The sequence below is a fragment of the Pseudoflavitalea rhizosphaerae genome (assembly GCF_003991355.1).
GTDB lineage: Bacteria > Bacteroidota > Bacteroidia > Chitinophagales > Chitinophagaceae > Pseudobacter > Pseudobacter rhizosphaerae.
Genome location: NZ_RCSU01000020.1, coordinates 1 through 57,671, shown reverse-complemented (window position 1 = coordinate 57,671; position 57,671 = coordinate 1). Strand labels below are relative to the sequence as shown.

Here is a 57,671-nt window from a genome sequence, read left to right as displayed (position 1 = left end):
AACCGGTCTTGTCCATATATATACTATGTACAGAATTCTGACTGAGGCTGGCATCGTTCCAGGGGTTGTTGATGAAGGTGGAGATCAGTTCTGTTCCCGCCTGCATCTTTGATAGTCCTTCCTGGGTACCGATCCAGAGATTCCCTTCTTTGTCCAGTAAGAGTTTGCGGATATGATCACTGGCGATCCGGTTGTTTGTATTTTGATAGCGCCGAAATGTACCGCTGGATGGATCATATAAGTGTAATCCTCTGTGCGCCGTACCGATCCAGAGTCGATTGCGACTGTCTCGTACGATGCTCTTCACCTGGTTGTCTACCAGCCTTGTTTCACCGGCTTCCTGGTGAAAGATCTCTTTGATGGAGAATTTGCCATGTTGTTCATGCAACTGCACCAGCCCATGGTCCGACCCCACCCAGATGATACCCGCGTCTTCATAAACACAATTGATATTGGTAAGCCGGAATGCATTACCTGTAAACCGGCTGACAGGGACCAGCACCGGTTCCTGAACATCAGTGATCAGGTAAAGGGTATTCCGGGTGCCCACCCAGATCCTGCCCCGGCTGTCTTCAAACAAGCAAATGATCTCTTTATCACGGCTCCCGGCGTTTTCATTTTTCTCGAATGGAATAAGATCGAACTGGTCCGTTTCGGAATGGTAACGGTTGAGCCCGTTCTGTGTTCCTGCCCAAACCTGTCCATTTTGATCGGTAAGCAGGCAATAAATATAATTGTTGGAGATGCTTGATCTGTTGCCTGGGATATTCTTATAAATAGTGAATTTCCGGGAATCGTATTTATTGAGCCCCTGACGTGTGCCGAACCACATGAATCCTTTGGCGTCCTGTGTAATGGCAATAACAGAGTTTTGGGAGAGCCGGTCAGACACATCCAGGTGCGAAAAATTCACTTGCTGACAAATTCCCTGCATGGAAATCAACAGCAAAGCCTGTACAACAAGCAGTATTCGATTCGGAAAACTCATGGGTATTCATTAAAAAACAGGCATGGAGATATTATTGACTGGCAATCTGAAGAGTTCAATTTAGGTTATTTTTTAAAACGAAGGAGGAAGGAATATACTTTGGAACATCGTTTGAAATCGATCAGCACATCATTTACATTAAGAACAAACCCGATTTAAGCAGTTGTTAACCGCCATTTTTTAAAAATTGACCCTATAAAGCCGAATTTTTCACCCCATGCTCCTTTAATTATTCACCAAATTCGTCTGGGATTGCGTAACCATATTAATGTATTGCTTATGTCATTGAAAGCTCAAAGCCATCGCCGCCATTCAGGCGGACGGAAGCTTCAGTTAATCTTCATTCTACTTTTCTCTTTTTCCATTCCTGCTCTTGCCCAGAAGAAAGTTTCGGGTATAGTCAAAGACGCTGAAGGTAAACCCGTTCCAGCAGTAACAGTTTCCGTCAAAGGAAAGACTGCTGCTACCAATACTGATTCCGGGGGTGTATTCATTATCCAGGCCCGCGTGGGCGATACCCTTCAGTTCACCAGTGTGAACTTCGATCCTGTTTCACAGGTGGTGGGCGACAAGAATGAATATTTCATTGTGCTTAATAATAAGGTCAGCAAGCTGGACGATGTGATCGTGATTGGCTATGGCACAGTTCGAAAACGGGATGTTACCGGTTCCGTTTCCAAAGCGCCGGTGGAAGACATGCAGAAAGCGCCGGTGCGGTCCTTTGATGAAGCGCTGGCCGGCCGTATTGCCGGGGTGAATGTTTCTTCGGTTGACGGGCAGCCCGGCTCAGCCGTGAACATCACCATCCGCGGCGCCAACTCCGTTACACAGGACAACTCGCCACTATATGTGATCGATGGTTTTCCCATGGAAAGTCCCGATAACAATTTTATCAATCCGCAGGACATTGAATCCATTGAAATATTGAAAGATGCTTCCGCTACTGCCATCTACGGCTCCCGCGCCGCCAACGGTGTGATCATCATCTCCACCAAAAAAGGAAAGGCCGGCCCACCGGTAGTTACACTGAACAGTTCTTTCGGTTTACAGAAGGATTATAACCGGATGAAACTTTTGAGTCCCTCTCAGTTTGTAGAATATCAACTGGAAAGGATCCCTTCCGATGCACAGAATATTTATCTATCTGATGGTAAATCGCTCGACTATTACCGGAGCATTCCGGAGATCGACTGGCAGGAGCAATTGTACCGAACAGCTCCCATGAGCAACAATTCCATTTCTATCAGTGGCGGTAACAACACCACTAAATATTATGTGTCTGGCAACCTCCTGCAACAGGAAGGAGTGATGGTGAACTCAGGTTACAGGCGCTACCAGGGCACTATGTCGCTCAACCAGACCTTCAATCCAAAACTGAAAGGTGGGGTATATGTAAATTACGCCTATAACAAACAGAATGGCGCTTCGCCTTCCACACCCAATAGCAGCAGTTCTACCGCATACTCTTTGTTCAGCGTGTACGGGTACAGGAATTTCTCCCTGGATGGCACAACCGGATTAACGGACCAGCTCTTCGATCAGTTCATCGATCCCACCATCGATCTGCGCATGAACCCGGTGATCAACCAGCAACATATGTTGCGCGAAAACCTCAGGCGTAATACCATTATCAATGCCCACCTGGAATATGCGATCCTGAAAAACCTCAAACTTAAAATTACAGGAGGTATCAACAGCACCATTACACAGAACAACCAGTTCAATGATACCAACACGGTCTATGGCAACAAGCGATCATTGCTGGGATCACAGAACGGAGTGAACGGAAGCGTGATGTATTACAACTCTTCCACCTGGATCAATGAAAATACCCTGACCTGGAACAAGACTTTCAATCGCAAACACAATTTCACCGTACTGGCAGGTATGTCGGAGTCTGTAAACAAGTCTTCCAGTCATGGTTCTTCTGCTACCAACCTGCCCAATGCACAACTGGGCATCAGCGGACTGGATGAGGGTACGCCACAGGTAGTGCGATCCACCAGCTCCAGCTGGGGATTGATGTCTTTCCTGGGAAGAGCAGACTATAAATATGGGAACAGGTACCTGCTCACTTTATCCTGGCGCGCAGATGGTTCTTCGAAATTTGCCAAACACAATCGCTGGGGTTATTTCCCTTCCGGTGCAGCAGCCTGGAAATTCAGCGAAGAGAAATTTATGAAAAAATTTGAGGATATCCTCTCGGAAGGTAAGCTACGCGTGAGTTACGGCCTTACCGGCAATAACCGCGTAGGCGATTTCACCTATCTTTCCGCCATCAAACTGGCGCTTAACCCGCAGGGTTATACCTTCAATAATACAACCATCCAGGGCGCAATTCCTTCCAATTTCGGAAACGAAAACCTTACCTGGGAAACAACGGAGCAACTCAATATCGGTCTGGACCTCGGCTTTCTTAACGACAGGATCAATTTCACAGCGGACATTTATCGAAAGAAAACAAAAGACCTGCTGCTCTATGCCAACATCCCGCTTTCGCTCGGATATGCACAGGCATACAGGAATATCGGCAGCGTTCAAAACCAGGGCCTCGAACTTACCCTGGGAACCACCAATATCGATAACCGGGATTTCAAATGGAAATCAAGTTTCAATATCACGTTCAACCAGAACAAGCTGTTAGCACTTACAGAGAACCAGGAATCGATCCTCTCCGGTGCGCCTTTCGATCAATATTTCAGGACCATCCCCGCCTTTATTTCCAAAGTAGGCAACCAGTTGGGAATGATGTACGGATTCATCTGGGATGGTGTTTACCAGTATGAAGATTTTGATGTATCCAACACCGGAAACTATTTATTGAAAGATCATATCACTACCAACGGCAATACCCGCGCAAATATTCAACCAGGCGATATCAAATTCAGGGATATCAATGGCGATAAGGTTGTTGATGCGAACGATTACGCCGTTATTGGAAGAGGCCTGCCTATTCATACCGGAGGTTTCACCAATGAATTCACCTATAAGAATTTCGATCTGAATGTTTTCTTCCAATGGTCTTATGGCAACGATATCATCAATGCCAACCGCTACATCTTTGAAGGGAATATCCTGGGCCGCTCACACCTGAACCAGTTTGAAAGCTTTGCTGACCGCTGGAGCCCCACCAATACAGGTTCTCAAATTCCACGTGGCGGAGCAGGTGGTTATGGCCCTACAACGCCCACTGGTACTAACTCGCGCGTGATCGAAGATGGTTCCTATCTCAGGTTGAAGACCGTTCAGATCGGCTATAACTTTTCGCCAAAGGCTCTGCGCTTCCTGAAAATAAGATCTGCCAGGCTCTATGCAGCAGCGCAGAACCTGCTCACCTGGACTAATTACTCAGGTGTTGATCCGGAAGTGAGCATCTTCAATTCTGTACTTACACCAGGTGTGGATTACTCAGCTTATCCCCGCCCAAGGACCATCACCTTTGGATTGAATGTGACATTCTAATTCGCAACGATAAACTTGTTATATATGAAACCGATCTTGTTGTTCTTGTTAACCGCTCTGTTCTTTGCCACGGGCTGTAATAAGATTCTGGACAGACAACCCACCGACTTTGTACAACCGGATAATTATTACAACAGTGAGCAGGACCTGAACTATGCGCTCACAGGCGTGTATGATCCGCTGGGAAGTGATTACCTCTATGGCAGCTCGCTCTGGTTCCAGTTCGGGAGCTGTTCAGATGAATCCTTCTACCCGAATACCTCCAACTCATTTTCGGCGCCGATGTTCTACCAGTTCGATTATACCAACCCGTTTGTAAGTGGATTGTGGGAGCAATGTTATATTGGGATCGAACGCGCCAACCTGCTGATCAGTAATATCAATAAACCCGTTATGGATGAAACCAGAAGGCAGGCGATCCTCGGAGAAGCCCTTTTCCTGCGCGGGTTCTATCATTTTCTCCTGGTAAGCAATTATGGCGGTGTGCCTTTGAAACTCGAACCAACCGCCAGTATCAATTCCGTGAATATTCCCAGGGACGATGCGGCTACCGTGTATGCACAGGTGCTGGCAGACATGAAGGAGGCCGAAACCAAAGTGAGCAAAGCTTCTGTGATCGGAAATGCAAGTCATATCTCGCAAACATCCGTTCAGGGAATGCTGGCCCGTGTTTGCTTGTACATGGCAGGTAACCCCCTAAATGATCAATCAAAATACGCGGAAGCATTGAGCTGGGCCCAGAAAGTACAGCAAAGCGGCGAACACCAGTTGAATACTGTTTTCGATCCCCTGCTCACCAATTCCGCTTACAGCCAGGTGTTCGTTAATCAATCAAGAGATATTTACGATGTGAAGGAAAGTATGTGGGAAGCGGACTTCAACATGAATGATCTGAATACCTCTTACAACGAAGGTGGCAGACTGGGCACTTACCAGATGGGTTGCCAGAATCTCGATACAGGTTTTGGGTCCGGCAATATCAGAACTACCATCAAACTCTATAATCTCTACCAAACCGGCGATCAGCGCCGCGATTGGTCCATTGCGCCATTTAGCTTCACCAGCAATGCCACCTCAGCCGTCCGCGTGTATTATGCAGCCAATAATATCATTGGACGCGAATGCGGCAAATGGAGGAGGTATACCGAACTTCCTCCCAAACAGCAATACAGGACCGGCACCAATTTCCCTATCCTTCGCTACAGCGATGTGCTGCTGATGCTGGCAGAGGCAGAGAACGAAGTGAATGCCGGGCCTACACAGGCTGCTTACGATGCCATCAACGAAGTGAGAAGACGCGGCTATGGCCTCCCGTTAGATCAGCCAGATGCCAATGCCGATCTGCCTTCGGGACTCTCCTACGCGGATTTCAAACAACAAATCCAGGACGAACGCGCACGCGAGCTTTGTTTTGAAGGATTGCGCAGGCCCGACCTCATTCGCTGGGGAATATTCAAACAAGTGATGGACGCCATGGTGACCGAGATCCAGGCCTCCAATGCCAGCGTTACCAACAAGAACAGGTGGACGCTCGGGTACAATACAGCAGGGTCTTCTCCGCGTTATACCATCTTACCCATTCCTGCACTGGAGCTCAATATCAATAAGGCCATCCGCCAGAACCAGGGCTGGTAATTGTTCAAACCTAATAATGATTGTATGTTGAAATATAGTTGTTCATTATTCTTGTTACTGGCGGGGCTCAGCGCCTGCACCAAAAAGTTCAGCAATGGCTCCTCTGATTTTACGGTAACAGCCGAAAGCACTTCATTCAATGCAGGCGATACTGCAAGATTCAGTTTTGCAGGCAATCCGGACATCATCACCTTCTATTCCGGCGAGCCTGGTAAAAGATTTGAATACAGGGACCGTGTGCAGGCGGAAGGACTCCCCATTTTGAATTTCAGCACAGCAAGAGCCAATGGCGTGCAAACCAATACACTGCTGCTGATGGTCACTTCCGATTTCAAAGGAGTGGTTCGTGGCGATACCACCAGTACCAAAGCAAATATTGTAGCCGCGGGCTGGGAGGACATCACTTCACGCGCCACGCTGGCCACCAGTGGCACTACCCTTTCTTCCGGGGATGTAGACCTGTCCGATTTTGCAGAAACAGGCAAGCCGGTATATATAGCATTCAAATACATTGCGGAAGCGGGAAGTATCCAGCCAAAATGGACCATCAGCAATTTTAAAGTAAGGAATAATTTGTCCGATGGCACCAACTACACCATCGCTAACATGAACACATCCACAAGTCCGTACACAAATTATGGGGTCAATACTTTCAGTCCGGGATTTGCCGCTTACACGCTGCAAAACAATTTCAATTGGTCCGTCAGCACAACCAGTATGGCAATCACCGGGGCAACCTCAGTGGGGGCTGCAGGCGCCCCCGCCGAGGCATGGCTTTTCATCGGCCCCATCAATCTCCGCAAAGTGACGCCCGATGCAGGTTTGGTGATCAAGAACGGAGGCCAGAACATGGCCGACCTGGATTTCTATACATTCTACAACACACCCGGTAACTACAAAGCAACCTTCGTAGGTGGTCGTGTCAGCATTGAGGAAACAAACGTCACCCCGCATAGTATTGATCTGTCTGTACAATAAAGTGAAAGTGATAAAACCGTAACAATGAAATACCAAATTTTTGTGGTGATTGGCCTGTTGATAGGTTCAGCCTTTATCCGGAATGATGAACAACAGTTTTTGCAGGATAATTTTTCTTTTGCACAGTCTCAGCTCAAAGGGATGCTGGAAGAAGCCAATAAATATGATTCGCTGTTCCCTCGCACCATCGATGAAAATGGAAAATTGAAACTGACAAACAAATACGAGTGGACCTCCGGATTCTTTCCCGGCAGCCTCTGGTACCTCTATGAAGGAACGAAAAATGATTCCATCAAACAACAAGCCATCGAATGGACAAACAAACTGGAGTCCCTGAAATCCTTCACGGAGCACCACGATCTTGGTTTCATGATGTATTGCAGTTACGGCAACGCTTACCGGCTCACCGGTAACGAGGTCTACAAACCGCTTCTGGTGCAGGCTGCAGCCAGTTTAAGCACCCGCTTCAGCGAAAAGACCGGCGTTATCCGTTCCTGGAATATGTTTGGCTCCTGGGATGGTAAGAACAGGTACAATTATCCCGTGATCATCGATAATATGATGAACCTGGAACTGCTTTTCTTCGCTTCAAAAGTTACAGGAGACCCGAAATTCAAAAAGATAGCCATCACACATGCAGATAATGTGCTGAGGAACCAGGTTCGCGCAGATGGTAGCTGCTACCATGTTGTCTGCTATGATGCCCAAACCGGAAAAGTACTGAGCCGTGAAACAGTGCAGGGATATGCCAATAATTCCACCTGGGCCCGCGGCCAGGCATGGGGTATCTATGGTTTCACGATGAGCTATCGCGAAACGAAAGATCCGCGCTATCTCAAAACTGCCATGAAGATGGCCGATTTCTATATCAATCACCCCAATCTGCCGAACGACAAAGTCTGTTACTGGGACTTCAATGCTAACCAGAATGGCTATACGCCTTCTGTACGTTCGCGCGCACCGCAGACACCTACCAATTACCGCGATGTGTCAGCAGCCGCTATCACCGCTTCCGCCCTGCTGGAACTAAGTGACCTGGCAGGTAAAAAAGGCGCTGCCTACAGAGACGCCGGTGTAAGGATCCTGCACTCACTGAGTTCAAAAGTTTACCGTTCAGAGGCTGGCGCCAATGGGGGCTTTCTGCTGAAACACAGTGTGGGCAGCATCGCGCATGGATTTGAAATTGATGTGCCCCTGGTATATGCAGATTACTATTATCTGGAAGCGCTGAACCGTTACCAGCAAATTTTAGGAAAAAACAATACCGCTTCGATTCGATAATTTCAGGTTGTAAAAAGAAACGCATGCAGATCCCCGTTCAAATCAAATCTACCTTGTTCTTTATCAGTATCCTGCTGATAGCAGCAGTTTCACAGGGCCAGTCTCCCCTGATCGACTCCACAAAGATCCAGGGCCACCCGCGACTGCTATTGCTGAAAGGAGAAGAAGAAAGGATAAAAACAGAGATCAGGAATAATGCAATTTGGAAAAATGTACATGATGCCATATTGAAGGAATGCGATTCCATCGTAAAAAAACATCCCGTTGAACGGACGATGATCGGCAGGCGGTTATTGCAGGTTTCGCGCGAAGGGCTCCGCAGGATCTTCTTCCTGGGCTATGCCTGGCGCACTACCGGCAAGAAGAAATACTTCAATCGATGCGAAGAGGAAATGCTGGCCGTTTGCAATTTCAACAACTGGAACCCTGACCACTTCCTGGATGTGGCCGAAATGACGATGGCTGTTGCCATCGGGTACGACTGGCTCTATCATGACCTTTCAGAAAAATCGAAAAATATAATCAGTAAAGCCATCATCGGGAAAGGCATCAATCCTTCGCTCGATAAAAAATACAATGGCTGGTTGCGCGGCACCAATAACTGGAACCAGGTCTGCAATGCAGGGATCAGTTTTGGCGCCCTGGCTGTTTATGAGGACCAGCCGCAGGTGACAATGGAATTGCTGCAGCGCGCTGTGGCCAGCATTGTGAAACCAATGAAAGAATATGCGCCTGCAGGCAATTATAAGGAAGGATACAGCTACTGGGGATACGGAACATCTTTCAATGTGTTTTTCAACAGTGCGCTCGAAAAAATATTCGGAACAACATTCGGTCTGAATGAGCAGCCCGGTTTTATGGAGTCTGCATCTTTCTATCAGCACCTGATCAGCCAGGAAGGAACGCCATTCAATTATTCCGATGCCGGCTCCCTGGAAGGCCTGCAGCCGGCCATGTTCTGGTTTGCCGATAAACTGAATGACCCAACCCTGTTGTTTGTTGAAAAGACTTATCTCCTGGAATCGAAGTTCAATGCAAGAACAAACAGGTTGCTGCCTGCAGCCATGATCTGGGGCAAAGGCATCGCAACAGAAAAGATCACTGAACCCGCACAGAAAACCTGGGCAGGAAAAGGCGACAACCAGGTAGTGATGATGCGCACAAACTGGAAAAAAGATCAGGGCATTTTTGTGGGCTTCAAGGGAGGATCGCCTTCCGTTAGTCATGGGCATATGGATGCCGGCTCATTTGTGATGGATGCCGGTGCATCCAGGTGGTCTTGCGATCTCGGTATGCAGCAATATAATTCTCTCGAATCCGCCGGGCTGAGCATCTGGGATATGAGCCAGGGCTCTCAACGCTGGGATGTATTCCGTTATTCCAATTATTCGCATAGCACACTCACTGTAAATGGGCATCATCAACTGGTAAAGGGAAATGCGCCACTGGTAAGCTTTTCAGAAGATTCAATGAATACGCGCGCGGTGCTTGACCTCGGGAGCATTTACAAGCAGGACCTGGCAAATGCGCATCGTGGTATTGCCATCATCAATAAACAATATGTAACAGTGCGTGATGAGTTGGAGAGCGGAGATAGTAACTGCGTGGTCCGCTGGACGATGCTCACACCAGCAAAAGTGGTTGCCATCGATGGTCACCAGGCGCAACTTGAAAGCAAAGGACAAAAACTCTTCATCAGTGTGGCAGGGCTGCCTGGCGTGAAACTACAAACCTGGAGAACCGATCCGCCTCACAACTATGATGCCGTGAATCCCGGTACAACCCTGATCGGATTTGAAATTAACGTTCCCGCTCACACGAAAACTGCCTATAATGTAATACTGGTACCCGGAGAAGGCATCGCAATCAAAAGATCAGACCTCAAGGCGCTGGACCAATGGTGACTGATTTTCATTCATCCATAAAATAAACGATTATGCATGTACTTGCCATCAACGGCCAGGGTTCTGCTCTGCGCCGTATCAGGATACTATTTGCCGGAACCCTGCTGCTTGCAGGCTGTAGCAAACCCGCGAAAGACCAGGCGCCTCCCGGCACTGACAACACGGGATCGGCCAACACAACAACACTCTCCATCAATTCTTACAACATGCTTCGCGGCGCGGATATCGGCTTTCTCACAGAAATGGAAAACAAGGGTCGCGTTTTTTTCAATACTACTGACCAGCAGGACCTGTTTTCCATTTTGAAAGAAAGGAATATCAACGCTATTCGCCTGCGAGTATGGGTAAACCCCGCTGCGCCGAATTATTATAATGGAATTGCAGACGTAATCAACAAAGCCGTGCGTGCAAAGAATGCCGGCATGAACCTGATGATCGATTTTCATTACAGTGATTATTGGGCGGACCCTAAACAGCAATATCCGCCGGCAGCATGGGCAGGCTATACGCTTTTGCAAATGAAGACGGCTTTGGCCAATCATACTACGGATTGCCTTGCTCAACTGGCTGCAAACGGCGTCACGCCTGCGTTTGTGCAGGTGGGTAATGAAGTGGATTCCGGTATGATCTGGCCCCTGGGAAAGCTGCCCGCCAATATGTACAATTTTTCAGAATTGTATAAGGCAGGATACAATGCAGTAAAGACTTTCGATCCCAATATCAAAGTGATTGTCCATTTTTCCAAAAGCACCAATAACGCCAACTGTAAATTCATACTCGATGGTTTGATCAGCAATGGCGCCAGTTTTGATGTGATCGGATTGTCTGTTTATCCTACCTCCAATTATGCATCGGTGATGAGCAGCAGCTTCGCCAATATGCAGGATCTGGTGAACACATACGATAAAGATCTGGTAGTTGCGGAGTGCGGCTATTTTCAATCTGATCCAAAGCAGGCCAGAACAATGATCAGCACTTTGATCAGTAATGTGAACAGTCTTCCGGACAATCATGGATTGGGCGTGTATTACTGGGAGCCTGAATCTTATGATCATTCAGCGCCCAACAGGAGTGTCTTTCATGCTACGCTCAAATCCCCCACAGTAGGGATGGACGGATTTTCTTTCGTGAAAAATCCCGGCTTCGAACTGGACACTACTGCCGTAACCAGTCCAACCGGTTGGACCACCACAGGCAGTAATCCCGACGCCAATTACACGGAATCCAATCCGCATTACGGTTCATTTCGTCTGACACACTGGAAAAGCAGCGCTTACAATGTTGCCACCAGTCAAACCATCACTGGCCTGAGCAATGGGCTGTATACTTTCCAGGCATGGGTAGTGAGTCCTGTGGCGATGGTGAGCAATTATCTGTTCGCGAAAGATTTTGGCGGCGCCCAGATCAATCAGAATATCTCTGTAGGTCCAGGCTGGAAGAAAGTGAAGGTCCAGAACATCAATGTAACGAACGGCCAGTGCACGATCGGATTACAGACTGCCGGTAATGCGGCCTGGTGCAGTATGGACGATGTAGAGTTCTGGAAGCAGTGATGCTAAGGTTGATATCCCTTCAATCTGTACACATAGAAATACCTGGCAGGTTTTCCATTTCTTGTTTGTGGAATTGAAATGGGCTCGGTCACTTCGCTGAATTGTTTTGTTATTGCTTCCGGAACGGGCTCATAAAAATTGGAAATACCGATATAGTAAGCGTCTTCTCCAGGCTTCAGTTCCGGAAGCTTTTTATTCAGCCAGGCGAAATGGTGGATCGCATTGATATCGCCAACGGCTTTCAGGTGAAGGCCCAGGGGGCGGGCCACATAGAAATCGAGATGGGCTGCCGGAAACCAGTAATTGCTGAAAATGAAGCGGGGACTGTCTTTTGCGGGATTCTTTTCATCTTTATACAACCTACTGAAGTCTTTTCCGAAAGCACGCCAGCCACTCATATCGAGGGTAATATCATTTTTTCCAAATTCGGGCATTGATTTGCTGCCAGGGGTCCCGGGCCAGTAATTGATGATGCAGACCGCCATGAGCAGCGCCATTGTTGTGAGGCTGATACTGGCGGTTGTCCATTTTTTTACTTTTCGTGAATTGACCTCACTGAGGTGGGCGGCTGTCAGCAGTATCAATGTACTGTGGGCAGGGCCGCTCCAATGCGGCAATGTATCGTTGAAAAGGGAAAGGAAGAGTACTGTCAGGACTAATGGAAGGCCCAGCCAGAGGACCAGGGAATAATTTTTCCATTTAAGCGCAATCAATGAAGCAACCAGCAGAATTACATTCAACGGGTTATTGTAAGCAAAGGACCCGAGTAATTCCCTGATAAAACTGTCGAACTGAAAATGCCGGATGAGGATGCGGCTGCCATGATAATCCACTGTGCTCATTTTGTTGCTGATGGTCCAAAGGAATGATGGAGCCAGCATGCCCAAAGTGATCAAGACGCTGATGTAGAGAAATGGATTTTTGAGTAAGGTTCTTTTGTGAAAGAGGATATATCCGCCAAACCCAAACCAGCAGAAGATCCCATGTACCTTGCTCAGGGTACAAAGCCCGATGCTGATGCCAAGAAGGATAAGACTGACATTGATAAATGAGCCGGACTTGCTGCCGGTGATCCGGATCATCAGGTATACACTCAGCATCCAGAAAACCATTTGCGGAGAATCAGGCAGGATCAGCAGTCCGGCAATAACACTGCTATAAAAAGAGGCGGTGAAGAGGCAGGCGGCAATCCAGCCTGTCAGTTCATTTTTCAGGGACCTGCCGGAAAGATAGATCAGCCAGGTGCTGATGGCTGCACCCATTACGGAAGCCAGGCGAATGAAGAACTCATGGTTCCAATGTAGTCCGGCAGTAAAAAAGCGGATGCAAACACCAACCATCGGAGGATGATCGAAATAATTCCATTGAAGCGCTTTGGCGTAAGTCCAATAATACACTTCGTCATTATTCAATTCCACTATTCCACTTAGCAATAACCTGATAATGGACGAAATAATGATCAGCAGGACCGTGTTCCTTTTATGATCAGATGGCGGCAGGCCGTTCATATCGGTTGGATGGATTTTTTCTTGCGGCTCTTCCTTTTACAATATAAGATTTATAACCGTGATCGATGAAGATGGAACTGGCAACGCCAATGATAATGCCCGTTGCCACATCTTCAACAAAATGCTGACCCAGGTAAATGCGTGAGTAACCGACCAGGATGGCTGCTACGAAACTAAGGATGCAAACAGGCTTGCTGCCAGTATTCATGCTGAGCATGGCTGCTACTGCAAAGGCAGTTGTGGTGTGCCCGGATGGGAAACTGGCAAAGCCGCTGTGTGTAACCCCTTCGATGAAATATTGGTAGAAATTTTCCGGAAAGAATGTTTTGGGTCTCGGAGCCTGGAACAAAGCCTTGAGCAATTGTACAAGCAGACCCGAAAAAAGAAATGTGACCAGCAGCTTTATTGCGAGCGTGGTTTTCTTCACAATGAAGTAACAGCTAACCAGCAGGATCACTACAATGCCATCTCCAAGATGCGTGAAGTGAGTGAACCACCAATCCAGTAATGGACAATGAAAAAAATTAGCGCCAAGGAATGAAGTGGTTTTGGTGAAGCAGCACAGGATCAGGAGAAGCGGGCAGATCAGGATCAATGTGTACTGCTTGAAAAGATTTCCAGGGTTGTTGGGCATATGGTTGAGTTGCGCCCAAAAGTATCGCTGGTATGCTATCTGAATTTTATGGTACTGTTACGGGATTGATAACAAAAGAAACGATTGAGGTGTTCAAAGTTTGTACTTCGCCAGTATTCAGCCCCATCTGGCCCTTAAAACCTGAATATGGAAAATTACCCATTGCTTGCAGACCGCATCAAGTCTACTTTTATCGACTTGATTCTGCTTATCGGAGCTACTATTCTTGCAGCCAATCTGCTTGACAGGGCAAACAATCCTCCGGACTGGGTCCGGATCAGCATTTTCATTGCCATATGGATCGTATATGAACCGCTGTGTACAGCCATTGGCGCAACAATGGGCAATCTTATCATGGGCATCCGCGTCAGAAGATATGGAAATGCAAGCAGCAGGATCAATATTGTTCAGGCTCTGTTCAGGTACATAATGAAGCTATGCCTGGGCTGGATATCATTTCTTACCATCAATTCAAATCCGGAAAGAAGAGCTATGCATGATATGGCTGTTGGAAGTGTTTTGGTCAGGGCATAAGATTTATTCTTGTCTTACCAAATTGCTGTTTCTTTGCACAAAACCGGTTTATGGCAGACAGCATGATAAAAGTTGGAGAGTTCAATCGTTTAAAAGTGGCCCGTGCATTCGATTTCGGCATGTACCTGGGGGAGGGTAAGGATGTTGTGCTGCTGCCAAAAAGATTCATTCCGGAAGGCGTGAAAGTAGGCGATACACTGAATGTATTTGTTTATCACGATTCTGAAGACCGCCTGATTGCCACCACCCAGCGCCCAAAGGGCGTTGTGGGCGATATCGTTTACCTGCCCGTAGTTTCAGTTACGCCGCATGGCGCATTTATGGACTGGGGTTTGATGAAAGATATTTTCGTTCCCAAATCAAAACAGTTGACCGGTATGCGCGTTGGCGGCAGCTACCTGGTGAAGATCTTCCTGGATGAACAGACAGGCCGCGTAGCGGCAACTGAAAAAATAGAACATGGTTTGTCCAATGATCTGCTGACAGTAAAAGAACTGGAACAAGTAGACTTGTTGATCTACCGGAGAACGGATATCGGCTATGCTGTCATCATCAACAACAAGCACACTGGCGTTCTTCACTTCAATGATATTTTCCAGCAGATCACGGTAGGCGATAAAGTTAAAGGCTATATCAAGAACATCCGGGAAGAAAATAAGATCGACGTAGGTGTTGGAAAACCTGGCTACCAGCGCGTGGAAGACGAAACAGGCAAAGTATTACGATTGCTGGAAGAGAACAACGGCTATCTGCCATACAATGATAAATCAAGCCCGGAATATATTTATGAGTTCTTCGGAATGAGTAAAAAGGTCTTTAAGATGACGACGGGTAATTTGTACAAAGCGAGGAAGATAGAATTTACACAAACAGGGATCAAGCTGATAGAGCAATAGAGCAAAATTATTGTATCATTTTTCATATAAAACCCGGACAGCATTATTCTACTGTCCGGGTTTATTTTTGAAATGCTACTACAGCAATGGTTATTCCGCTATCACCACTTTCACACCTGCCTTCTCGATCTTATTTACCGTTTCCCTGCTCACTTCTCCATCTGTAATGATATAATCGATCTGATCCAGGTTGCAGATCTTTCCCAGTCCCCTGCGATCGAATTTTGAACTGTCTGCACAAACCACTACTGTCTGCGCCAGTTTGATCATTTTCTGATTCAGGCTCGCTTCCACGATATTGGTGATGGTAAGTCCATGTTCCAGGTCGATGCCATCTACGCCAATAAAGAGCACTCCGCAGGTGAGTTCGTCCAAAACCCTTTCGGCAAAAGATCCTGCTGTGGAGGATGAGCTTTGGTGCACGAGGCCGCCCAGCTGCAGTATTTCAACATTCGGACGGTTGATCAGTTCCAGCGCTACTTTCAATGCAGGTGTGATAGCGATCAATCTTTTTTCGGGATGCAGTTGCCGGGCTACTTCAAAAACAGTAGTGCCTGATCCTATTATAATGGAGTCGTTCTGACCGATGAGGCCAAGGGCGGCTTTCGCTATCTTCTTCTTTTCATCGGATTTGATAAACTCTTTTTCATCGATGGGTCGCTCGATAGCGTAAGGATTGTTGATGGAGCCTCCGCCGCGGGTGCGGAAGAGGAGCTTTTTTTCTTCCAACAGCTTCAGGTCTTTCCGGATGGTAACACCGCTCACTTTCATTTCATCCATCAGTTGGGGAATGCTTACCTGCCCCTTTTCCGCTAGTTTCTTCAGGATGAACTGATGCCTGTCTGTGATCGTTTTCATACAATAAAGTTATATTTCACAAAATTGCCAATATTTCCTAATATTTTCAAAGTCTTGCAAAGAGTTTACGATTTGGTAAAAAATATCAACAGCTTTCCGGCACACTACACTTTAAATTCCTTTCTTTTTATTTAATATTGTTTAATTTAGTTAAATTACTTTACATTTGGTTAAGGTTCACGGCTCAAATGAAAGCAAATATCGGGTTTTCTGAGCCAAATTCTACCACGATTGCTCTTTTCCAAGCCTCAATTCATAATAATTTGTTTACAAACAGGTAATGTTTTGTTTAATTCCTGATCATTCTTTTGCAAAACATTAATTCTTTTTAACTGAAATGAAACAAAATTTAAGAGGGTTGATGGCCGAGGAAAAAATTAGTAAGCATCAAAAAACTAAAAGCTGATATGAAAAAAAATCTCTGCTTTGCCATTACTCAGCTGCAAAGCGCCTTCCGGAAAATAACCGGAATTTGGCTCCCAGGCCTGGTTTGGCTCCTTCTCTTTGCTGTGCCAGCTGCTGCACAGACAAAAAAGATCACCGGAAAAATTACCGACGAACAAAACAAACCCCTCGAAGGGGTGAGCATCAGCGTTAGACCCACCGGCTCAGGCACTACCACCAATGCCGAAGGTGAGTTTACACTGAATGTGCCCGCTTCCGCAGCATCACTGGTCTTTTCTGCAGTTGGTTACCTGGAAAAAGAAATGACCATCGCCAACAACACTATTATTAATGTCGCACTTAAGAAAGATGTGGCCGGACTCAACGAAGTAGTGGTGGTGGGCTACGGCACACAGAAAAAAGGAAACCTCACCGGATCCGTTTCTGTGATCGGTAGTCAACAAATTGAAAGACGCCCCAACACATCCACCTCCAACGCATTACAGGGGCTTGCCCCAGGCGTAACCGTTACATCGCAGACCGGTTCCCCCGGCGGAGATGGAGGACAGATCCGCATCAGGGGTATCAACTCCTTCGGAGGCTCCAGCAGTAACCCGCTGGTGATCATAGACGGAGTAGCTGGTTCCATCGATGATATCGATGTTAACCTCATCGAGTCTATTTCTGTATTGAAAGATGCTGCCTCCTCCGCCATCTATGGCTCCCGCGCTGCCAATGGTGTGATCCTCATCACCACAAAGAGAGCAAAAGATAAATTATCAGTGAACTACCGCGGATTTGTAGGCAAACAATCACCCACCGATATTCCCAAAGTAACGGATGGCCTCACCTACATGAAGGTGTTCAACGACGCCAGCATGAACGATAACAATATCAAGATCTATAGCGACGAAGACATCGAAGCCTTCAGAAAGAAATATGAGGCCGATCCCAAAAATTACGATTGGCAGGATGCCATCCTCGATGGAAGCGGATTGATGCAAAACCACTTCATTTCACTGATGGCCAATAGCGGTATCGTTCGCGTGAACCCTTCCTTCAGCTACACTGACCAGGAAGGCATAATCAAAAACACCAATTTCAAACGCTATATCTTCCGCAATAACCTCGATATCACACCCAACAAACAATGGAATATCAAGGCTGACGTTGCGGTGACAAACAAGAACAGGAAACAGATCGCCGATGAAGGCACCATCTGGAATTACCTGGGAAGGATGCCTACGAATATCCCCATCCGTTATGGCGACAAATGGTCCGATGGCTGGGTAAAGATCAACCCCGTAGGGTATATCCAGGACGGCGGCAACCGCAAGACAAACAGACTGGAGTTCTACGGAAATCTCAGCGTGAACTTCAAACCGGTTGACTGGTTATCACTCACCGGTATGTTTGCACCACGTTACCTGACCGCCAATGTGCATACTTTCAGGAAAAGTGTACCCACTTTTTATGAAGATGGCTCAGAAGCAGGTGCAGCCAATACTTTCACGGAACTTACAGAGTCCGCCATCCGATATTTCTATGGCACTTACCAGTTCCAGGCCACGGCACAAAAGAGTTTCGGCGATCACAACTTCAGCCTGATGGCCGGCACCTCAAGAGAAACCTACGACGAAAAACTCCTCTCCGGTTACAGAAGGGATTTCGTGTACGACAACTATGAGCAACTCACCGCAGGTGCAGACGACGCAACAAAAGATAATAACGGCACCCAGAACCAATGGATCCTCATCTCAGGTTTCGGCAGGTTCAACTACAACTTCAATGGCAAGTACCTGTTTGAAGCCAATTTGAGGTACGATGGCACTTCGCGTTTTGCAGGAGATAACCGCTGGGCAGCATTCCCGTCCTTCTCTGCAGGTTGGTTGGTTTCAAAAGAAGACTTCTGGGATAAATTCAGTCCTGTTGTGAACATGCTGAAGATCCGCGGGTCATGGGGTAAGCTCGGTAACCAGAATATCGGCAACTCCTATTATCCTTTTGCAGAAGCCTTATCGCTGAGCAGTGTTTCCATGGGTGGAAATATCTACCAGATGATCACGCAGACCACGCTTTCCAATCCAAATCTCCGCTGGGAAGAAACAGAAATGAAAGGCATCGGATTTGATGCAAACCTGTTCAACAAATTCTCCCTAACCTTCGATTACTACGATAAAAGAACCGATGGCATCCTGCTCAAGTTGAATACCTCTCAGCTTACAGGACTTGCTTCTCCATATCAAAATGCCGCAGTTGTTTCCAACAAAGGCTGGGAAGTGTCTGCCAGGTACGATAACAGGTGGGGCGATTTCCAATTCGGCGTTGGATTCAACCTCTCCGATGTGAAGAATAAGATCATCGATATGAAAGGACAAACTTCAGGTGATCTTCTCCGTCAGCAGGAAGGCTATTCCATCAATTCTATCTATGGTTATATTGCTGATGGTTTGTATCAATCACAGGAAGAGATCAATAACGGTCCCACACAGATCGGAACCCTGAAGCCCGGTGATGTTCGTTACAAAGACATTGCAGGCGCAACGGGTCCTGATGGCAAACCTGCACCAGATGGTAAAATCACAGACGCCGACAAAGTGATCATCGGCAGCACCATCCCCCGCTACACTTATGGCGGTAACCTCGATCTCGGATGGAAAGGGTTTCGCCTGAGCGCCTTTGTACAGGGTGTTGGTAAAGTAGATGGCTACCTGAACTCGCACTATGTGATCCCTGCTGCCAATTCCAGCGCTATCAAACCATGGCAACTGGATTACTGGACGCCGGAAAACACAGATGCCTCTTTACCCCGCGTATCTGTTACTTCTACCAACAACACCCAGAACTCCACTTTGTGGATGCGCAGTGCAGCTTATCTCCGTTTGAAGAATGTACAGATCGGATATGAGATCCCTCAGACGCTGCTGAAAAAGGTAGGCTTGCAGAAAGCATTTATCTATGTGAATGGACAGAACGTTTTCACCAAAACCAATTTCTACGAAGGATACGATCCTGAGATCAACTTCGATGCAGACGCATCTGATGGTGTGGCATTGGGAGGAGGAAACTTCTATCCACAGGTTAAGGTCTTCACATTTGGTATTGACATTAAATTCTAAGAACAATGAAACGCATTAATAATATAACAAAGGTTGCGGCAGTTACAATCGGGGCCATCATCACCCTGAATTCCTGCAAACCCGATCTTATTTCACTCAACGGTCCATCTACCGGAGCATTCCCTGCCAATGCAAAAGAAGCGGAAATGGGATTGTTCGGGGCATATCAGAACATCAGCAGACTGGATGCGTCCAACACGCCTATCTGGCATGTAATGGACAATATCACTGATATCGGGTATGCAAGGCCGGGAAACAATTACACCTCACCCATTACCAGTGCTATCACAACAGACAATGCCCTGGCCAATAAACCCTGGCAATTGCATTATCAAACCATTGCCCGCTGTCATACTGTGCTGGATAATTTGGAGAAGATAAAAAGCAGCATGACGGAAACTGCCTATGATCAACTGGATGCTGAGCTCCGCTTTGTGCGCGCTTATTGCTATTCACAACTGATCGAGCTGTACGGCGGTGTACCCTTGCTTACGCATTCAGTTGACCTGAGCAATGCCAGTGTGCCACAATCACCCAAAGCGGAAGTGGAACAATTCATCCTGGATGAGCTCACAGCAATAGCTGATAAACTCCCCATTTCTCAATCACAGTTCGGCAATGTGAGGGCATCACGCGTTGCGGCCTATATGCTGAAAGCAAGGGTGGCGCTATATGCGAAAAAATATAAAGATGCTGCAACAGCCGCCAATACTGCCATTACACTTTCAGCCGGCGTTCATGAGCTCACTGAATTCAACAGCTCCATTGATTTTGTAGGGAAAGACCATACTGTTGGAGAGCCGGACCCGTCTAACATCTTCGGACATGCGGGTTTTAAATCCAGCAAAGAATGGATCTGGGTAGCCGAGTACAATATGAATATTCCCGGCAATACGCATAACCAGCAATACTATTCTGCATCACGTTTGGGCAAAGGTGTTTGCTATTGGGGGCCGACACAAGACCTCATCAATACGTTCCAGTGTGATGACGGACTGCCAATTACGGAATCTCCCAAATACGATGCCTCCAAACCATTCGAGAACCGCGATCCCAGGCTGGACATGTATTGCGCGCGTCCGCATTCCAGGTTTGTTGGTTACCAGTTTGAACCCGCTACCAGCTTCCCCCAGGTAAAGAATTACTGGCCGGTGATCAATGGTACTTCGCCAACGGCTCCCAATGTGGCCAATAACGATGCCACCAATGCTTACAGGTCTTTCAGCGGATACCTCTGGCGCAAGCCTATCGATCTGGCTGATTTCAGTTCTACTTCTGTGAGCGGTGTGTCCGACCTGAATGTGGGCATCTTCCGTTTTGCTGAATTGCTGTTGCTGTATGCAGAGGCGAAGATTGAAGACAATGATATCGATAACACAGTATATGAAGCTATCAATAAGATCCGTCGCCGTGCTAAAATGCCTGAATTGCCAACGGGCCTTACACAGGCGGAGCTGCGGAAAGCGCTGCGCTATGAGCGTAAAGTGGAACTGGCTAATGATGGCCTGAGATGGTACGATCTCCGTCGCTGGAATATTGCCAAAACAGTAATGAACGGAGTGATCTACCTTAACAGGGATGCAAAAGCCTGGACAAAGGAAGTGATTACCGGTTTCGATGAAAGCTATACGCCGATCTACAATCATGCAGAAGCAGTAAAATATTTCACTACCCAACAGGTAGTGTACCAGGAGAACAAAGATGAATTGTGGCCTGTGCCCAAATCTGAAATGGATGCCAACAAGAAGTTGGAGCAAAATCCAGGATACAAATAAGAAGCGTTTTATACAGATCATTTAATCGCGTGGAATGAAAACATTGCTTAGCCCTGAAAAGAGACGTTGGTTTATTGTTGCCATTATTTTCCTGGCCATAGTGTTCAACTATGTAGACAGGCAGATTGTGTCGATCTTAAAACCAATGCTCAAGTCAGAATTCAGCTTGGACGACAGTGGCTACGCTTGGATCCTGAACATCTTTACCATTTGTTATGCCGTGATGTATCCCATCACGGGCTGGATGGTAGACAGGTTCGGTGCGCGCCTGGTGATGTTCTGGGGGATCATTACCTGGTCGTTGGCCTGCATTGGCGGCGGCCTGTCCAGGACCATCGGGCAGTTCGGTTTCTTCCGCGGATTACTGGGTGCTGCGGAACCCACCAATTTCCCCGCCCAGTTGAAAGTAATTGCAGTATGGTTCCCCGGTAAACTGCGCGCAACTGCAAATAGTCTTTGCGTAGCGGGCAGTTCTATCGGGGCCATTATCGCTCCACCCGCCATTGCATGGCTGGCCATTACCTACAGCTGGAAAGTAGCGTTCATCACCATGGGCGCTATCGGCATTCTGATTGCGATCCTATGGAAGCTGATCTATCGTGATCCTCCGCCGCATATCATGAAGGAAGCAACAACTTCCGGTACCGGCGAACCAACAGTAGCGTTTGAGTGGAAACAGTTGTGGACTACAAAAAGTCTCTGGGGCATTTTGCTGATAAGATTTGTGAGTGATCCGGTTTGGTATTTCTGTTTGTTCTGGTTGCCGGGCTATTTACAGGAAGAATCAGGTCTCACGCTCGCTCAGGTGGGAATGTTCGGATGGATACCCTTCCTGTTCGCAGACCTGGGAGCCATCGGCACTTCCGCCTGGTCCGATAAATTGGTAAAAAAAGGATACGATCCGTTAAGGGCAAGAAAAGTGATGCTGACAAGAGTTGCTGTGCTCAGTCCTTTATGCGCACTCACGCCTTACCTCGGTGGCGCATGGGCAACACTGGCTGTATTTAGCATTGTAGCCATCGCATGCCTGAGCTGGTTATTCACGATCAGCGTTGTGGTGGCAGAAGCTTTTCCTGTTAAGAATGTTGCCAGTGTACTCGGCATTGCCGGCGGCTTTGGCGCATTGGGCGCTGTGTTGTTCAACTATTTCGTTGGACAGTTCATGGGAACACTGGGCGCCGAAAAAATATTCATCGCTATGGCATTCCTGCATCCAATTGCCGTGCTGATCTTATGGACGATGGTGCGTCCGGAAAAACCAAAAGCAAAAACATAAAATATAAGTCAGATGATAAAAACAATCGCAGAGCCAGCCAGGGAACTCAATGTGAGGAAAGAAACAGATATACTGGTGATTGGCGGAGGACCTTCAGGGATCATGGCCGCACTGGCCGCAGCCGAAGATGGATTGAATGTAATGCTGGTGGAGAGCCGCAGCTTTGTGGGTGGTAACATGACCATCGGATTGCCCATCCTCGGCTTCCTCGGACAAAAGGGAAACCAGATCATCAAAGGGCTTCCGCAAAAACTGATCGACAGGCTGAAAGCTGTGCAGGCTTCCAGCGAACATCGTCCCTGCCCTTTACACATGAGCCTCACGTTGGTGGAGCCCGAAGCTGTGAAGACAGTGGCGCTCCAGATGCTGGTGGAAAGCAAAGTGGAAGTTTTGTTCTACGCTTTCTGCGCCGGCGTTGTGATGGAAAAAGATGAACTGAAAGGTGTGATCATCGAAAGCAAAGCTGGCCGTGAAGTGATCCTTGCCAAAACTGTTATCGATTGTAGTGGTGATGCGGATGTGGCTTATCGTGCAGGCGTGCCCTGTGAATATGGGAACGAGAACGGCGGTGTTCAGCCTCCAACCCTGATGTTCTGTCTGGGCGGCGTGGATACAGAAAAACTGCGCACCAGCATTGCCAATGAACCTCGCACCTACCTCACTGATTTTATCCCCGCCGAATATTTTGGACAGAATAACCAGTTTGTACTGGTAGGCATGCGCAACCTGATCAAGCAGGCGCAGGACGATGGACTAACCCTCACCACTGAACGAACCATCCTGATCACCGGCCTGCGCAAAGGCGAAGTATGGGTGAACATGACCCGCGTTAGCGGCGTGAATGGCACCGATCCCGGAAGCCTTACCCATGGCGAGATCGAAGGCCGTCACCAGATCCTGGATATTCAGAAATACCTCATCGGATACGTACCGGGATTTGAGAACGCTTACTTCCTGAAAACCGCTCCATTCCTCGGTATCCGCGAAACAAGACGCATTCAGGGACAATACACCATGACCCGCGAAGATATCATGGCCTGCCAGCATTTTGATGATGCTATCGCAGTGGCGAGCTATCCGCTCGATATCCATCACCCGCAGGGCGGCGGTTGTACATTGGAGTGGTGTGGCGATTGTTACGATATCCCCTATCGTTCCCTCATCCCTCAGAAAGTAAAGAACCTGATCGTTGCAGGTCGTTGTATTTCCACCACACATGAAGCAATGTCTGCCATTCGCGTAATGGCGCCTTGCATGGCGATGGGCGAAGCCGCTGGCCGTGCTGCTAAGATGGCCGTGAGACAAGGTGTTCAGCCTGCTGATATCGATGTAAAAAAATTACAGAAAGAGCTGCTTGAAAAAGGCGCTTACCTGCGTATCGAAAAAGAAGCACTCGCATAAAACTGATAAAGCATGTCAACCGGAAGGAGAAAATTTCTAAAAGGCATGAGCGCAGCAGCTTTGCTGCCTGCGTTGCCCGCTTTCGCCAGGGAAAGCAGCCCTGCATCTGCCAAAACCGGCGCACACCGCGTACTCACCGCTAATATCCGCGTAGCATTGGATGAAGACGAAGCCAAAGGTGTGGGCTGGTCGGCAAGAAGAGATATCTGTCTGAAAGTGATCGGCAGCAAAAAACCGGACATCATTTGTTTGCAGGAAGTGTTGAAAGTGCAGTCCGATGATCTCAAAAAACATTTTACCTCCTTCCAGTTGTTCGGTTTCGATGGCCCTGAGATGGATGCGCATCCAACAGGCTATCATGGCATTGCCAAAAATCCAATTATGTTTTCCAAAGACCGCTATGAATTACTCACTGGCGGCACTTATTGGCTTTCTGAAACACCATTGGTAGCAGGAAGCAAATCCTGGGAAACAGCCAGGGCAAGACATGCGAACTGGATTAGATTAAAAGACAAGAAAACAGGAAAGGAACTGAGGATCGTAAACCTGCACCTGGACCATATTTCAGCTGAAGCGAAGATCCAACAAGCCAAAATGGTGGTGGACGAAAGTGCACAATACCTGCCGGACTTCATTCAGATCCTCACCGGAGACTTCAATACCAGATTCGACAGCAAAGTATTCGAGTCTGTTCGTAACGGTGGCTGGAAAGAAAGCTATGAAACCATTCATGGTCAAAAAGAAGCCGGGCATACCGGACATGAATTCCAGGGAACGAAATATGATAAAGCCTCTTCGAAAGGGAGGATCGATTATATCTGGTACCGCGGAAATATCAAACCTGCCAATGCATCCATCATCAAAGATGATGTGAATGGCAAATTCCCCAGTGATCATTTCTTTTTAGAGGCAGACTTTGTTATCGACTAAAAAATATTAGCAATGAAGAAGAGCATTTTCGGTTGTTTATTACTGTTGTTGCTGGTAACATCCGGCGCTTTTGCTCAGGAAAAATACCAGAAGCCCGCGCTGACGCAGAAAGGCTCCTGGAGCCTGATCATGGTGCCCGATTTACAGAACTATGTGAAATGGCAAAGGAACCAGCCATTGATAGACCTGATGATGGCCTGGATAGTGGACAATATCGATACTCTTAATATTAAATTCGTGGTGCAGGTGGGCGACCTGGTGGAGAACGATGGAAAGATCACCAACGATTATGATGGAGATATCACCTCCAAAGGCCAGTGGGACTACGTGTCAAAAGCCTTCAGCAAACTGGATGGCAAGGTCCCCTATATCGCTGCAACCGGCAATCATGATTACAGTATCGACAGGCTGGGGAACCGCACATCATTATACAGTCAGTTCTTTTTTACTGAAAAGAACTGGCTCAATCAGAAATACCTCGTTCAAAATACAAGGAATGAACAGGGACAGCCAACCCTTGAGAACTCCGCTTACGAGTTGAAAGGATTGAACGGAAAGGATTATCTCTTCATCACCGCTGAATATGCACCCAGGGATACGGTGGTTACCTGGGTAAAGAAAGTAGCGGCGCTTTCGCAATACAAGAACCACAGGGTGATCCTGGCCACACATGAATACCTGAATGCAAAGGACCAGCGCACAACAGGCCAGCCACGATGGATCTGGTGGGAACCATATAATGTTGACAATATGATCCAAAAGGGACCGCGCATCCCGCTTCCCAATGCCAACAATGGACAGCAGATCTGGGAGAAAGCAGTGCAGCCTTCTTCCAATATCGAAATGGTATTGTGCGGTCATATTTCCGGTGAAGGTTATAGAAAAGACAAGAACGCTGCCGGCAAATCTGTTCACCAGATCCTGTTCGACGCACAATCGATGGGCGGCGGACACCGCGAAGGAAATGGAGGTGACGGCTGGTTGCGCATCATCGAATTTTTCCCCGATGGAAAAACTGTAAAAGTGAAAACATTTTCTCCCTTGTTCGGCATCTCGCCAACAAGCAGGCCCAATGCCTGGAAGAAAGATAACAGGAACGAGTACACGTTCACATTCGATTAAGTCAACATAGAAACCAAATACGATTGCTGCATGAGAAATAACGAAACCATTACTAACAAATTCGGCATCCCGCCATCACTCCTATCCGGATACCTGGGCATCCTGTTATTCATGATGGGAGACGGAATGGAAACGGGATGGCTGAGCCCTTATCTTTTGGAACGCGGCCTGAGCATTCAGCAGAATGCCACGTTGTTCACTGCTTACGGAGTAACCATTGCCATTGCTTCCTGGTTCTCAGGTGTGATGGCCGAATCCTTTACGCCGAAGAAAACGATGCTGATCGGACTGCTGATCTACCTGGCAGGTACAGCCGGGTTCATTGGCATCGGACTGGATACACTGGATATGCCGGTAATGCTGATCACTTATGCATTGCGTGGTTTCGGTTATCCATTATTCGCTTATTCCTTTTTAGTATGGGTGTCTTACGTGACGCCTCCAAATATGCTGGGACGGGCCGTCGGTTGGTTCTGGTTCGTGTTCACCGGTGGACTGAATGTACTGGGGGCCTTCTATTCCAGCTGGGCTATCCGCGAGCTCGGACATATCCCCGCTTTATGGAGCGCCGTGTTCTGGGTATTGCTCGGAGCCCTGTTTGCGCTGGTGCTGAACAAAGCGCCGTTCAAAAGAAATGAAGAAGCAAAACAGAACAAATGGAAAGAACTGATGAAGGGGCTGACCATTGTTCGAACTGAGCCAAAAGTAGCGCTGGGTGGCATTGTTCGCGTGATCAATACAACAGCACAGTTCGCTTTTCCTGTTTTTCTTCCCACATATATGGAAGCACATGGGTTCAGCACAACACAGTGGTTGTATATCTGGGGCACCATCTTCACCAGCAATATCGCTTTCAACCTGATCTTCGGATTCGTGGGTGACCGGCTCGGCTGGCGGCAAACCATTGCCTGGTTTGGTGGAGTAGGTTGTGGCATCACCACTTTGCTGCTCTTCTACATTCCACAATACACCGGCGGGAACTATTGGATGGTAATGCTGGCCGGTATCGCCTGGGGAGCTTGCCTGGCGGGCTATGTACCGCTTTCTGCACTGGTTCCTTCACTGGTGAAAAAAGATAAAGGCGCCGCAATGGCCATTCTCAATCTTGGTGCAGGACTGCCTGTATTTGTTGGACCAGCCATCGTTGGGCTCTTCATCGGCAGCCTCGGCGCGGAAGGGATCATCTGGATCCTGGCTGTTCTCTATTTCATCAGCGCAGTATTGACAAAGTTCATCACATTGCCAGCTACAGATACTGATCACAAAAGCAAATTACATGTGGCAGAGTCATCCGTTTTGCCATCATGATCTATGAAAAATTATTAAACATTAATGAGACATATGAGAGTATTGATTACAGCGCCCTATCATGAAAAAGGATTGTTTGATGTAAAGCAGGACCTGGGAGAAGTGATCTATCGTCCATGGAAAGAGAACGGACGGGCCTATAATGAAGACGAACTGATTGCGCTTTTATACGAAACAGAAGCAGAAGCGCTCATTACCGAGCATGATCATGTAACAGAAAAAGTGATCAACGCCAATGCACACCTGCAATTCATTGGTGTTTGCAGGGGTACGCCTTCCAATGTTGCCGTTGCAACCGCCACCAAACACGGTATTCCTGTTTTTTATACGCCCGCCCGTAATGCGCAGGCCGTGGCGGAAATGTTCATTGCCAATGTGATCACCTTCATGCGTAAGACCCTGCCGGCGATCGACTGGCTGCGGGGCCGCAACTGGAGCGCAGGTGCGCATACATCTTATCTACAGTTCAAAGGAAATGAACTGGCCGGCAAGAAGGTTGGTATGGTTGGCTTTGGCGCCATCGGTCAACTGATTGCAAGGATGATCGAGAACTATCCCTGTTCTATTGCCTATTATGATCCATATGTGAATGCATCGTCCTTCCCTTCTTATCAACAACTGAGCCTGGAAGAATTGTTCTCCAATTGTGATATCGTATCCATTCACTTACCGGTAACGGCAGACACAAAGGGAATGATCGATGCGCGGCTTTTTGAGCTGATGAGGCCCGATGCTATTTTCGTGAACACGGCAAGAGCAGTAGTGGTGAACAGGAATGATATGTACAGCGCCCTATCGCAAAACAAGATCAAGGGAGCCATCCTGGATGTATTCGATAATGAACCGCCGGATGAGCTTGACTATAAGATCATCGATCTGCCCAATGTATTGCCCACACCACATATTGCCGGTGCCACCCATGAAGTGGAAGACCATCATGTGCGGATCCTCAATGAAGTGTTGGTGGAATGGTTCGTTCATGGAAAGCATAGCGCAGCAAGGCTGGCCAACAAGGAAATATTATCATCGTATATTCAACGATAAAACAGTCAAGGATGAAACAACAGGATGCATACCTGGTGCTTGATATCGGTACGGGCAATGTACGTTCGGCTATCGTAACGCCGTCCGGTAAAATACTGGGCGTAGCGAGGGCCGATATCCGATATTATCGCGATGAGCTTTACCCTGATTCCATTTATTTCAAGCCTGAAGAACTCTGGGAACAGCTGAAACAACTGACTGCACTTGCATTGCAGCAGGCTGGCGGCGTGAATATCACAGCCGCTACAACTACCAGCCAGCGGGAAGGGATTGTGCTGATCGATAAAGCCGGCAAAGCGGTGATTGGCTTACCTAATATCGATCATCGTGGCCGCGAATGGGAGAATCATTTTCCTGATAAAAGCAGGATCTACCAGTTGACCGGCCGTTATCCTACTTCCTTATTCTCTTCCTACAAACTGGTAGGCATACGCGAAAAGAGAAAAGATGTCTGGAATGATCTGGGCTTCTTTCTCAGCATCAGCGATTGGGCCGCCTGGGAATTGAGTGGCATAGCCGTCTACGAGCATTCACAGGCATCTGAAACTTTGTTGTACGATGTAGCAGCGGGTAAATGGAGCGAAGAACTCTGCAACATGTTTGGCATTGCTCAGGGGCTTTTGCCGCAACTTTCTCAATCAGGATCATTGATTGGAAAAGTGAAAAAAGAGATTGCTGCATCATGGGGCATCAGCGCCCTGGCAGAAGTGGTTACTGGCGGCGGCGATACACAGATGGCGATCAAAAGCACGGAACCCTCTGTTGGTGATGTAGTGATCGTTTCAGGAACCACTACTCCTGTTGTAAAACTCGAAGGTTCTTATATCACAGATAAAAAAGAAAGGACCTGGACCAGCAGGGATATTGTGAAAGACCGTTTTGTGTTTGAAGCAAATGCCGGGGTTACAGGGTTGAATTACCAACGTCTCAAGGAAGTGTTCTACCCGAATGAAGGCTATGATGTGATAGAGCGGGAACTGGCAGAAACAGCCGGTAAGAAATGTGTGGCCAGCCTGGGCTCGCTGATTGCCGGTGAAACAAAACCGGTGATCTGGGGTGGGTTTGTGTTTCCCGTTCCTGTTTCGCATGAGCTGAGCCGTGGTAGTTTCGTGTGGGCTACATTGATGGATATTGCATTTTCAATTGCTGAGAACTATAAAGTGCTGGCTGAAGTATCCGGTCATGATGCCGGGTATATCTGGGCCTGCGGAGGCGGATTGCAGAGCCAGACATTGCGTAACCTGATTGCTGTTATCACCGGGAATGAAGTGCGTGTGAAAGCCGGGTTTGAACAGGCTTCGGTTATTGGTGCGGCTATCCTTTGCAATGAAGCAACCGGGGTTGATGTACAAAGAGAAGAAGCAAAACAGGAAAGTTCGGCGGCAACCGGTCTGGACAAAGGCGCAATTGAAAAATATTATGAACAATGGAAAGCAACAAGAGAACAGTTCAGGGCTGTCAGCTAAATTGAAGTGAACATGAGTGAAGCATATTTTATTGGGATCGATATTGGCACGCAGGGTGCAAGAGTAGTGATGCTGGATGAAACCGGCCGGCAATTAGGAGCAAAGGAAGAAGTGTTTCCATTGACAGAAGGTTCACGGGAAGAACAATCCCCGGAACTGTGGTGGGAGAGCTGTTGCAGGTTGATCCCTGCATTAGTTTCAGCAGTAAAGGAACAAATTCCTCTGGATGAAATTAAAGCAGTTGCAGTTACTTCAACTTCCGGCACCATCATTCCATTGGATCGTAACTTCAATCCTCTACACAATTCGATCATGTACAGTGATCCCCGTTCTGCACAGCAGGCTGCGTTCTGCAAAGCAATAGCAGAGGAAAATGTACAGGAAGGATATACAGCATTCAATGCCAGCAGCGGTTTACCGAAGATGCGCTGGTTCCTGGAAACATATCCTGAAAAAACAGAACAACTGTACAAATTCATACATGCATCGGATTTCATCACTGGCAGGTTATGCGGACTGTATGATGTAACCGATTATACCAATGCCATGAAATCCGGCTATGATCTGCATCAGGATCAGTGGCCTGGCTATATTACAGAACAGATCGGCATTCGCCGTGAATGGTTGCAGGAAGTGAAACCTTCGGGGGAAGCGATCGGAAAAATATTACCGGAAATAGCTAAACAATTCGGATTACCTGGCGGGATACTGGTTACAACCGGCATGACTGACGGCTGTGCCTCGCAGGTAGCATCAGGCGCAGTAAGCCCTGGTCAGTGGAATACCACTATCGGCACTACCCTGGTAATAAAAGGCGTTACCAAACAATCAGTGAACGATCCTTCGGGAGCCATTTACAATCATCGTCATCCTGCCGGTTACTGGATGCCTGGTGGCGCCAGTAATACCGGGGCTGATTGGGTGAGTAAGTTATTTGCCGGCCAGGACCTGCAAGAGTTAGGCAAACAGGCTGCTGACAGGCTACCTGCTGCATCCCTCGCCTGGCCTTTATTACAACAGTGTGAAAGATTTCCTTTTGTATCGCCGAAGGCTGTTGGCTTCTGGCCTGAAGGAGATGAAGTAGAGAAATTCACTGCCTGTATGGAAGGCGTGGCCTTCATTGAGCGATACGCTTATGAAAGGATTGCAGTATTGTCTGGTGAAAAAATAGAAAAAGTTTTCTCTGCCGGTGGCGGCAGCAACAGCGATACCTGGTTGCTGATCCGCAGCAGCGTGCTGAATGTGCCTGTCTGCAAAATGAAGAATGTATCCGGAGCGGCTGGTGCGGCTATCTTGGCAGCATCACATAGTTATTATCCAGACCTGCAAACCGCTGCTGCGGCAATGGTGGCCGCAGAGCTAACTGTGCAGCCATCGGCAGAGTTGATAACTGCCTATGACCTGAAATACAAATTGTTTATTGAAGAATTGCGTGAAAGAAAAATATTGAACTGAACATGCTGAAGGTTTTTTTACTCCGACACGGCGAAACCGCCTACAATGCAGATAATAACCGCTACTGCGGCAGAACAGATATCCCACTCACGGAAAAAGGGATCAAACAGGCGGAAGAAGTGAAACGTCAACTGGAAGGAATCGAATTTGCCGCTGTGTATTCTTCTCCATTGCAACGCGCATACACGACTGCAAAGATCGCTTCCGGCAAAGACCCTGTAAAAGATGAGCGATTGATCGAAGCAGATTTCGGTACCTGGGAAGCGAAAACAAAAGAAGAATTTATTGCGGAAAATGAATCGATTTGGCTGAACTGGATGAATAATCCGGGCATTCACCGTGCCGGTGGCACAGGTGAAACGGGTGCGGAAATTGTAGTCAGGGTGGATGATTTCTTTCAATCCCTCCTGCAGGATTATTCCGAAGGGAATATCATGGTGGTGGCGCATAATGGCATCAACCGCCTATTCATGGCGCACAAATTAGGTATGCCTTTAAAGAATTACCGGCAGCTGGTGCAACAGAATTCGTCCATCACCTGCTTCACACTTGACAGGAACGGAACGCTTACGCTTGAATTACTCAATTCAAAACTTCGGTAAATGAAGACTTCATTATTAGGGAGTGTTGTGTCAATGGCTGTATTGTTAATCGTATCAACTGCATCAGCCCAGTTGAAAACGATAAAAATGAAAACGCCTGCTAAGCTTCATTCTTTTTTCCATTATTCGGGAAATGGAAAAAAGATCATCAGCGGACACCGCGGAAGTTATCTCACCGGGTATCCTGAAAATGCGATCGAGACTTTTGAATATGTATTGAAACATACGCCGGCCTTTTTTGAAATAGACCCGCGTTTAACTAAGGACAGTGTGATCGTGTTGCTGCACGATGCCACTTTAGATAGGACCACTACCGGCAAAGGAAAGCTCGCTGATTACACCTGGGAAGAAGTAAAGCAATTACGATTAAAAGATAAAGATGGAAATGTAACACCCTATCGTATCCCTACTTTGCAGGAGGCAATCGACTGGGCACGCGGAAAAACCATCCTCAACCTGGATAAGAAAGATGTACCAATGCAAATGACAGCGGATATCATTCGGAAAAATAATGCAGGCAGCTTTGTGATGGTGACCGTACACAATGCCAAACAGGCGAAATTTTATTTTGATGATGATAACCAGCGGATGATGTCTGCTTTTGTAAAAACAGAAGGCGCTCTAAAAGAATATGAAGCTGTTGGCCTGCCCTGGAAGAATATGATCGCATACATAGGTTCAGAGAATAAACCAGCCAATAAGACCATGTTTGATCTGCTGCATGCACGCGGTGTGATGTGCATGATCTCAGCAGCGCCGGTATATGATAAGTTGGAAACTAAGGAAGAACGTGCCGCGGCATTTCGGGATATTTTCAAACAAGGTGCAGATATTCTTGAGTCTGATCTGCCGGTGGAAGTAGCGGAAGCTGTAAAAAGTAAACGTTGACAATTTCAATTTTAAAAAATCCGGAAGCGACTGAATGGTCGCTTTTTTTATGCGCTTTATTTGCTCCTCTCGTTGGTTTTCATTTATGTTCAGAACAAGTATATTATTACTAAAATTGGAGTAGTTTTCCGGCGTTTCCCTAATTTCACTTTTTTACTAACTGATTTTTCATACGACTTGCCGGTAAATTATTCAAATATAGAACAGGATCTGCTTAAGCGGATAGCAGAGGGTGATGAAGCGGCCTTCAGGGAGCTTTATGACAGGAGCTGGAACCGTTTGTACTCATTTGCTTTGTCGTGGCTCAAATCCGGAATACAGGCGGAAGATATTGTGCAGGATATTTTCCTGAAGCTATGGATCAGGCGGACCGAATTGCATGCAATTAAGAATGCCGATAACTATCTCTTTATTCTTTGTAGAAATGCTGTCCTCAATTTGATGGAAAAAAATGTCGTTCGACAAAAAAACGGTGAAGCCATCGCGTCCTCCCAGGAATCCCCTTTAATGCCGGATGCTGCATTGCAGTTGAAGGAAATGAAAACAACCATCAATCAACTCATAGAGAAATTGCCCACCCAACAGCGGCTCATATATAAAATGAGCCGGGAAGAAGGACTTACCCATGAAGAAATTGCCCAACGGCTGGGCATCTTAAAAGAAACTGTAAAGAATCATATGGTCCGGGCCTTGAATACCCTCCGGAAAAATACTGATCCGGCTCATACCCTGGTATTTCTGTTTCTTTGGATGCTGGAAATAAGTTTAAAAAAATAATTCACGGCGCTGTACCTGTTTGATTTGTGGCCTGTCTTTATTTATACAGTATGCAATCAGCCGATCTAAACATATTAATTGAGCAGTATCTCACTGCGGAGCTCAGTCCGGAAACAAAGGTACAATTGCTGCAAGCGATTCTTTCCCCGCAGTATCGTGGAGAACTTGAGCTGCTGATGCAGCAACAGTATGATCAGGATGCGTTCACTGATGCAGAGGATACCAACTTAAGAGAAAAACTTTTTGAGGCCATTTGGACAACTCAGCAGTCTGGTGTTTCTCCGTCTCCTGGTAAGCTCTCAGTTGATGTTTCTTCACCTGTTCGCCGTATTCATTTCCTGCGTACCGGATTTTTCCGCTATGCAGCCGCTATCATTCTGGCAATGGGACTGGCCGTACTTGCTTATCTCCTTACTCACAAAGAGCCTGAGCAAACATTTGCAGACAACCACCATCCTATACAAACGGATATAGCTCCCGGCGGAAACCGGGCAATGCTTACATTGGCCGATGGCAGCAAGATAATTCTCGACAGTGCTGCAGATGGCAAGCTTGCCACTCAGGGTGGGGCGCAGGTTATCAAACTCGCCAATGGTGAGATCGTTTATGATCTTAGTGGCATTGAAAGCAGGGAGGCGATGTGGAATACCATCACTACGCCAAGAGGAGGACAATACCGCGTAACGCTTCCCGATGGCACAAAGGTTTGGCTCAATGCAGCCTCCTCCCTTACTTTTCCTGCAGCTTTTAACGGCAGCAAGCGGGAAGTAAAGATCGATGGAGAAGTCTATTTCGAAGTGTCTCCCAACAAAGAGAAGCCTTTTATGGTGAATGTGAATGGAGGATCATCTGTTGAAGTGCTGGGAACAAGTTTCAACGTGAATGCCTACAAAGATGAAACCCACATCAATACAACTTTGCTTGAAGGCGCTGTTGCCGTTTCATTGCCTGCTGCAGTGAAACAAAACAAAAACGCTAACATACAAACCCGCGTTGTATTGAAACCCGGACAGCAGGCGCGGATGGCTTCTACAATTACACAAAAATCTTCTTCCGGAATAATGATCATTGATGCAGATACAGACAAGGTTGTTGCCTGGAAGAACGGAGCCTTCAATTTTAAAGATGCCAGTCTGGAAGAAGTTATGCGTCAACTGGCACGATGGTACGATTTGGAAATTGTATATCCACAAGGTGTTCCTGATATAAAGTTCGGCGGCAAAATGAGCCGGAGCGTAACGCTCGCTAGTGTACTCCGGGCATTGAAAGATGCGAAGATCAATATTCAGCTCTCAGGAGAAAGAAAACTTTTAGTATTGCCCTGAAAGATAAAAGTAGAAACCAGCCATTAGCATTAAACCTGTATCATCCTGCTGACAAAACAAAAGCCGGAAGTGGTGACACACTCCCGGCCGATAGTTAGGTTAGTTCATTCGCTGTGACGCTTATTTTTTAACCAAACCAATGCAAATTATGCAAAAAACTGCTAATTGCTGCAGGCATGATATCCCGTTGTCAAGCGGATCTTCACGCCAGCTAGCTTCCAAAACTTTCCGTATTATGAGACTGGTTTTCGTGTTTCACCTTGTTGCTTCACTCGCTGTTTCCGCGCGACCCCTCGCGCAAACAGTGACTTTCTCAGAGTCGAATGCTTCAGCAATCCGGGTGATTTCTGCTATCGAAAAGCAAACGGATTTTCTAGTTTTCTTTACACTCAACTTACTGGAAAATGCAAAGCCGGTATCGATATCCGCGTATAAGATGCCACTGGTGGAATTCATGACTGCATTCGTAAAGGATCAGCCCTTCGGGTTCAGGATCGATGGCCGTACCATTTTTCTTACAGAAAAAATGGAAGAAGTAGCCACGGGGTCTGTCAGATCCTATATACCCATCTCTGATCTGTTGGCGCCAAAACTGATCAAAGGCCGTGTACGCTCGCAGGAAGGCGCCTCCCTGCCAGGTGTAACATTTTCAAAGAACAAATTACCGGTTGGCAGTTCGGGTACAGATGGTCGCTTCGAACTCAATGTGGAGGAAGGTGATACCATTACTGTTACAGCAGTGGGGTACCATGATCTGCAATTCAAAATTGCTTCCAATGCCCGCAACAGTTTCCGCGCTGTTCAGTTGAACACTGTAGCGAGGTTGAATAATCAAAAGGATGAAGCACAGGCAACCGGTTCATATATTCAAAACGCGAATGATGAAATAATTGTAGTGATGGTCCCCAGTTTTTCTTCGCTGAATGAAGTAGTGGTGAATACAGGCTACCAGGCGCTTCCCAAAGAGCGAGCCACCGGAAGTTTTGTGTTTGTTGGGAAAGAACAACTGAACAAAAGGACCGATGCCCGGCTCATGGACAGGCTGGTGGGATATGTTCCCGGCTTGCAGCTCGACCGTCGCCTAAATTCTGAAACAAGAGACAGGAACCAGTATAACATCAGAGGATTGAATACTTTCATGGGCAGAGGTAATGGCCCTTTGATTGTTGTTAATGGTTTCCCGTATGATGGTGATATCGATCTAATCAATCCTGTGGATGTTGAATCCGTTACCATACTCAAAGATGCCGCAGCAGCATCTATCTGGGGCGCAAGAGCTGCCAACGGTGTAATTGTGATCGAATTGAAAAAGAACAATACCAAATCTCCGTTCCAATTGAGTTTTGGCGCCAATGTGAATATTTCAGAGAAAAAAGATATCTGGTACAGGAAGAAAATGAGTTCTTCAGATTTCATAGACCTGGAAATGGAAATGTTTGATAAGGGATATTACAATTCCGACCTTACGGGTTTGTCCTCACGCCTGCGAGTGACTTCCCCCTTGGTGAATATGCTGGATGATCACAGGAACGGCCTCGTAAGCGATAAGGAATTGAACGATCAGATAGCAAAATGGAGGAATACCGATTACCGTTATGAATACAGCGACCTCTTCCTGCAAAATCCTGTTCGCCAGAATTACAATCTTGGGATCAGTGGTGGTAACCAGGTGATGAACTACCTGGTCTCCGGTTCCTATGACAGGGCGCTGACAGATAATAAAAAGGATTACGAGAACAGGTATACGCTTCGTACGGTTACCGAGATCAGGCCCGTAAAGAATCTTTCGATTGAAATTGGATTAATGTATATCAACAATATTTCCGAGATCGGTAGCTCAGGGTTCTCTACCAACTTTATGCCGGCTGGTGGCAAGTCTGGTTTATATCCGTACGCCGAATTCAAGGGGCCTGATGGGGAAGCGCTCGCCATTCCCTATTCATTCAATAAGAAGTTCATCGATACAGCAGGAGGCGGTAAACTATTGGATTATTCCTATAGACCATTAGATGAAATAGGCTTGAACTCAACCAAAACCAAATCGGAGAATATCAACCTGACAGCCCGCATCAAATATAATTTTAACCCTAAACTGTCGGCTGAAATAAGATATGGAATAGACAAGCAGTCTACTACTATTGAAAACATCAATGATGTAAATAGCTATACCATGAGAGAAATGATCAACAGGTGGACGCAGATCGATGGAGACCGTATTTCCTATATTTTACCGAAAGGATCGAGGATTACAGTACAAGACCAGGACCAGTTCAAACATCAGTTCAGAGGACAGTTGGCCTACAACAACAAATGGAATGGTGTGCATGAAGTAACTGCGTTCGCTGCTTCGGAAATTTCACAGAACAAAGGATCGGGAGCATCCTATTCTGCATATGGTTACGACAGAGAGTATAAAACCTCTACATCGGTAGATCATACTACTGCTTATCCTACGTTCGGGGGAATTTTCGGCAAATTCAGGATACCCGGTTTTCAGGGCTTTAGCGGTAATATCAACAGGATGGTTTCCTTTCTCGGGAATGCGGCTTATACTTTTGATGGTAAATATGTTTTCACCATTTCCGGAAGAAGAGATGGATCAAATGTACTAGGTATTAAAACCAACGAAAAGTGGAAACCTTTATGGTCTTCGGGAATTGCGTGGCAAATACATAAAGAAAAATTCTTCAATGCTGACTGGGTCAATCTCCTGAAAGCGAGAATTACCTACGGCCATAGCGGGAATATTTATCCTGGTAATGGATATTACCCAATCATCTATTTATCAAGTGGCGCATACTTTACCAATTATGCGTATGCCAGTATCTCAACTCCACCCAATCCTGATATGAAATGGGAGGATACCAGGATGATCAATTATGGATTGGATTTCGCCTTGTTCAATAGCCGTCTCTCCGGCTCCATAGAATACTACGATAAGAAATGTACCGATCTGATCGCGTTGAGCCAGTTGGATCCCAGCTCAGGACTGACGTCGATGTTCAAAAATGTGGGTATACTCACAGGCAGCGGATGGGATATCATATTGAATTCAGTCAATATCCAGACAAAGGATTTTTCCTGGACAACCGCTTTCTCTTTGTCCTATACAAAGAATCTCGTGAAGAAATTTTATGGATATAATTCCAACGGTTACAACCTGATCAACGGAGGTGAGAATGCCAATATCATGGAGGGATACCAAATGTACACTGTGTTCAGTTTCAAGTCAGCCGGACTTGACCCACTGACTGGTGATCCCAGGGGCTACGACCGTCAAACAGGAGAGATCAGTAAGAATTATACAGAATTATTTAAAGACTCGGTGAAGGATCTGGTAGTGAATGGCCCTGGCATGCCACCTTTCACCGGTTTTCTGCGCAATGCTTTCAGGTATAAGAATTTTGATTTGTCGTTCAACCTCATGTACAAGTTTGGCGCCTGGTTTAAAGAAGAAATGTATAGTGGAAATGCTTTCGGAGATTGGCGGCATTTTGGAAATTATGAAGGCAGATGGCAGAAACCCGGCGACGAAAAACACACTTATATTCCTTCCCGTGTTTATCCAATCAATTACAACAGGGAAAATTTTGCAGCATATAGCCAGGATTTCGTTCATAAAGCTGATTATATCCGTTTATCGGATATACGGATAGGATACAGTTTTGCCGTAAAGACAACCACAAGGCCGGTGAGCCTGAACCTATTTGCAGGCGCGAGGGACCTGGGATTGATATGGAAAGCGAATAAGATTGGCATCGACCCGGAAAATACCTATTACAGAACGGTAAGCTCAGTGAATTTCGGATGTAACCTTACTTTCTAACCTTAAGAAGATCGATCATGAAATTGAGAATAATAAAATCATTATGCATGGCATCGCTGGCTACAGCCTTGTTTACTTTGCCATCCTGCCAGAAGTTTCTCGACAGCAAGCCCAGTTCTTCACAGGTAATACCTTCAAAGCTCAAAGACCTGAGAGCTATGATGGATAATAACGGCAAGATCAATAATCAGGGGGCAACGAGTGTGCTGGAACATTACAGCGATTATTTCAAAATGGATAAGGATGATCTAGACAAGCTTACTTATACAACAAGGCAGTTCTACACTTTCGGCCAGGACTATTATACCGAACAATTCTTCCTGAACGGATGGACCTATAGTTTCACACCTGTTTATTATGCCAATACCGTATTGGACCTCTTGCCAAAAGTGAAGAACGATGATCCGGTTGAATGGAGAAGAATAAAAGGTGCGGCCCTTTTCGTAAGAGCCAACGCTTTTTTTCATTTATTGAAATGTTTTTCTCCCATATATATCAAGGGTGATGAAGCGGCCAATAAGAAACCTGGCATACCCCTCAGACTTGACCCGGATGTAAATGCGATCTCGAAAAGGTCTACTGTGAAAGAGGCATACGAACAGGTTGTTGCTGACCTCAAAGAAGCGATACAGCTCCTGCCTCCCAAAGAACAATATAACACAAGGCCGGATAAAGCCAGCGCATATGGTTCCCTTGCCCGTGTTTACCTGGTAATGCAGGAATTTGAACTGGCCGGAAAATATGCTGACTCATCGTTAAGGATCGATCACTCCCTGTTTGATTTCAACGAGCTGGATCTGAATGCGCAGCTGCCATTCGAAAACTACAATAAAGAAACTTTGTATTACTCCACAAGCACTTCTACAGACCTCTTCTACCCCACCAGGAATGGTTATATCGATAACAACCTGGTAGCCTCGTATGATGAGAACGATCTCAGGAAAGCTGCATTTTTCTTAATCGATAACAAAGGGCATTCGCAATTCAAAGGAAGTTATACAGGGTCCTCCAGCGGGAGTTTTATGATCGGTGTTTGCGTGGATGAAATGTATTTGACATTGGCTGAATGCTATGCTAGGACTGGCAAGAAGGATGATGCAATGATGGCGTTGAACACGCTGTTGCAAACCAGGTGGCGTACCGGCACCTTTGTACCCTTTACTGCTACCAATGCGCAGCAAGCCCTCGAAATGGTAATTACCGAACGTAAAAAATCGTTGATCTACAGAGGAGTCAGAGTGATGGACCAACGCAGGCTTAACCTGGAACCTCAATTTGCAAAACCTGTGGTTCGTGTGTTGGACCCCGGTGGTGAAAATATCACCTACACGCTTGCTCCCAATGACCTGCGGTATGTTTTCTTATTGCCACATGATGTGGTGCAGGTTACCGGAATGCCACAGCCCGAGCGGTAAATACAACAACATACACAGGGCATAGGACGCCCGTCATACTCCATAGAAAATAATAGGCTACTTATGGATTGGGCATCCTATGCCTGGTCGTGAATACAAAACTTAACAGTTATGCGGTACCTTTTTGTGTCAATGTTTTTAGTGTGCGTGCAAGATGCAATGTCCCAAACCGGCCAGTTGCCGTCTGATAAAAGCGTTATCCAGGGCAGACTGAACAACGGGTTCAATTATTATATCAAGCCCTATAAAGGAGAGCCGGGAAGAGCCGCCATGTACCTCGTTTCTAAAACGGGATCGATGGTGGAAACGAAAAATGAAAGCGGATATTCGAGGCTGTTATCTCATCTTTCCCTGAACAAAACCCAGCACTTCAGTAAAGAGGATATCCAATATCTCTTTCTAAAAACCGGCTCAAAATCCGATGGCTCCGATGTAGTGTTCAATGGTTACGATAAAACCATCTATAAGTTCCAGCTGGCCAGTTATACGCCACTATTGCGAAATACCATGGAGTGGTTGAAAGAAGTGATCACTCCATCCACGCCTGCAGCAAATTTGCTGCAGGCGCAACGAGACAGCGCTATCAAACAAATAAAAGAATCCGGTATACTTTTCCCTCAACGTATCATCGAACAATTGAGGCCGATCCAATTAGGGTATTCAGCATTTGCTGAACATCCCCCGATCGGTAGCATGGCCGCTATGGAAAAATTGTCTGCTTCCGGATTGGAGACTTTTCAAAAAAAATGGCTGCGCCCCGATTTGCAGGCGCTGATCATTGTTGGAGATATTGATGTAACAGAAATGAAAAAACAAATAGAAGCTGCTTTTGCTTCATTACCTGTAACCGAAGGCAATCCCGGCAATACCAGCTTTTTCATAACCCCACATCAAACACCGGGCTTTGTGTTGGTAACGGATACGGCAGTCCGGGAAACTACCCTTACCCTGGCCGTGCAATATCCTGAAGTTGATGTGATCAACGCCGGGGACCTGCGCAACAAGCTTGTCTGGGAAATATTCCAGCAGGCAATGAGCAATGCCCTTACTATCCTTGCCACAAAGAACAAAAATACCAAGGCTACTTTTTTGATCAGGAGAGCAGAGCGGGGACTCGACCTCGTCATGCTGAATATTGCTGCCAACGAAAATGACCTGGAAGAAAATTTTAAAACCGTATACTATCAATTGGTGCAGATATCCCGAAATGGATTTTCAGATACTACCGTTGCTGCTATCAAAGCAAAAATGCTACAGGATGCCAAACAATTATTTGCCGCCAGAAGCCGCTTGTATGCCCGCTATTATGCCGATCAACTCTGCAATAAGTTTTTATACAATATCCCCGACCTACCAGTTGAACTGCTATATGAACAACAGCAGCAATTGATAGGAACCATCAGTGCCAAAGACATCACAACCAGTTTACAGGAGTTCATTCAAGGAGTGAAACACTGCTTTATTGTTGCCCCACAACAGCACAGAATGAATATGCCAGTACAGTCCGATATCGTTCACTGGATCACAACAGCTTCCAACAAAAAATAATCCCCCACAGCATGATAACAAAAAAGTATTTATTGGCAATCGCTTTCATGTTGCTCCTGGTTCAACTTCAGGCCCAAAGTACACCGGGCGAATCCGTACCCTTTGAAGTTCATTATGGCGCAAAAGACAGAGAGCTCCAGGACCTGGTGCAACTGGAAAATATCGACTACCAGACGATAACATTTACCGGAAGTTCCCTGATCGGTAAACATTTCATTTTATCTGCAAATGAGATCTGGAAAGGAGAAGTTACAGCTACATCCATTATCGCCAATTCCTTATCCCGGAAACCCATTGCGGACTCCGTGTTTGAAGTGAGGGTGATCTCTAAACTGGATGAGCAAAAGAACATCAGCATGCATTTTCATTTCCCCGGTCTGATGGCGCGTAAACAGTTCAAGACCACAGGTTCCCCCATGTATAGCCTGCGAAATGTTTTGCAGGACAGTAAAAAATCATTTGTAACAGGAAAGCGGCAATACTTCCTGGCCCATATTCTTCCCATACCCGTACCTGGTTCGCCCAATATGCTTTCCTATTGTAATGTAGACAACAGTGGTGAAGACGTGATGAATTGGGGGAAGAAACTGGGCATACCACATTATATCGTTTTCGAGTTTGAAATTTTTTAACCAGTCATAAAAAATTGTATCGATGCAGCATCCCATTTTAAAGATTGAGAATTTATCGCATGCCTATGCCACAGCCTGGGCCATACGCGATATCAATATAGAAATAAAGAAGAAGGGTATTTATGGTTTGCTCGGCTCTAATGGCGCCGGTAAATCAACCACCATGAATATCGTTTGCGGGGCCTTGAACCAGACCCAGGGTGAAGTATTTATTCAGGGAGTCAATATCAGGAAGCATCCTATGGAAGCCAAAAGCCATATTGGTTTTCTTCCCCAATATGCTCCCCTGTACCTGGACCTTACCGTGTCTGAGTATTTGTTGTATACGGCCAGGTTACGGCAGATCGATGGGAAAGCGGCATATCAAGCCGTGGATGAAGTGATGGCCAAATGCGGGGTGGTGCATGTGAAAGACCGCTTATTGAAAAATCTTTCAGGTGGTTACCGTCAGCGTGTTGGCATTGCCCAGTCGATCATTCATAAGCCTGCCCTTGTAATTCTTGATGAGCCTACCAATGGCCTCGATCCCGTTCAGATTGTGGAAGTACGTAACCTGATCAAAGAAATTGCCGATGAACGGACCGTGATCCTTTCCTCCCATATTTTGTCGGAGATACAATTGTTGTGTCAGGAGATCCTGATGATAGAACAGGGCAAACTGGTGTTTTCTGATACCATGGATGCATTCAATAATTATGTAGCTCCGCAAAGTATGCTGGTGGAGTTCGAGAATGCGCCTTCAGCCGATGTGCTGGCGGCAGTAAAAGGAGTGAACAGGGTGGAGAAATTGACGCCACGCTCGTTCAGGATCTTTTATGATGGCAGTAAGGTAGTGAGCGAAACCATCATTACGGAAAGCGTCCGGAAAGAATGGAGGATGACACAGCTTGCTATCGAAAAGAATTCAATCGATGAAATATTTAAACAATTAACCGGTCACTCAGAAAAGAACTAAAAATGAAACGCATTTTATATATAGCGAAGAATGAGCTGTCCTCACTATTCTATTCGCCCATTGCCTGGATATTGATGATCTTTTTTACGGTATTGACCAGCGCCGATTATATTGGCTCACTCGATGCCTACGCGGGCATTTACGAAAGAGGAGGCCCTCAGTTGATGGCGTTACAGAATCTTACGGCTAAGTTGCTTTGCTCCGGTAGCGGCTTATTTGGCAGTGTTATCCGCAACCTGTATTTGTTTTTTCCTTTGATCACGATGGGGCTGATCAGTCGTGAAGTAAATAATGGCACCATCAAGCTGCTGTATTCTTCCCCTGTCAGGATCAGGGAAATTGTATTGGGTAAATATCTTGCCATCCTTTGTTTTACGCTTTGCCTGCTTTTTCTGGTGTGCCTGACCGTTATCAGTTTTGCATTCAGTGTGGAAAATCCTGATTACGGAAACATACTGGCTTCGCTTTTCGGTTTGTTCCTGGTATTGGCAACCTATGCCGCTATAGGATTGTTCATTTCTTCTATTACTTCGTACCAGATCGTTGCAGCTATCATCACCTTTGGGGTGTTCGCCTTTTTGTCTAAAGTGGGCGAACTCTGGCAGGATATCGATATCCTCAGGAATATCACTTTCTATTTGAATATCGGCGGGAAAGCCGGCCGCTTTTTGGTAGGACTGATGAACCTGCGCGACTTCACCTATTTCGTCATTCTTATCGTAAGCTTTCTCAGTTTTACCATCATCAAAATAAAATCCGACACAGAATCCATTTCCGGGTTCAGGAAAGCGCTGCGTTATATTTCTGTAATAGCAGTCGCGTTTGTGCTAGGATACATCACCAATAAGCCGCAGGTGAATATGTATTACGATGCTACAAGAGGAAAAATATTTACTATTCATCCCAGCACCCAGGAATTATTGAAGAAGATGGATGGTAAACTGGAGGTAACGCTGTATGGGAATTTAATGGGCCCTTATTATGCAGTGCGACCGGCTGCACAGTTGTCGATCATCGCTATGTGGGAACGGTATGTGCGCTTCAAGCCCGATATCGATATCGATTTTAAGTATTATTACAATACCGATACTTCCAATTATCGATTTAAGAACAAACCAGGTAAAACGCTCAAACAAATTGCAGACGAAGAGGCAAGAACGCATAGGACTTCTTTGGACCGCTTCATGAGCCCTGAAGAAGCAGGTAGGTTTGTAAATGTGAAGGCTGAAGAGAACCGTTGCTTTTTCGTTCTTAAATACAATGGCAAAGAAACGATTGTAAGAACTTTTGATGATCCGGCATTCTGGCCTGGCGAAAGCGAAGTGGCTGCAGGGCTCAACCGCCTTGTTGCTTCCGAGATGCCTAAGATCGGATTCCTTTCAGATGAAATTGAAAGGGGACCATTTTCTGATCGCTTAAGAGATTATAAGAGCATTGCCAATCAGCTCGGCAACAGGCACTCATTGGTTAACCAGGGTTTCGATTTTGTAAATGTATCCCTGAAGAACAATGATATTCCAAAATCCCTAACCACACTTGTGATCGCAGATCCGCGGACGCCTTTCCCGGCAGAAAGCCTGGAGAAGATCAACAGGTATATCGATGAAGGAGGAAACCTTCTTATTGCCAGCGAGCCCGACAGGAAGGAAGTCATTAAACCTTTGTTCGATAAACTGGGACTTACACTGCGCGATGGGATCCTTATCCAACCAAACGAGAGCTATGCAAGCGATGTAGTATTCAGTTATCTGACAGATACTGCAAAAAATATTTCTCCGCAGTTTAAAAGGCTCATGGATACTGATCTCAAATACAGAGGGGATAGTTTGAACAGAGTAGCTCTTTCAGGCGCTTCCGCTATCGATTTTAACGAAGGAGCCGGGTTTGAAATTGCCCCACTGTTAGTTACCGATAAAAATTTAAGCTGGAATCGTATTGCGCCCATCAGCACTGACTCGCTTCAGTTGAAAATGACAAGAACTGCCGGTGATGAGGTTGGAAGCTTCGTGGCTGCCGTGCGCATGAATAGAAAAGTGAATGGAAAAGACCAACGGATCATTGTGAGCGGTGACGCCGATTACCTGGCTACGCCTCAGCTCTCGGGGTATAAGCCGTCCCGTTATAATTATATGTATGGTTTCTGGAGCTTCAGCTATTTCACCGAAGGGAAGTTCCCCGCGAATATTTTCAGCGAGGAAAGTATCGATAATGAATTCATCATTACTGTTGATAGTATTCCTGCGTTCAAACTTATATTTTATTGGATCATCCCGGCGATCATAGCTGTGATCTGTTCCATAATCATCATCCGGCGCAAAAGAAAATAATATCATGAGCACACTCTTGAAAACTGATGAGCAAACGATGAGCGATCTGTCTATTTTCGGCAGATCGGGTAAGGCTTCCATTTTTGATCTTTACAATAAGACCACTACCCAGGGAGGAAGTGCCAGGTTGAACCATTTGTTCAGGCATCCTTTATCGGATGAAAAGCTGATCAATGAAAAGGCAGCTATATTCCGTTTCTTCGCTTCCCGTGAATTGCTTTTTCCTGTTGACTCGGAATCCATTGGCGGGATCGTTTATTATTTGCAGAACGATGATGTAAGAAGTCAGTTGCAGTTGGGAGGTCAATCTTTCGGGCAGCTATTCAAAGACATGGTGGCGGCAGATGCATCGCAGGTTTTTGTGAACGATGGTGTGCAAGCGGTGTTGAGGATGTTCTATAAGTTGGATCAGTTCACAAAACAACTGTCGCCGGTGGTTGAGGGATCTGCTTATGCGCTTGCTTTCGAGAAACTGGAAGATGCCATCAATGCACAGGAGCTTGCATTGGTCAGGCAGCACTTCAGTTCAAAATTTGAAGTAAAGCTCAGCCCGGGTGTGCTTTCTGAATTGGATAAGCTGGTGCGTTTTGAGCAGCGGGAAAAACTGCTTTTCATTCTTGATCTGTTGTACGACCTCGATGTATATGTTTCAGTGGGACAGGTAGCCCGTAAACGCGGATTTAATTTTGCGAAGGCGATGCCTAAAGAGAGCGGAACGCTTCTCTATGAACAGGTATATCATCCGCAGGTGGAAGGCGCCATTGCCAATGATATCCATTTGAATTTCGATAGCAATGTTTTATTTCTGACCGGTGCGAATATGGCTGGCAAGTCAACGCTGATGAAAAGTATTGGCATTGCGCTTTACCTGGCACATATGGGCTTTCCTGTTGCCGCCAGGAGATTTGAGTTTTCGGTACGCGACGGCATTTTCACAAGTATTAACCTGGCTGATAATCTAAGTATGGGTGCCAGTCACTATTACGCCGAGGTATTGCGGGTGAAAGAAGTGGCGCAGGCATTGAGCGAGGGCAAACAGTTGTTTGTGATCTTCGATGAAATGTTCCGGGGCACCAATGTGAAAGATGCTTACGATGCTACCATTGCGATCACCAAAGCATTCTGTAAAAAAAGCGGCAGCCAGTTCATCATTTCCACGCATATAATGGAGGCGGGGGAAATACTGCAAAAGGAAACATTGCCTATCAAATACCAGTATCTGCCTACAGAAATGAAAGGAGGAGCTCCGGTGTATACCCGCGTGTTAAAAGATGGAATAACTGCCGACCGGCAGGGAATGATCATTATTCAAAATGAAGGAATTCTTGAAATGCTGGATGCAGGCTTAAAAAGAAAGGAGGAATAATTATGTCGTTCATAACTGATAAACAAACGGTGATCGATCTGAACTTGCTGGGCAAGTACAAAACAGGTTCTATGTTCAATCTCTTTAACAGGGTAAGAACCAGAGGAGGAGAATTGCTATTGGAGGAGATGTTCAAAGCGCCGTTAACGGATGCCGCTGCCATTAACCATCGTGCAGCAAGTATCGCGTATTTACAGCAGCTGGACCTGAAGTTCGAAGTGAATGCCGGGTTGGCCGAGATGGCTTCTCATTATCTTACCGAACCCAGACCAGTCAGCAGGATATCCTGCTTACTGGGTGCGTATAAAGGAAAGCTTCAGGAAATGATGTATAAGTCGCAAAAATATTATTTGCAGCAGCGACATATTTACGCGGTCCAGGAACTGTTGGTATCGGCGAGTAACCTGCTTGGTCAGTTGATCAAAAAAGGATCGGGGGATAATCCCTGCAAAGTAATGCAGGATAAAATGGAGGCAATCATCAATGCGCCGGACCTGCGGCAATTGAAAGCGAAATTCCCGTACACCGTGGGCCAGACAGCGGATTGCCAGTTCTTATTCCTGAATAAGTTTCGTCAGCCGCTGGAGGAATTGTTGCAGGTTCTGTATGAGTTTGATGTTTACATTTCTGTGGCGCAGGTGGCGGCAGACAAAGGGTTCATTTATGCGCAGGCACTGGCAACGGATCCAAACGGATTGATCAGCGTTGAGAATCTTCGTCATCCATCTTTAAATAATGCAAAAGGCAATACTCTTACTATAAGCAGGAAAGAAAATCTGCTTTTTCTTACCGGCGCAAATATGGCAGGTAAATCTACCTGGATGAAAACCCTGGGATTGTCATTCTATCTGGCGCATATGGGTTTTCCCGTTGCTGCTGACAAAATGAGCTTTACAGTGATGGACGGCATCTTCACTTCCATCAATGTACCGGATGATCTGAGTTTGGGCTGGAGTCATTTTTATGCAGAAGTGATGCGTGTGAAAGAAGTATCCAGGCAGGTAAGCAGTGGGAAAAGATTGTTTATCCTGTTCGACGAACTATTCAAAGGGACCAATGTAAAAGATGCTTTCGACGCTACCCTGGTTGTTACGCAGAAGCTTGCCCGATACAGGGCTTGCGCTTTTGTGATTTCCACGCATATTATCGAGGTGGGTGAAGCCCTGAAGGAAACCAACAATATTCAGTTCGGGTATATGCCCACTATCATGAAGGGCGCAACGCCGCATTATACCTATGCTATGGCGCAGGGGATCACTACAGACAGGCAAGGCATGATCATTCTGGAGAATGAAAAGATATTGGACATGTTAGCCTGATTCCATCAGCCGCTTTTTCACAGTTTTTGACTATGTGAAATTTCATCCTGCGGCAATTGTTTTCGCAGAAGGAAGTACACCTGCAAGGACAAGACTTCATCAAATGGGGATTTCTCATAACCTCGCCGTAATTCGGCAAGTATTTCACGTTGATTGGGATAAGGTGTTTGTGGAGAGAAGGGCGGTTGGTATTATATAAGGACACGGCTTTTGGGAGCTGGCAGGGATATATGTAAATGCATATAAAATGGTGTCTTTTTCCAGGATTATATCTAAATACATATAATAAGGTAAGTGCTTGAAGGGATAAGTCGAGGAAGCCCAGGTGGGAGATTGACCCGGCGAAAGTGACAGAAATGCCAGGGGAGACTTCGAGAGAAGTAGAAAATGGAATAGAGCAATAATGATCTGCTGCTAAAAAAATGGTCCATCTGTTTCTAAAAAATGACTGGGTATACCTTATATCAATAACCGAAATTGGCTGAACAACCTACAAAGTATTTGAAAAAAGGCCTGTGGCTGACTTTTCAGGTGCAAGTCACCGTTATGAACTTTGAATATCTATGAATTGCCAGTAACATGCTGATAAACAATAAACTAAATTATTGTTCACTTTTTAGTGTTGTTCACTATCAGTGAACAGGCGAATAACTTGTGAACAAAATCGCCCCAAATTCTTCCTTTCGTTCATTATTTTAGCCCGTTCATTATCAGCGAACATCTACAAACGTATGATCAAAGAATCGGCCATCATCGAGCAGGCAGTGAATATACTCAGAGACAGAACCGGCATAAAAGTTAGCTGGCAGCCATATGGAAAAGCTGAGAACAGGGTATATGGAATTGTGTTCCAGGAACGGGTTATGCAATTTGTTGTGGAGTATAAAAAATACCTGGCGGCTTACCAGGTAGATCAAATTGTAAAAACTATGGATTTCCGTTTTCCACTTTTAGTGTTGGCGGAACAAATTGCCGGAGCTGCCAGGGAGGAACTGCGAAAAAAAGGGATCGCCTATATGGAGGCCAACGGGAACATCTTTATCAACAACCACCAGGCGGCCATCTTCCTGGACGGCAACAAACCATTCAAGGAAACAAAGCCCGTCACCAACCGGGCTTTCACCAAAACAGGATTGAAAGCTGTCTTTCATCTTTTGAATAATCCCGAAGCGATCTCCAAAACCTATCGCCAATTAGCCGAAGAAACAGGCATTGCACTGGGCAATATCAAATATATAATAGATGGACTGGGGGAAGCAGGCTATATCCAACCGCTGGGCAAACGGAAAGTAGCGCTCAAAAACAAAAAGGAATTGTTGGAACGATGGGTTGCCGGCTATCGTGAAACCCTGAAACCAGACCTGTTCAAAGGCGCCTTCCGGATACCAGTAAACGAAAAAAGAGACAACTGGCAGGACATTAATGTGAAAGACCTGCATATGGAATGGGGTGGTGAAGCAGCCGGTGAGCTTATCACCCATTACCTGCAGGCAAGGGTACTGACCCTCTTCACGCCCGATTTTACTGAGCAGCAAGCCCATCAGATCGGGTTGGCGCCTGATAGAAAAGGAGACGTTCTTGTATACAATAAGTTTTGGAATGGAAATGCAGACCATATCTCCACTGCCCCGGCGCTCATCGTCTACGCCGATCTGCTCATAACAGATGATCCACGTTGTATTCAGACCGCCAGGCTCATCTATGAGAAACACTTAAAAGTGAAAATCGAAACAGATCAAACTATCCGGCATCCGGTTATGCAGTGAAATCCTTCCCGCTTTCACTACATCCCATGACCATCTCTCCTCCCCATTTTACTTACCTGGTTGATAATCATCACCCGAACAGATTGGCATTTAATTGGCCTAACCATTACAAGCCGGATTACAAAAACGAATAGTGAAAAAGGGGAATCGTCCACCAATTGAAGCGAAAAGTAGGACAATCGAATGTATGGTTCAGGTAATTTTGCGATGTGGTTTTAAAGTAAGCGTTTATGAAAAACGATATACCCATCTGGCAGTTGAAAGAGAATATCTCTGGCGTTCGGATCGATAAGATCAGCGAAACCTTTATCAATGAGCAGATGGATGATATCAGCAAACTTCACCGGAACGATCACTACATATGCATATTGTTGACCAGGGGCAAAGTTGAAGTGTTGGTCGACTTTAAGAAAGTGTATGTTGCGCAGCATACACTTCTCTTTCTCCTGCCGGGAAATATTCAAAGGGCAGTTAAGTTCAATAGCGATAGTCAGGGCTGGATCTTATTCCTGGATAATAAACTGGTAGACGAACAGGCAAGACTGATGATTGATGGATCGATGGTGAAAAGCCCTGCCTTATCGTTATCCGAATCCGACTTCCAATGGTTCATCCGGTATTTTGAATTATTGTTCCAAACCTATCACGATTTTACCTTAGGCGGATTGCACAGATCAACGGTGAATGCTTTCGCCGCACCGGGTGTATACAAGATCGCATCGGTTTTCCAGGCCAATGGCGAATCAGCATCGGGAGGGCATTCACAAAGAAGCATCGAGCTGACAAAGAAATTCAAACAATTGGTGAGGATCAATTACCGCGATAAGAAAAAGCCCAGTGACTACGCGGATTTGATGCGATTCTCCATCAACTACCTGAACGATACCATCAAAGCTGTTACAGGTTTTACCGCCACGTATTTCATTCAGCAGGAATTGCTCAGGGAAGGACAAAGATTGCTCTGCTACACTGATCTGAGTATAAAAGAAATTGCCGCCTACCTCGGCTACGATGACCCAAAGTATTTCAACAGGCTGTTCAGCAAACTGGCCGGTGTTTCTCCCGGCCGGTTCAGAAGCAACTTCAAATCGGGTATTGATCCCAGGTAAACATTAATCTGTACAAAGGATTTATTACATCACATGAACCGGAAGCTACCGGGGCATGACTGGCAATCTATTGTTAGCAATGAACACAATCAAAACAATGAAATCATTCAGTATTGGAAGGCTATTAAAGCCCGGCGTTTGTATAGTTTTGCTGAGTGCATCCCTGGATGTGCTGCAGGCGCAGACCGGACACAACGCTACCCTTTCACTCACCCTCAACGATGCCATCCGGCATGCGAAGAATTCCAACAAACTGGTAGGCGTTCTCAAAACAGAACAAGCCGCTAACGGCCTGGACCTGGAAGATGCCAGAATGGGCGTGCTGCCACGTGTACATAGTAATGCATCCTACCAGCGATACACAAACGTAACTGTTTTCGATGGCGTATGGAGTGATCCGAAAGGAATTCCCAAACCGCCTGTGCCCGATGCCGGTGCACTGTCGCTGGAAGCAGGTTTCAATCTGTATGCCGGTGGCAGGCAGCGCGCTGTGATCACAGACATGCAGCACAAGCATGAGCTGGCTTCTATCAACACAAAAGAGCAGGAATCGAATATCGGCCTGCAGGTTGCATTGCAATACCTGGATCTTATCCGGCTTTACTTCCAGGAACAACTGATCACTGACCAGATAGAAAGGGCGAAGACCCGCGCAAAGAACATCTCATCTTTTTACACCAATGGTAAAGTCACCAAAAGCGATCTGCTGCGCGCAGAAGTACAACTCTCCAATGTTTTGCTCAACGAGATCGCCAATAAGAACGATTACCTGGTCAGCAATCAACGACTGAACACTTTGCTTAACATCGATCCCTATACGAAAATCATTCCTTCCGATACTGTGTCCCTTAATCTGCAAGACAGCCTGGAGCTGGCTGCCTTGCTGAAAGATTATTCCAGCACTTTTTCGATCCTCAAAGCGCAAAAGAATATTGAACTACAGGAAAACAGAACAAAACTGGCGAAGTCGTTCAACCTGCCGGCGGTGAGCTTATTTGCTGGATATGGATTCAACTATCCCAATACCATGATCTTCCCGCCTGTGGCGCAAACCATTGCAGTTGGTACGGCGGGTGTGAAGATCACTTATGAAATCTCATCCTTGTATCATAATAAACACCGGGTAAGATCATCACGATTGCGAGAAGCCGCATTGAAAGATCAGAAGGGATGGATAGAAGATAATGTAAAACAGGAAGCGCAGGCGCTGGCAATAAAATATAATGAAGCGATGAATCGCTTAACTGTTATCAAAAAGTCCATCGAGCAGGCGGAGATCAACTACAATATACAGAACACGAAGTATGTGAACCAGCTCACCTTGTTAACCGATCTGCTGGAAGCCGATAACCTCTACCAGGAAACGCAGTTCAACTACATACAGGCCAATATTGCCGCTTTATCGATTTACTATCGTTTACTTTTTATTACCGGAAAACTCTAAAGCAACAAAAATGAAAAACAGTAATAATAAAAGATCACGGTTCATGAACGGGCTTACCCTGACGCTTGCGTTACTGGTGGCAGGAGCAGCCCTGTTCTATCTTGTCAGGTATTTTGTGAATACAGGAAAGTATGAAGATACCAATGATGCGCAGGTGGACTCCTATATCAATCCGGTGTCTGCCAGGGCCGGAGGTTTCATCAAGACGGTGCTGTTCAATGAACACCAGCCCGTGAAGCAGGGTGATACCCTCGTGATCCTCGATAACAGGGAGTACCTGCAGAGAGTTAAGGAAGCCGAGGCTATGCTGGAAGACACACGCGCGCAACAGGAAATCCTGGATGCTGCTATCAGGTCCGCACAAACCGCTACACTCGTCAATCGTGATCAGATCAATTCCGCAAAGGCCAGGCTCTGGCAGCAGGAGCAGGATGTAAAAAGATTCAGGAACCTGCTGAAAGAAGAAGCCGTAACACTATCCGATTTTGAACAGGTGCAAACAAGATATGATGTATCCCAAAGCGATTACAGCGCTGCGCTCAACAGCCTGAAGACCGGCGATAGTAAAGTGCAGGAGTTGCAGTCGCGGTACAATTCGCTCTTTGCTGCGAGAAAGCGTGCCGAAGTCTTGCTGGATCTGGCCAGACTTAACTTAGGCTACACCGTTATAAAATCGCCCTACAATGGTTATACAGGAAGAAAGAATATCCTGGAAGGACAACAGGTGCAGGCGGGGCAGCCACTGGTATCCATTGTGAGCACCAACAACAAATGGGTAATTGCCAATTTCAAGGAAACCCAGGTGGATGGCATGTATGTGGGACAACCTGTTCAGATAGAGGCCGATGCCATTTCAGGAAAAATATACAATGGAAAGATAGAAGCTATTTCTGCGTCCACAGGATCAAAGTATTCTTTGTTGCCCGCCGATAATTCAACCGGGAACTTTGTAAAGATCATTCAGCGTGTACCCGTGAAAATTGTTTTTACGGATGATGATGTAGAAGCGCTCAAGGCCGGAATGAACGTGAAGATCAGGGTAATGAAAACATCAAAATAAGCAGATGGAACACGCGATCTATTTTAATAAGCGCGCTGGCCAGAACCTGGGATTGGCGAGGGTTTTGTTGATAGTGATACTGTTTGCGGCGGTGGCGCAGTTCGCATCTTTTGGGATCATCCAGGCGCATGTGATCTCTTTTTATGGTGCGCAGCCCGAGGATATTACATTCGCTTTCCAGATTGCGTATGTGGGCATCATTGCTACGTTGCCGATCATGTTCCGGCTGATAAGATTCTTCAATACGCGGAGTTATTTGCTGACGGCTTTTCTTGCGGGTATTTTGCTCAATATCGCCTGCCTGTATGTAAGGGATCTTGTACTGTTTTCCATCATCCGGTTCTTTATTGGAAGTGTCACCTGTTTGGTTGCAGGCTGTTTGCTGATTGTATTGTTTTCCACTTTGCCGGAATCGAAAAGGATGCTGGTGGGTGTTTCATTATTCTTCTCACTCATACTTACAACTGGATTGATTGTAGGTGTTCCTGCCGCACAGATAATACAGGATGCCGACTGGACGGGATTGTATTATGCATTGATCAGTCTGCAGGTGATTGCGATACTTTGTTGTGTGTCCATTTTCAGAACAAAAGTGAAAAGAAAGTCCTATCCATTGTACCAGGTGGATTGGGCGGGTTATGTGCTGATCATTTCCGGTGCGGCTGCTGCCGCGTTTGTGATGATCTACGGGCCGAAACGTTATTGGTTTGCCGATCCCCTGATCAGGAACACTGCTATTGCAGCAGTGCTGCTGTTGAGTTCGTTTTTATACAGGCAAACTATCATCAAAAGACCATTGGTAGACCTGCGTGTGTTCCGTTCGGGCAAATTTATTTTCGGGTTACTGCTGATGCTTTTGTTCTTTGGAGTGAAAGACAGTATCAATTTGGTGTATGGCTATGCTGCCGGTGTATTGGGATGGAGCACAGAAGATGTGGTAAATGCAGGCCTGTTCAATATTGCGGGGGTAGTGATAGCAACGTTCATCGTGATAAAAGTGGTACTGGCGAAAAAGAAAAACCTGCCGAAGCTTTTGTTAGCCGGCTTTGCCGTGCTGTGTATTTATCATTGGTGGGTGTACCGGTATCTTACCCCCGATCTTTCGTTTATACAATTGAGCATACCTGTGTTTTTGCAGGGACTGGGATCGGGATTGTTGTTTGTACCGATCACGATCCTTTGTATGGCTTCCGCGCCGCCCAGTACCGGCTTCACTGGTATTGTGGTGTTGACTTATACAAGATTTATGGCTACGCTCAACTCCATTGCAGGTTATTATACTTTGCAGTTGAATTATAACCAGCATTTCAAAACAGGATTTCTGAGTAAGTTGTCGCCGGGAACAGATCAGCTTGTACAGCGGCAGGAATTATTCAATGGCATTTTTGCAGCAAAAGGATTTACAGCCGGCGAGGCGGCAGGGATCTCGAATTTACTGATAGCGAAATCCACGGGAATACAAGGACAGTTGTTGACAGTGCGGGCTGTGTTTTTGGTGGCGGGATTGGTGACTGCGGCAGGGCTAGTGATGCTGGTGGTGTTTGCGGTGGTGAGTAAGGTGAAGGAGAAGAGGGAGGGATTAAAAAAGGCAATATAAACAACGGAACTACAAGGTGCTTAGGGTTTTCACTAATATTTCGAGATTCCTTTTATTAGGAGCGTTAGAAATCCAGGTATGAATTTCATTTACATTGAGCTTCAAAAGTGAGTCTTCGTCAATTCGAAGATCATCAATAAGAAAATCAGCAGCTTCCATTGTGCTATTTAAGGAAATGCCTGGTGTCATAACTATTTTATCGCAAAGTGCTTTTTCGGGGCTTCCTATTAAAGTAAATTGCTTTGATGTGAGGGATACACTTCTTATTCCAAATGAAAAGTACGGGAGGGGTATTTTAAGATAGCGAAACCTGCCAACTGCAGTTCGGTAGGTCTTGCTGGTTTTGATGGTAACGGAGCAAACTTCAAATACTCGTTCCGGAATAAGTCCCCAATATGAGAGCGCTGATTCCAGGGAAACATAACTTGGCCCTCTGAGATGATTAGCAATAAGAAAAGGCTCTGGTTGTTGAATTTTAGTTTGAGGCCCTGCAACGAACAGCCCATTTCTTAACCTAATTAACTCGCCGTTCTTTTCAAGCTCATAGATCTTTTGGTTGGGACGCTTATGCTCCTTCAGCAAATCCATTATGATTTGCCTGGTCAGAGGAGCTTCTGAGTATACCTGAATGGAGTCATTAAAGTTCATCTTCGATTATTTCAATTCAAGTAATTGACGCCAATTTATAATTTTAATACAGCAATTAATTATATTTTAAGCACTGCAAATAATTATATAATTACCACAACCCTCAGCAGACGCAGACCTGAAATGTTTGGAAAACACAATTCATGATTCATGAATTGCAAACCAGGTCTTTTAATTTACTATATGTTTACATTTTGGGTGGATGTTTGCGAAACGCAAACAGATAATTTTTGCAAACAGTAAGAATAAAGTGTTAGTAAGGCATGATCGAAGCAAACCAGTAACAGACCCAAGAGCCAGGTGCATCAAAGGTGGACTTGATCCGGAAATGTGCTGCAGCTGTTATGGGCAGAAAAAATGAAAGGTCGAAAGATGATTTTACTTGATCTGATAAGCATGCATGAACTCTTAGAGGCAATCCGCCACCCGTTCTCACGGGTTAGGAAGAAAAATCTATCTAAAAACAGCAGAAAATTGTAGACCAGGACAATACATTTCCGCGGAGCGATTGCTCCGTAGGTTCTGATCGTTATTCTTAAATCAAAAAATATTGAACTGATCCGCGTATCGCAACTACTCTCGTTGCTCATTCATTCGCGATCGATCATTAAAAAGATGGTGCGATAATACAACCGGCAGTATTTCTTTTTCATCCTTCCAGCGCTGTGATCCCTGCGATTTCCAGGACTTCGCCTGTTTGAGCTTCTTGGCTTGTTTTCGTTTTGCGTTGCTGATGGTTTGTTTTGCCGGGATCTGGATAGCAATCAGGTTTGTGGCGAGGTATCGTTTATCTAACAACGGCAGATTATCCTGGAAGGCATTGACTTGCAGGGCCAGGATCAGTGTGCCTTGTTTGGCAGCGATGGCATCGAACTGTAGTCCTTCAAAGGGCTGCGCCAGATCCAGGAACCGCGACTGACTAACGGTGCTGATCACTCGCCCGGTGTTGAAATTGATGCTTGCAGCGATGAGTTTCACTTCAAGATGCGTGACCTTGCGTGGCAACGCGGGTAAGACTTGCGCAGGGATCTGCAGGTGGTTATTGTTATTGATGGTGAATTGAGGGAAGAAGGTATCGATACCGGTTTGGAGGTTGAAGCGATACCCTTTCAAGCCTTCCAGTCCTGACTGGATCAGTGTTTTGTTGAGCCGGTTGACCCATCCCCCATCTTTTCTTCCGTTGAGGTATGGTGCGAATGCCTGCCTGATGAGTTTACCCTTCCGGCTGGCGATACCGAATTGCTGTGCCGCCTGTCGGGTGGCTTTTGTTTGATGCACTTTTGCTGGTCTGCTGCGCAGACAATGCACCCCGTTGCGATAGTAGCCAATCAGATCACCGACCCTGCCGGTGAACCGGATCTGTCCAGTCTGGATTGCCATATTGCAAAAATTTGGTATAAAATTATGGAATATTAAGGAGGATTGTTTTGGAGAGAATTGTTAAATGAAGGGAAGATCAGTGGCTGCGGTTTTTGATAACTGCGCTTGGGCATGGCTGCGATGGGGCTGTACAGGGGAATTGGATATTTTCGATTTGATCATTTTTTCTGCGATGG

42 protein-coding genes (1 of these 42 running past the window's edge) are annotated in these 57,671 nt (G+C 46.2%); 36 read left to right on the top strand and 6 right to left on the bottom strand.

Features of this window, described 5'->3' with window-relative positions:
• Window positions 1-988: the 5' end (the start) of a hybrid sensor histidine kinase/response regulator transcription factor gene (locus tag D9Y29_RS24700; RefSeq protein WP_127132927.1), read on the bottom strand. The gene continues 3,092 nt to the left of window position 1, outside the view; the window shows 988 of its 4,080 coding nt (coding positions 1-988); it begins with the start codon at window positions 986-988; its stop codon lies off the left edge, out of view.
• A gap of 279 nt (window positions 989-1,267) precedes the next feature.
• Between D9Y29_RS24700 and D9Y29_RS24695 the strand changes: the two genes are divergently transcribed.
• Genes D9Y29_RS24695 through D9Y29_RS24670 form a run of 6 tightly spaced genes read left to right on the top strand, consistent with a single transcriptional unit; the run spans window position 1,268 to window position 11,801 of the window.
• A complete protein-coding gene (locus D9Y29_RS24695) occupies window positions 1,268-4,450 on the top strand; it encodes a SusC/RagA family TonB-linked outer membrane protein (RefSeq protein ID WP_127132926.1) in 3,183 nt (1,060 codons plus the stop codon).
• Between the two features lie 24 nt (window positions 4,451-4,474).
• Complete coding sequence (locus D9Y29_RS24690) at window positions 4,475-6,085, top strand: RagB/SusD family nutrient uptake outer membrane protein (protein WP_127132925.1); 1,611 nt, start codon at window positions 4,475-4,477, stop codon at window positions 6,083-6,085.
• Window positions 6,086-6,109: 24 nt separating this feature from the next.
• Entirely contained in the window at window positions 6,110-7,063 is a 954-nt protein-coding gene (locus tag D9Y29_RS24685) for a DUF5017 domain-containing protein (RefSeq protein ID WP_127132924.1), read from the top strand.
• 24 nt (window positions 7,064-7,087) lie between these two features.
• Window positions 7,088-8,344: a glycoside hydrolase family 88 protein gene (locus tag D9Y29_RS24680; RefSeq protein ID WP_127132923.1), complete on the top strand. Its 1,257-nt coding sequence runs from the start codon at window positions 7,088-7,090 to the stop codon at window positions 8,342-8,344.
• Window positions 8,345-8,367: 23 nt separating this feature from the next.
• Window positions 8,368-10,248: a heparinase II/III domain-containing protein gene (locus D9Y29_RS24675; protein WP_127132922.1), complete on the top strand. Its 1,881-nt coding sequence runs from the start codon at window positions 8,368-8,370 to the stop codon at window positions 10,246-10,248.
• Between the two features lie 32 nt (window positions 10,249-10,280).
• A complete protein-coding gene (locus D9Y29_RS24670; RefSeq protein ID WP_127132921.1) occupies window positions 10,281-11,801 on the top strand; it encodes a glycosyl hydrolase 53 family protein in 1,521 nt (506 codons plus the stop codon).
• A 2-nt stretch (window positions 11,802-11,803) separates the two neighbouring features.
• Here the strand turns inward: D9Y29_RS24670 and D9Y29_RS24665 are convergent, their stop codons facing one another.
• Together D9Y29_RS24665 and D9Y29_RS24660 are read right to left on the bottom strand one after the other, a co-directional pair.
• Window positions 11,804-13,309, bottom strand: coding sequence for an ArnT family glycosyltransferase (locus D9Y29_RS24665; protein ID WP_127132920.1), 1,506 nt, complete (start codon window positions 13,307-13,309; stop codon window positions 11,804-11,806).
• Window positions 13,287-13,943, bottom strand: a complete 657-nt coding sequence (locus tag D9Y29_RS24660; protein ID WP_127132919.1) for a phosphatase PAP2 family protein — start codon at window positions 13,941-13,943, stop codon at window positions 13,287-13,289. The genes D9Y29_RS24665 and D9Y29_RS24660 overlap by 23 nt, the downstream gene beginning before the upstream one ends.
• Window positions 13,944-14,090: 147 nt before the next feature.
• Between D9Y29_RS24660 and D9Y29_RS24655 the strand changes: the two genes are divergently transcribed.
• Together D9Y29_RS24655 and D9Y29_RS24650 are read left to right on the top strand one after the other, a co-directional pair.
• The gene (locus D9Y29_RS24655) at window positions 14,091-14,477 is read left to right on the top strand and encodes an RDD family protein (protein WP_127132918.1); all 387 of its coding nucleotides are present in this window, start codon (window positions 14,091-14,093) and stop codon (window positions 14,475-14,477) included.
• Between the two features lie 50 nt (window positions 14,478-14,527).
• Window positions 14,528-15,373, top strand: a complete 846-nt coding sequence (locus D9Y29_RS24650) for a CvfB family protein (RefSeq protein WP_127132917.1) — start codon at window positions 14,528-14,530, stop codon at window positions 15,371-15,373.
• 90 nt (window positions 15,374-15,463) lie between these two features.
• Here the strand turns inward: D9Y29_RS24650 and D9Y29_RS24645 are convergent, their stop codons facing one another.
• Window positions 15,464-16,231 (bottom strand): DeoR/GlpR family DNA-binding transcription regulator, encoded by a 768-nt coding sequence (locus D9Y29_RS24645; protein ID WP_127132916.1) that lies wholly within the window; start codon window positions 16,229-16,231, stop codon window positions 15,464-15,466.
• Between the two features lie 407 nt (window positions 16,232-16,638).
• Here D9Y29_RS24645 and D9Y29_RS24640 point away from each other — a divergent pair, with 407 nt between their 5' ends.
• The 28 genes from D9Y29_RS24640 (at window position 16,639) to D9Y29_RS24510 (ending at window position 55,467) form a co-directional block, all read left to right on the top strand.
• Entirely contained in the window at window positions 16,639-19,734 is a 3,096-nt protein-coding gene (locus D9Y29_RS24640) for a SusC/RagA family TonB-linked outer membrane protein (protein ID WP_127132915.1), read from the top strand.
• Window positions 19,735-19,739: 5 nt separating this feature from the next.
• Window positions 19,740-21,509, top strand: coding sequence for a RagB/SusD family nutrient uptake outer membrane protein (locus D9Y29_RS24635; protein ID WP_127132914.1), 1,770 nt, complete (start codon window positions 19,740-19,742; stop codon window positions 21,507-21,509).
• Window positions 21,510-21,543: 34 nt separating this feature from the next.
• Window positions 21,544-22,785, top strand: coding sequence for an MFS transporter (locus D9Y29_RS24630; protein ID WP_127132913.1), 1,242 nt, complete (start codon window positions 21,544-21,546; stop codon window positions 22,783-22,785).
• A gap of 12 nt (window positions 22,786-22,797) precedes the next feature.
• Window positions 22,798-24,186 carry an FAD-dependent oxidoreductase gene (locus tag D9Y29_RS24625; protein ID WP_127132912.1) on the top strand — a complete coding sequence of 463 codons (1,389 nt, stop codon included), beginning with the start codon at window positions 22,798-22,800 and terminating at the stop codon, window positions 24,184-24,186.
• A 12-nt stretch (window positions 24,187-24,198) separates the two neighbouring features.
• Window positions 24,199-25,116, top strand: coding sequence for an endonuclease/exonuclease/phosphatase family protein (locus tag D9Y29_RS24620; protein ID WP_127132911.1), 918 nt, complete (start codon window positions 24,199-24,201; stop codon window positions 25,114-25,116).
• Between the two features lie 12 nt (window positions 25,117-25,128).
• A complete protein-coding gene (locus tag D9Y29_RS24615) occupies window positions 25,129-26,238 on the top strand; it encodes a metallophosphoesterase (RefSeq protein ID WP_127132910.1) in 1,110 nt (369 codons plus the stop codon).
• A gap of 30 nt (window positions 26,239-26,268) precedes the next feature.
• Window positions 26,269-27,546, top strand: a complete 1,278-nt coding sequence (locus tag D9Y29_RS24610; RefSeq protein ID WP_127132909.1) for an MFS transporter — start codon at window positions 26,269-26,271, stop codon at window positions 27,544-27,546.
• Window positions 27,547-27,579: 33 nt separating this feature from the next.
• Window positions 27,580-28,590: a 2-hydroxyacid dehydrogenase gene (locus tag D9Y29_RS24605; protein ID WP_127132908.1), complete on the top strand. Its 1,011-nt coding sequence runs from the start codon at window positions 27,580-27,582 to the stop codon at window positions 28,588-28,590.
• An 11-nt stretch (window positions 28,591-28,601) separates the two neighbouring features.
• Window positions 28,602-30,056: an FGGY-family carbohydrate kinase gene (locus D9Y29_RS24600; protein WP_127132907.1), complete on the top strand. Its 1,455-nt coding sequence runs from the start codon at window positions 28,602-28,604 to the stop codon at window positions 30,054-30,056.
• 12 nt (window positions 30,057-30,068) lie between these two features.
• Complete coding sequence (locus D9Y29_RS24595; RefSeq protein ID WP_127132906.1) at window positions 30,069-31,511, top strand: FGGY-family carbohydrate kinase; 1,443 nt, start codon at window positions 30,069-30,071, stop codon at window positions 31,509-31,511.
• A gap of 2 nt (window positions 31,512-31,513) precedes the next feature.
• Window positions 31,514-32,113, top strand: a complete 600-nt coding sequence (locus tag D9Y29_RS24590; RefSeq protein WP_127132905.1) for a histidine phosphatase family protein — start codon at window positions 31,514-31,516, stop codon at window positions 32,111-32,113.
• 87 nt (window positions 32,114-32,200) lie between these two features.
• Window positions 32,201-33,001: a glycerophosphodiester phosphodiesterase family protein gene (locus D9Y29_RS24585; RefSeq protein ID WP_241238034.1), complete on the top strand. Its 801-nt coding sequence runs from the start codon at window positions 32,201-32,203 to the stop codon at window positions 32,999-33,001.
• A gap of 177 nt (window positions 33,002-33,178) precedes the next feature.
• The gene (locus D9Y29_RS24580; protein WP_164735541.1) at window positions 33,179-33,778 is read left to right on the top strand and encodes an RNA polymerase sigma-70 factor; all 600 of its coding nucleotides are present in this window, start codon (window positions 33,179-33,181) and stop codon (window positions 33,776-33,778) included.
• Window positions 33,779-33,828: 50 nt separating this feature from the next.
• Window positions 33,829-35,103 (top strand): FecR domain-containing protein, encoded by a 1,275-nt coding sequence (locus D9Y29_RS24575; protein ID WP_127132902.1) that lies wholly within the window; start codon window positions 33,829-33,831, stop codon window positions 35,101-35,103.
• Between the two features lie 235 nt (window positions 35,104-35,338).
• Window positions 35,339-38,929: a SusC/RagA family TonB-linked outer membrane protein gene (locus tag D9Y29_RS24570; protein ID WP_164735540.1), complete on the top strand. Its 3,591-nt coding sequence runs from the start codon at window positions 35,339-35,341 to the stop codon at window positions 38,927-38,929.
• 47 nt (window positions 38,930-38,976) lie between these two features.
• On the top strand, window positions 38,977-40,344 hold the full coding sequence (locus D9Y29_RS24565) for a RagB/SusD family nutrient uptake outer membrane protein (RefSeq protein WP_164735539.1): 1,368 nt from the start codon (window positions 38,977-38,979) through the stop codon (window positions 40,342-40,344).
• Window positions 40,345-40,521: 177 nt separating this feature from the next.
• Complete coding sequence (locus D9Y29_RS24560) at window positions 40,522-41,892, top strand: M16 family metallopeptidase (RefSeq protein ID WP_164735538.1); 1,371 nt, start codon at window positions 40,522-40,524, stop codon at window positions 41,890-41,892.
• A gap of 11 nt (window positions 41,893-41,903) precedes the next feature.
• Window positions 41,904-42,524, top strand: a complete 621-nt coding sequence (locus D9Y29_RS24555; protein ID WP_127132898.1) for a hypothetical protein — start codon at window positions 41,904-41,906, stop codon at window positions 42,522-42,524.
• A 22-nt stretch (window positions 42,525-42,546) separates the two neighbouring features.
• Window positions 42,547-43,479: an ABC transporter ATP-binding protein gene (locus tag D9Y29_RS24550; protein WP_127132897.1), complete on the top strand. Its 933-nt coding sequence runs from the start codon at window positions 42,547-42,549 to the stop codon at window positions 43,477-43,479.
• 2 nt (window positions 43,480-43,481) lie between these two features.
• On the top strand, window positions 43,482-45,806 hold the full coding sequence (locus tag D9Y29_RS24545) for a Gldg family protein (RefSeq protein ID WP_127132896.1): 2,325 nt from the start codon (window positions 43,482-43,484) through the stop codon (window positions 45,804-45,806).
• Between the two features lie 4 nt (window positions 45,807-45,810).
• Window positions 45,811-47,172, top strand: coding sequence for a MutS-related protein (locus tag D9Y29_RS24540; RefSeq protein ID WP_127132895.1), 1,362 nt, complete (start codon window positions 45,811-45,813; stop codon window positions 47,170-47,172).
• A gap of 2 nt (window positions 47,173-47,174) precedes the next feature.
• Window positions 47,175-48,491, top strand: a complete 1,317-nt coding sequence (locus D9Y29_RS24535; RefSeq protein WP_127132894.1) for a MutS-related protein — start codon at window positions 47,175-47,177, stop codon at window positions 48,489-48,491.
• 4 nt (window positions 48,492-48,495) lie between these two features.
• Entirely contained in the window at window positions 48,496-48,690 is a 195-nt protein-coding gene (locus tag D9Y29_RS27105; RefSeq protein ID WP_420902520.1) for a DUF6934 family protein, read from the top strand.
• A gap of 532 nt (window positions 48,691-49,222) precedes the next feature.
• Complete coding sequence (locus tag D9Y29_RS24530; protein ID WP_127132893.1) at window positions 49,223-50,257, top strand: type IV toxin-antitoxin system AbiEi family antitoxin; 1,035 nt, start codon at window positions 49,223-49,225, stop codon at window positions 50,255-50,257.
• 230 nt (window positions 50,258-50,487) lie between these two features.
• Window positions 50,488-51,366, top strand: coding sequence for a helix-turn-helix domain-containing protein (locus tag D9Y29_RS24525; RefSeq protein WP_127132892.1), 879 nt, complete (start codon window positions 50,488-50,490; stop codon window positions 51,364-51,366).
• A 79-nt stretch (window positions 51,367-51,445) separates the two neighbouring features.
• Complete coding sequence (locus D9Y29_RS24520; protein ID WP_164735537.1) at window positions 51,446-52,810, top strand: TolC family protein; 1,365 nt, start codon at window positions 51,446-51,448, stop codon at window positions 52,808-52,810.
• A 10-nt stretch (window positions 52,811-52,820) separates the two neighbouring features.
• Window positions 52,821-53,870, top strand: a complete 1,050-nt coding sequence (locus D9Y29_RS24515) for an HlyD family secretion protein (RefSeq protein WP_127132890.1) — start codon at window positions 52,821-52,823, stop codon at window positions 53,868-53,870.
• A 4-nt stretch (window positions 53,871-53,874) separates the two neighbouring features.
• Window positions 53,875-55,467 (top strand): MFS transporter, encoded by a 1,593-nt coding sequence (locus D9Y29_RS24510; protein ID WP_127132889.1) that lies wholly within the window; start codon window positions 53,875-53,877, stop codon window positions 55,465-55,467.
• A gap of 9 nt (window positions 55,468-55,476) precedes the next feature.
• On the opposite strand, the gene D9Y29_RS24505 is transcribed toward D9Y29_RS24510, so the two are convergent.
• Entirely contained in the window at window positions 55,477-56,115 is a 639-nt protein-coding gene (locus D9Y29_RS24505; RefSeq protein WP_127132888.1) for a type IV toxin-antitoxin system AbiEi family antitoxin domain-containing protein, read from the bottom strand.
• A gap of 573 nt (window positions 56,116-56,688) precedes the next feature.
• A complete protein-coding gene (locus D9Y29_RS24500) occupies window positions 56,689-57,495 on the bottom strand; it encodes a hypothetical protein (protein ID WP_127132887.1) in 807 nt (268 codons plus the stop codon).
• Window positions 57,496-57,671: the final 176 nt, after the last annotated feature.

Coding starts and splice junctions, on each gene's coding strand:
- D9Y29_RS24695 (WP_127132926.1), top strand. CDS start 1,268: ATGTCATTGAAAGCTCAAAGCCATCGCCGCCATTCAGGCGGACGGAAG.
- D9Y29_RS24690 (WP_127132925.1), top strand. CDS start 4,475: ATGAAACCGATCTTGTTGTTCTTGTTAACCGCTCTGTTCTTTGCCACG.
- D9Y29_RS24685 (WP_127132924.1), top strand. CDS start 6,110: ATGTTGAAATATAGTTGTTCATTATTCTTGTTACTGGCGGGGCTCAGC.
- D9Y29_RS24680 (WP_127132923.1), top strand. CDS start 7,088: ATGAAATACCAAATTTTTGTGGTGATTGGCCTGTTGATAGGTTCAGCC.
- D9Y29_RS24675 (WP_127132922.1), top strand. CDS start 8,368: ATGCAGATCCCCGTTCAAATCAAATCTACCTTGTTCTTTATCAGTATC.
- D9Y29_RS24670 (WP_127132921.1), top strand. CDS start 10,281: ATGCATGTACTTGCCATCAACGGCCAGGGTTCTGCTCTGCGCCGTATC.
- D9Y29_RS24665 (WP_127132920.1), bottom strand. CDS start 13,309: ATGAACGGCCTGCCGCCATCTGATCATAAAAGGAACACGGTCCTGCTG.
- D9Y29_RS24660 (WP_127132919.1), bottom strand. CDS start 13,943: ATGCCCAACAACCCTGGAAATCTTTTCAAGCAGTACACATTGATCCTG.
- D9Y29_RS24655 (WP_127132918.1), top strand. CDS start 14,091: ATGGAAAATTACCCATTGCTTGCAGACCGCATCAAGTCTACTTTTATC.
- D9Y29_RS24650 (WP_127132917.1), top strand. CDS start 14,528: ATGGCAGACAGCATGATAAAAGTTGGAGAGTTCAATCGTTTAAAAGTG.
- D9Y29_RS24645 (WP_127132916.1), bottom strand. CDS start 16,231: ATGAAAACGATCACAGACAGGCATCAGTTCATCCTGAAGAAACTAGCG.
- D9Y29_RS24640 (WP_127132915.1), top strand. CDS start 16,639: ATGAAAAAAAATCTCTGCTTTGCCATTACTCAGCTGCAAAGCGCCTTC.
- D9Y29_RS24635 (WP_127132914.1), top strand. CDS start 19,740: ATGAAACGCATTAATAATATAACAAAGGTTGCGGCAGTTACAATCGGG.
- D9Y29_RS24630 (WP_127132913.1), top strand. CDS start 21,544: ATGAAAACATTGCTTAGCCCTGAAAAGAGACGTTGGTTTATTGTTGCC.
- D9Y29_RS24625 (WP_127132912.1), top strand. CDS start 22,798: ATGATAAAAACAATCGCAGAGCCAGCCAGGGAACTCAATGTGAGGAAA.
- D9Y29_RS24620 (WP_127132911.1), top strand. CDS start 24,199: ATGTCAACCGGAAGGAGAAAATTTCTAAAAGGCATGAGCGCAGCAGCT.
- D9Y29_RS24615 (WP_127132910.1), top strand. CDS start 25,129: ATGAAGAAGAGCATTTTCGGTTGTTTATTACTGTTGTTGCTGGTAACA.
- D9Y29_RS24610 (WP_127132909.1), top strand. CDS start 26,269: ATGAGAAATAACGAAACCATTACTAACAAATTCGGCATCCCGCCATCA.
- D9Y29_RS24605 (WP_127132908.1), top strand. CDS start 27,580: ATGAGAGTATTGATTACAGCGCCCTATCATGAAAAAGGATTGTTTGAT.
- D9Y29_RS24600 (WP_127132907.1), top strand. CDS start 28,602: ATGAAACAACAGGATGCATACCTGGTGCTTGATATCGGTACGGGCAAT.
- D9Y29_RS24595 (WP_127132906.1), top strand. CDS start 30,069: ATGAGTGAAGCATATTTTATTGGGATCGATATTGGCACGCAGGGTGCA.
- D9Y29_RS24590 (WP_127132905.1), top strand. CDS start 31,514: ATGCTGAAGGTTTTTTTACTCCGACACGGCGAAACCGCCTACAATGCA.
- D9Y29_RS24585 (WP_241238034.1), top strand. CDS start 32,201: ATGAAAACGCCTGCTAAGCTTCATTCTTTTTTCCATTATTCGGGAAAT.
- D9Y29_RS24575 (WP_127132902.1), top strand. CDS start 33,829: ATGCAATCAGCCGATCTAAACATATTAATTGAGCAGTATCTCACTGCG.
- D9Y29_RS24570 (WP_164735540.1), top strand. CDS start 35,339: ATGAGACTGGTTTTCGTGTTTCACCTTGTTGCTTCACTCGCTGTTTCC.
- D9Y29_RS24565 (WP_164735539.1), top strand. CDS start 38,977: ATGGCATCGCTGGCTACAGCCTTGTTTACTTTGCCATCCTGCCAGAAG.
- D9Y29_RS24555 (WP_127132898.1), top strand. CDS start 41,904: ATGATAACAAAAAAGTATTTATTGGCAATCGCTTTCATGTTGCTCCTG.
- D9Y29_RS24550 (WP_127132897.1), top strand. CDS start 42,547: ATGCAGCATCCCATTTTAAAGATTGAGAATTTATCGCATGCCTATGCC.
- D9Y29_RS24545 (WP_127132896.1), top strand. CDS start 43,482: ATGAAACGCATTTTATATATAGCGAAGAATGAGCTGTCCTCACTATTC.
- D9Y29_RS24540 (WP_127132895.1), top strand. CDS start 45,811: ATGAGCACACTCTTGAAAACTGATGAGCAAACGATGAGCGATCTGTCT.
- D9Y29_RS24535 (WP_127132894.1), top strand. CDS start 47,175: ATGTCGTTCATAACTGATAAACAAACGGTGATCGATCTGAACTTGCTG.
- D9Y29_RS24530 (WP_127132893.1), top strand. CDS start 49,223: ATGATCAAAGAATCGGCCATCATCGAGCAGGCAGTGAATATACTCAGA.
- D9Y29_RS24525 (WP_127132892.1), top strand. CDS start 50,488: ATGAAAAACGATATACCCATCTGGCAGTTGAAAGAGAATATCTCTGGC.
- D9Y29_RS24520 (WP_164735537.1), top strand. CDS start 51,446: ATGAACACAATCAAAACAATGAAATCATTCAGTATTGGAAGGCTATTA.
- D9Y29_RS24515 (WP_127132890.1), top strand. CDS start 52,821: ATGAAAAACAGTAATAATAAAAGATCACGGTTCATGAACGGGCTTACC.
- D9Y29_RS24510 (WP_127132889.1), top strand. CDS start 53,875: ATGGAACACGCGATCTATTTTAATAAGCGCGCTGGCCAGAACCTGGGA.
- D9Y29_RS24505 (WP_127132888.1), bottom strand. CDS start 56,115: ATGAACTTTAATGACTCCATTCAGGTATACTCAGAAGCTCCTCTGACC.
- D9Y29_RS24500 (WP_127132887.1), bottom strand. CDS start 57,495: ATGGCAATCCAGACTGGACAGATCCGGTTCACCGGCAGGGTCGGTGAT.